This window comes from Pseudomonas sp. WS 5532, from assembly GCF_012985445.1.
In the GTDB taxonomy this organism is placed as follows: Bacteria; Pseudomonadota; Gammaproteobacteria; order Pseudomonadales; family Pseudomonadaceae; genus Aquipseudomonas; species Aquipseudomonas edaphica.
The window spans coordinates 1-54,311 of record NZ_JAAQWK010000029.1 but is presented as its reverse complement, the minus strand read 5'-3'; the positions used below and the strand labels follow the sequence as shown (position 1 = coordinate 54,311).

Here is a 54,311-nt window from a genome sequence, read left to right as displayed (position 1 = left end):
AAGGTATCCTTGCGATTCCGCGGCCGTGAGATGGCCCACCAGGAGCTGGGGATGGAACTCCTCAAGCGGGTTGAAGCTGACTTGCTCGAGTACGGTTCGGTCGAACAGCATCCTAAGATGGAAGGACGCCAGCTTATTATGGTCATCGCCCCGAAAAAGAAGAAGTAATCAACAGGGCACGGCAGGCCTTCTGATTATGTTTATCAACTGAATGCGGAGTACCGAACATGCCAAAGATGAAAACTAAAAGTGGTGCTGCTAAGCGGTTTCTGAAAACTGCTAACGGTATCAAGCACAAGCACGCTTTCAAGAGCCACATTCTGACCAAAATGTCGACCAAGCGTAAGCGTCAACTGCGCGGTAGCAGCTTGCTGCATCCGTCTGACGTGGCAAAAGTCGAGCGCATGCTGCGCCTTCGTTAATTTTAGTCAAGAATAGAGGAATAACTCATGGCTCGTGTAAAGCGTGGCGTCATTGCCCGTAAGCGTCACAAAAAAATTCTGAAACTTGCTAAAGGCTACTACGGCGCGCGTTCACGCGTATTCCGTGTTGCCAAGCAAGCGGTAATCAAGGCAGGCCAATACGCCTACCGCGACCGTCGTCAGAAAAAACGTCAGTTCCGCGCTCTGTGGATCGCTCGTATCAATGCTGGTGCACGTGTTAACGGTCTGTCCTACAGCCGTTTCATCGCTGGCCTGAAAAAAGCGTCCATCGAAATCGACCGTAAGGTTCTGGCTGAACTGGCCGTGAACGAAAAAGCGGTGTTTGCTGCGATTGTCGAGAAAGCTAAAGCCACCTTGGCTTAAGTACCCCCGACAGTCACCTTGGGCTGCTCCTGTAGCCCAAGGTGGTAAACGTCATAAATAGGGGAAGAGCCTTCAAGCTCTTCCCCTATTTTGTATCTGGAGTCTGTACATGGAAAACCTGGATGCGCTCGTTGCCCAAGCTCTTGAGGCTGTGCATAGCGCTGAAGATGTAAATGCCCTGGAGCAAATCCGGGTTCACTACCTTGGCAAAAAAGGTGAATTGACTCAGGTGATGAAGACCCTGGGGAATTTGCCGGCTGAAGAGCGTCCGCAAGTCGGCGCGCTGATCAACGTCGCCAAGGAGCGTGTCACCGAGGTGCTCAATGCGCGCAAGGCGTCGCTCGAGGAGGCCGATCTTGCGGCCAAGCTCGCCGCCGAGTCCATTGACGTCACCTTGCCTGGTCGTGGCCAGGCCTCGGGCGGTCTGCATCCGATCACCCGGACTCTGGAACGTATCGAGCAGTTCTTCACCCATATCGGTTACGGCATTGCCGAAGGCCCCGAGGTCGAAGACGACTATCACAACTTCGAGGCGCTCAACATCCCAGGCCATCACCCGGCCCGGTCGATGCACGACACCTTCTATTTCAACGCGAACATGCTGTTGCGCACCCATACCTCGCCGGTACAGGTCCGCACCATGGAAGCGAACAAGCCGCCGATCCGCATCGTCTGCCCAGGCCGTGTGTACCGCAGCGACTCTGATATCACCCACTCGCCGATGTTCCACCAGGTCGAAGGCCTGCTGGTCGATCGCGACATCAATTTCGCCGACCTCAAAGGCACCATCGAAGAGTTCCTGCGGGTGTTCTTCGAGAAAGAGCTGGCGGTGCGTTTCCGTCCATCGTTCTTCCCGTTCACCGAGCCATCCGCTGAAGTCGACATGGAATGCGTGATGTGCAGCGGCAAAGGCTGCCGCGTCTGCAAGCAGACCGGCTGGCTGGAAGTGATGGGCTGCGGCATGGTTCACCCTAACGTGCTGCGCATGTCCGGGATCGACCCGGAAGAGTTCTCGGGCTTTGCCTTCGGCATGGGCGTTGAGCGCCTGGCCATGCTGCGTTACGGCGTGAACGACTTGCGTCTGTTCTTCGACAACGACTTGCGGTTCCTCGCGCAATTTCGCTAGTCGTAACGAATCTTTAGGAGAGCAGGATGAAATTCAGTGAACAATGGCTGCGTGGCTGGGTAAGCCCGCAGGTAGATCGCGACGAGCTGGTTGCTCGTCTGTCGATGGCCGGCCTTGAGGTCGATAGCGTAACGCCGGCCGCCGGTGTTTTCACCGGCGTGGTGGTGGGCGAGGTGCTGAGCACCGAGCAGCACCCCGATGCCGACAAGCTGCGTGTGTGCCAGGTCAGCAATGGCGTGGAAACCTTCCAGGTCGTGTGCGGAGCGCCAAACGTGCGCCCGGGCCTGAAGATTCCGTTTGCCATGATCGGCGCCGAACTGCCGGGCGACTTCAAGATCAAGAAAGCCAAGCTGCGTGGCGTTGAGTCCAACGGCATGCTGTGTTCCCAGGCCGAGCTGCAAGTCGGCGAGGGCAACGATGGCCTGATGGAACTGCCGGCCGATGCGCCAGTGGGTCAGGACATTCGCGTTTACCTGGAACTGGAAGACGCCAGCATCGAGGTCGACCTGACCCCGAACCGGGGTGACTGCCTATCCCTCGCCGGTCTGGCCCGTGAAGTGGGCGCGCTGTACAACGCCCCGGTCACCCGCCCGGTGGTGGCCGCAGTCGCTGCAGTCCACGACGAAGTGCGCCCTGTCGACGTACTGGCGCCAAACGCCTGCCCACGTTACCTGGGTCGTGTGATCCGCAACGTCGACCTGTCCAAGCCAACCCCACTGTGGATGGTTGAGCGCCTGCGTCGCGCCGACGTGCGCAGCATCGATGCCGCCGTGGACATCACCAACTACGTGATGCTGGAGCTGGGCCAACCGCTGCACGCCTTCGATCTTGCCGAAATCAATGGCGGCATCCGCGTGCGCATGGCCGAAGAAGGCGAGAAGCTGGTATTGCTCGACGGCCAGGAAGTCAGCCTGCGCGCCGACACCCTGGTAATTGCCGACCATTCCCGCGCCCTGGCGATTGCCGGCGTGATGGGTGGCGAGCACAGCGGCGTGTCCGAAACCACCCGCGATATTTTCATTGAGAGTGCGTTCTTCGACCAGATCGCCATCGCTGGCAAGGCTCGTTCCTACGGCCTGCACACCGATGCCTCGCACCGCTACGAGCGTGGTGTGGACTGGAAACTGGCCCGTGAAGCCATGGAGCGCGCCACTGGCCTGCTGCTGGAAATCACCGGCGGCGAAGCCGGCCCGATCACCGAAACCGTCAACGAGCAGTTCCTGCCGTCGATTGCACCGATTACCCTGCGCGCCAAAAGCGTCGAGCAAATGCTTGGCCTGGTGATTGAACCTGCGCAGATCGAGCAACTGCTGTCCGCACTCGGCCTGGGTATTTCCGCCGGTGGCGAAGGGCAGTGGCACGTAGAAGTGCCAAGCCATCGTTTCGACATCAGCCTGGAAGTCGACCTGATCGAAGAGCTGGCCCGCCTGTACGGCTACAACCGCCTGCCGGTTCGTTACCCGCAAGCGCGTCTGGCACCGCAACCCAAGGCCGAGGCGCGTGCGCACCTGCCAGAGTTGCGTCGCCTGCTGGTTGCCCGTGGCTACCAGGAAGCGGTGACTTATAGCTTCATCGATCCAAAGCAGTTTGAGCTGTTCAACCCAGGTGTTGAGCCGTTGCTGTTGGCTAACCCGATCTCCAATGACATGGCCGCCATGCGTTCGTCGCTGTGGCCGGGTCTGGTTAAGGCACTGTCCCATAACCTGAACCGTCAGCAGGACCGCGTGCGCATGTTCGAAAGCGGCCTGCGCTTTGTCGGCCAACTCGATGGCCTCAAGCAAGAGCCGATGCTGGCGGGTGTTGTCTGCGGTAGCCGCCTGCCAGAAGGCTGGGCACAGGGCCGCGATGGCGTGGACTTCTTCGACGTTAAAGCCGATGTGGAGGCGGTGCTGGGCTTTGCCGGTGCACTGGATGACTTCACGTTTGTGTCTGGTAGCCACCCGGCATTGCACCCGGGCCAGACTGCACGTATCGAGCGCGAAGGGCGTTTGGTGGGTTTTGTCGGTGCCATCCACCCTGAGCTGTCGAAAACATTGGGCCTGGACCGTCCGGTCTTTGTTTTTGAGCTGGTTCTGGCTGAAGTGGCGTCGGGCAAGATGCCTAAATTCAGCGAGTTGTCGCGCTTCCCTGAAGTGCGTCGTGACCTCGCGCTGATCGCCGACCGTGAAGTGGCCGCCACTGCCGTTCTGGACGTAATCCGTGAAAATGCAGGGGAATGGCTGACAGACCTCAGGCTATTTGACGTCTATCAGGGTAAAGGCATTGATCCGCATAGAAAAAGCCTTGCAGTTGGCTTGACCTGGCAGCATCCATCGCGCACTCTTAATGACGATGAGGTGAATACCACGACACAAAATATCCTCACCTCGCTCGAACAAAGGTTGAACGCCACGTTAAGGAAGTGACGTATGGGGGCTTTGACGAAAGCTGAGATGGCGGAACGTCTGTACGAAGAGTTGGGTCTGAACAAACGCGAAGCCAAGGAATTGGTCGAGCTGTTCTTTGAAGAAATTCGGCACGCTCTGGAAGACAACGAACAGGTCAAATTGTCCGGTTTCGGCAATTTTGACCTGCGGGACAAACGCCAGCGGCCTGGCCGCAATCCAAAAACGGGAGAAGAAATCCCGATCACGGCTCGCCGTGTGGTCACCTTTCGTCCAGGGCAGAAGTTGAAGGCCCGAGTTGAGGCTTATGCTGGAACCAAGTCATAACGACGAACTACCCGTCATCCCAGGCAAACGCTACTTCACCATTGGTGAAGTCAGCGAGCTCTGTGCGGTCAAGCCGCACGTGCTGCGCTATTGGGAGCAGGAGTTTCCTCAACTCAACCCCGTCAAACGCACCGGGAACCGTCGGTATTATCAGCGCCAGGATGTGCTGATGATCCGACAGATCCGTGCGTTGCTGTACGACCAGGGGTTCACCATCAGCGGCGCGCGCCAGCGTATGTCCGGTGATGAAGCCAAAGACGACACCACCCAATACAAGCAAATGATCCGCCAGATGATCTCCGAACTCGAAGATGTGCTGGTGGTGTTGAAGAAGTGATACAAGCTTTTAAAATACTTCCACATTTCAAAAGCTTGCGGTATATTCCGGATCGCTTCGTTACGAAGCAAACCCAGTAACACGCCTAGTCGGGGCGTAGCGCAGTCCGGTAGCGCACTAGCATGGGGTGCTAGGGGTCGAGTGTTCGAATCACTCCGTCCCGACCATATTTTTCAATGACTTAGCCCAATCTTCACAGGTTGGGCTTTTTCATGTCTGAAAAAATACTCCCACATTTACTCCCACGGATATTCTAGATCTAGGTAGCTTTGGTATCTCAAGGGCTGTGAGCTAGCGACAGCTTTGGCATAAGCAGCAACGTGGGCGTTAGTTGAAATCAGGAACTTCGGGTCCTTTTTCGGTGCGCCCAGCATGGGCGCAATCTTGTGGGAGAAGATCCCGCCGTAATGCAAAGCCAAGCAGCAGGCGAAAGATGTGATTCATCTCTGTCGTGGAGACGCAAAGCAAGCGGCCGAGATCTATAGCCCAAGAGAGGTGGTCGCTGAACCTATGACTGCCTGGAAGCCAGGCTACGTGTACGATCCGGGGGCCTTCGACACCAACTAGTGGTCTTGATCCTAGCTCTAGCATGTGATGGGCATACTGATAGCCATTTACCATCGGCATGGTGGTCGTTATCCTGAAGACACGAGAACAACCGGTTGTTATTTCAGGGAAAGGATATGAAGGACGTCATTGGCTTTTTTGCTTACGCGTCAACGCCTGCCGAGATAGGGCAAACCATTGAGAGTGCTGTTGCTACCAGCTCAAGAACCAATACGAAAACGGTTGTGTCTACCTGGAGGGCCTTGGACATCGTCGGTCACTTCATCTCTGACGAAGTGCTGGCAAGTATTGATGCAGCCGATTTCCTGGTTGCTGACATCAGTGAGCTAAATTTCAACGTCACGTATGAAATTGGCTACGCCCTTGGTAAATCAAAGCGCGTTCTGCTTGTCAAAAACAAAAGCCTCCAGTCGCAGGGGTTGAAAATTTCCGATGTCGGTATTTTTGACACCCTTGGGTTTCAGGAATACCAGAACTCGCCTGAGCTGAGCGGTTTCTTGAACAACGCGTCAGCCTGGAAATCGATTGACGTGTCTGCTGCGCTCAATCTCAAGGCACCGGTTTATTTGTTGGATACACCGCACAAAACCGACTGGTCGACCCGCATCATCTCGAGAATCAAAAAGGGCGGCTTCATCTTCCGTAACTTTGATCCAAACGAAACTCCCAGGCTTTCGGCCTATGACGCGATCAATCAGGTCGCACAATCCTATGGAGTTGTGGTTCCGTTGCTATCTACTGGGGCGACAGGAGCGGCCATCCACAACATGCGAGCCGCCTTCATTGCTGGTTTGGCCGATGGCATGGGCAAGGCGATGTGCATTCTTCAGTCAGGCGATGAGCCGGTCCCAGTGGATTATCGAGACTTTGTCCAGGTTACCTACCATCCGAATGATGTTAACCGCGCCATTGAGGTGTTTGCGTCCGATGTGACCCAAGCGTTTCAGCAGCTTGAGGCTTCTGGCGCGAAACCCGAGCGGTCATTTATCAAAAAACTCAACCTCGGCGCGACATCTGCCGAGAACGAAATGCGGGATCTCGAACGTTATTATCTGGAGACCGATCAGTTTCTGAAATCGTTGCGTGGCGAGGCGCATTTGGTCGTCGGTCGTAAGGGTTCTGGAAAATCAGCCATCTTTCTTCAAATCAGGGATGCCGAGCGCGACAAAAACCGTAACAAGAATATCGTTTTGGATTTGAAGCCAGACGGCTACAAACTCATCAAATTCAAAGAACGCATCCTTCAGTTTCTTTCCGAAGGCACCTACCAGCACACAATCACGGCGTTTTGGGAGTACGTGCTACTGCTGGAAATTTGCTACAAGATTTTGGAAAAAGACAAACAGCGTCACATCCATGATCATAGGCTGTATGAAGGCTATCGCGAGCTCGCCGAGCTGTATCGGGGAGAAGATTACGATTCAGAAGGCGATTTTTCTGAGCGCATGTCGATGCTCATGGAGAAAATCTACTCCGAATACCAATCCAAGTACGGTTCAACCAAAAGCGTCAATCTGAGCTCATTCGAAGTGACCGAACTCCTGTACAAGCATGACGTAAAGCAACTCAAACAAAAGCTGGGACGTTACCTTGAGAACAAGCAGGTGCTATGGCTTCTCTTCGACAATATTGATAATGGCTGGCCAACGTCCGGACTGAAGCATGAAGACCTGCTTATGGTCAGAGCTTTGATCGACGCTACGCGAAAAATTGAACGTCAGTTCAGCAGCGACAACATCAAGGTGCGCTCGGTAGTGTTCCTACGCAACGACGTCTACGAGCTGCTGGTCAAGGAGACGTCTGACCGCGGCAAGGAAGCCAGTGTGGTGCTGGATTGGACGGATTCTGACTTGTTACGCGAGCTCGTTCGTTTGCGAATCGTGTCCAACGGTCTTGAAGAAGACCTGGACTTCAAGTCGGCCTGGCTGCGGCTTTTTGTAAGCCATTACAAGGGCGAGGAAACGTCTCAGTTTCTGATAGAGCGTTCCTTGATGAGACCACGCTTTCTCTTGAATCTGATCAATCATTGCAAGAGCTTTGCCATCAACCTCAACCACGAGATTATCGAAGGCAGCGACATTGAGAAAGGCATCGCGGCCTATTCAGCGGATCTGCTGCGCGATATTGGCTACGAGCTTCAGGACGTGTCCGATGAGACTGAAGGCCTTCTCTACGCTTTCGTCGCATCATCCGCCGACCTTTCTGAGCAGCAGGTGATGGATACTCTCCTTAAGTCTGGGCTTGATCAGCAGAAGGCGAGTCGCGCGGTAGATCTGCTGCTTTGGTATGGATTCCTGGGCATTCGAATCAACTCGGACGATCCTAAGTTTATTTATGATTTTAGCTACAACAAAGCGCTCATGGACGGGGTTAAGAAGAACTCGAACCAAGCGGTCAGTCTTGTAATTAACCAGGCGTTTTGGCCAGCATTGATGATCAACCAATAATCTAAAAATCATCCGCCAGATGGTAGGGATAGCCCCGTTGTCTGCCTTAGCCGCCGTTGGCCTGACAGACCTCAAAACAATGCTCTATGTGCGTCGCACGATTCAGATTTGCCCTTTTGCCGGAGATCGAATTCGTGGTTGCTTCATATCTTTCGAGGGCTCATCAATGAGCCTTGCATGGGCTTAGCTTGTGCTCGAACAGGATCGATAGACAGCCGCGATTTTGATCAAACATTTTTGCGAGTAAGAGATCGCTGTGATGAAGTTATGCTTTGTCGTGATGGGGTATGGCAAGAAAACCGAGTATGAGTCTGGTCGCACGCTCGACCTGAATGCAACGTACGAAACGATTATCGAGCCCGCTGTCACCAGCCGCGGCTTACGCTGCGTTCGGGCTGACGAGATCATGCAGTCGGGACTTATCGACGTAAAAATGTACGACCTGCTGCTCAGGGCTGATCTGGTCATCGCCGATATTTCCACGGGAAACGTAAACGCCGTCTACGAACTGGGAGTACGTCACGCGCTGAGACCGAATTCGACCATCGTCATGAGCGAGGACAAGGGCAAGCTGTACTTTGACCTCAATCACATCAGCACTTTCCAGTATTCGCATTTTGGTGAGGACATTCTTGCACGTGAGGCGCGGCGCGCCACGGAGGCCCTGGGTAACCTGATTGAGGCCGTGATGGCCGCCCAGGCTATCGACAGTCCAGTTTATACGTTCCTGCCCAGGTTGCGCTCGCCGAGTATGTCGGATGAAGAGTTTGAAGAGTTGGTCGATGAAGCAGAAGCCGCTCAACAACGACTTTTTCATCACATGCGCGAAGGTGAAAAGTTGATGCGGCAGAGTCAACATCATGCTGCCAGCGTAGAGTTTGCTGCTGCAAGGGATATGAAGCCTGGTGAGCCTGATATTTTGCAAAAGCTTGCACTGAGCACCTATAAGTCAAAGATTCCTAATGAGCTCGCCGCGCTGCGAGCTGCCATGGAAGTGCTTAGCCCCCTCAATCCTGAAAGCTCGAATGACCCCGAGACTGTTGGCATTGCGGGAGCGATCGTCAAGCGAATCTGGCTGCTTGAGGGTGATAGAGCTTCACTTGACTCCGCCATTGCTTTTTATCGCCGAGGCTTTGAGGTCAAGCGTGACTATTACAACGGCGAAAACCTTGCGCTGTGCTTCGAGTTTCGAGCGCAAATACAAACAGAAGACGCGGAGAGAATGTTCGACTTCATGTGCGCGCAGAAAATCCGTGAAGCGATTTTGAGGATTCTGTTGCCTGTGCTGGAGTCTCCCGATTTCATTGAACGCAGCGACAGACGCTGGGTGTATGCGACTTTGGCCAACTGCTATTTTGCGGTCGGAGACGCCACGCAAGCCGAGACGTTCGAGAATCATTTTATGGGAGCCTTCATTGCTCAATGGGAGGTTGATACTTATCAGGCGGGCAAAAGTCACGTGTTAGCAACCCGAGAGAAACGGCTCGCAGCGGTGGCCCCGTCTCAGCACTGACCGTTTGAGGTTATCGACAATGCTCAACCAACGACTTCAAGAAAGGAACAGCGAAATGGGGTTGCCCAGAACATTCGTCGGCTTCAGCAGCACAGACCGACACATGTATGAACTGATGGGGGCGTGGAAGAAAAACACTCGGATCGATTTTGATTTCGCCGACTGCCAGTTGAACATGGCGTTGAACTCGGAAGACGAGGATTACATCAAGCGCAAATGCCGGGAAAGGATTGATATGGCCGGCACCTTCGCACTGCTGATTGGCAGGGACACGCGTTCGAAACACAAATACGTGCGTTGGGAGATACAGGTAGCGATAGAGAAGGGGTGCAAGCTCATCGGCATCAACCTGGACGGAGCCCGCCAGGTGAATGCTGATCTTTGCCCTCCCATCCTGCAGGACGTTGGGGCAGTGTTCGTCCCGTATTCCCCTGCCATTATTGCTCATGCCCTGGCGAACCCCACGGCAAGTGAGCGTGGCAACTATTTCTATCCGCCAGCCGTGTATCAAAAACTCGGCTATGAGGTTCCTTGATGCAGATTTCTGATTTCCCTGGTCTCTATCAGGCCGCCGATGAGCTGTCGGGTTCCGCTCAGAAGCATTTTCTTGCCGCGCTGCTCACTAACCTGGCGCTGTTGGTGGTGGCCGCAGTCGTCTCGGTTATCAATTATCCTCACTGGGGTGCAGCGGCCCTGCAGGCGGCTCTTTTAGCCGGCGCATTAGCCAGCTCTGTGTATTTGGCGACACAGCGGCCTGAGCGGCTTTGGTATTCGGGGCGTGCCGTCGCCGAATCAATCAAAACCATGGTGTGGCGCTACGTGTCCCGCGCAGAGCCTTTTCATGAAAGCGACGAGGCGGCCAAGAAGCATTTGCTGGCAAAGCTTACGCAAGTGGTTGAGCAAAACCCAGGCGTGTCGAACAAGCTGCTCACGCATCTGCCGGCCCAGCAAATTACGTACAAGATGAAGCTGATGAGGGCCGGTGATTTCGAAACCCGGCGCGATACGTACATCGAATCCCGGATCAACGACCAACTGGGATGGTATTCACGTAAAGCTAACTTCAACGCCCAGGCCGCCAAGTATTTCTTCATTACATTGATCGCCGTTAACGCCATCGCTTTTGGATGTGCGCTGATCAAGATCGCCAACGTGGAATACCAATACTTTCCGACTGACGTGCTGATCGCTGTTGCAGCAAGTATTCTGACGTGGATGCAGGCAAAACGCTTCACTGAGCTATCGGCGTCTTACGCACTGACTGCGCATGAGATTACGCTTATACGTGAACAGGCCGATGAGCTGAAAAAAGATGAGCATTTGTCGACATTTGTAGGTGACGCTGAGAACGCATTTTCTCGTGAGCACACTCAGTGGGAGGCAAGGAAGGACAACTGACAGCGCCTCGCGTGCGAACGACTACTGGCAGGAGTAGGGCGCTAGTTTCAGAAGCTAAACACCTTCCTGCCGGCAGCTTATTTAAGCTCGTCGGAGAGCTTCGACCAGGGTACGGTTTTGATCTTGTGTTCCGATACCCATTTAGGCTCAGCTGCGCCGAACTGCTTACCGGAATGCACAGCTACAACCTTCTTGCCAAGCTCTAGGCTCTTTTCTACCTCCCATTTCACCCACTTGCTCTGGGCAGTGTCCTTGGAAATGAAGACCACAGTGATAGATGAGCGGTTGATGCGCTCGGCGATCTTGCGCTTGATGTACTCCGCCTGCTCACTGTCGTAGGGTTCGCGGACTGAATGATCATTGAACTCGATGTCATTGTTATCGTTTTTTGCCTGTCCCCTGAGCAGATTGACCTCAGCCATGTCCTCAGTGGCAAAACTGATGAACACGTTGCGCTTGCCCTCATTTAGAGCAGCCTTGGCTTTTTGCTCCAGTGACCTGACATCACCGAGTCGGCTCCATCCACCTGTGCTGCTACCGCCCATCATTGGCACCCTCAAATTTGAATTCGTTGCAGGCGATACAGTTGCCGCACGGCTGTTCTTCACCCAGGTGGCACGAGTAGGTCTGAGAGATGCCTTTCTCGGCTGCCAGCGTCACGACGTCAGGTTTGGTGAACGATGAGAGCGGTGCAAGCACCTTGATATTCCGGCCCATGCATAGAGTTATCATGCGCTCAGCCTCCTCGAGGAATCCGGAGGTCTGATCAGGAAAAAGGCTGGTGCTTTCGTGAAGCAATCCGATGGAGATCGCATCGGCGTTTTTCTGATGGGCGTAAGCGGCGGCGGTCAACAGAAAAAGCATGTTCCGGCCGGGAGTGAAGGCGTCGTCAATGATGTGCAAGGTCGGGTCGGTGAGTCCCGAGCGAATCAACCTGCCAAATCCCGACAGACCGGCAATTTCGGGCTCAGGAAGTCCAAGCTTCTGCATGGCCAGCTTGCAGGCTGCGAGCTCTCGGTCGCGGGCGCGTTGACCATAATCTACAAAGAGTGGAAATATCTGCAGGCCTTGCTCCTGTGCCAACTTGGCGACGAGCGTAGAGTCTAGGCCTCCGGAAACCAGTGTCACGATACTCATACTAAAACAGCCTCCTGCTTGCGATTTGCAACGCGCATAACGATCCATATGGCCCAATCCAAAAGACCAACCGGGCAATCCATTTCCCGGGCATGGTCACGAAGCCTGTCTTCATGCCTGCCATACTGATTCAATCCGGATATGGATACCTGAGTGCCTGAATATATCCCCTGAGCAGACATGTAATTGAGCACGTGCCGATCAAGGATTGCCAAGTCATAAGTAACCCCGCAATTGCGCAAAAACATACTGGCTTGCTTGGGCCCCATACCGGATGCATGGGCCACTAGCCACGCGCGTACATCACTGACGTCACCACTGATCAGCGCCTTGAGTGAGCCGCCAATGCTTGCTACGGCCGCCCACGTGGACGCTAAGTGACCGGCTTTTGCCCTGGGAAACCTGTAAGTGCGCATTTTGCCGTCGACAACGAGAGGGGTTCTGAGCACTTCAAACAATTTCTCGGCAAGGTGCTCGCTGTGTTGTTTGTTGTGATAAAGATAGCCACGTTCATCGATGGCATCGGCGGCTGCCATAGCGAGCGGGTAGGGGACCTGGCTACTGAGAATGCAGCAAGAAAGCTCCCACCATAGATGACGCTCGTCAGACACTGCGCCGGCTTCGATGCGTGTGCGAATATCTGGACAGACCGCAGCGACAGCTCTGCAGAGCGCTTCAGCGCTATAAGTGGTCATAGAAAAATTCCTGGGAATAGCGATCGAAGCTCGGCGCTTTTCATGCCGGTAACTCCCATGGCGAACGGTTCTTCGCGGCCTTTCGAATACATGTCACGCATGATTCGGCCAAACTCCGCATAATACTCTAGATTGTGGAACGCAACCTTGCCTGCGTAGCCTATGTTGTTGTTTGCCATCACCCTATCCATAAATTCACTTCGGATCCTTTTCGTTTTGAAAAAGTCGAAGTGTTGGAAGTGGTGAAGCCGCTCAAGCTCAGGATCTACCGCAAACCGACACCACTCAAGACCGTCGAACGTGTCCGCGCCAGCGGCCGCCAGTAGTGCAATGCTCCACGGGTTTCCAGTGCCCAGTAGATGAATGGGTTGATAATAGGGCAGCTTGTCCAGTTCATCCCTGATATGTCTGACAGTCAATGCACGCTGCGCAAGGCCCGCACCCAGTTCCCTTTCCGGAATGGCGATGATAGGCGGTTGCAGGTGCTCGGATATCGCCCTGACGATCCGAGGAAGTCTTTCGAGCCCCTTAGGGGTCTGCTTGACGTGAATGATGGGTAGCACCGGAGCAGAGGTGTGCTTGGCGTCGCGCTCCACTGCTTTTATGACCTGCCTGACCGCCACTTCGAATTTGTCACTGGGGGTCATGTTGTCAAAACAGAACGCCCAATCGTGTGGCGTATCGGTTAGCGCGCGCTTCAGGTTCGATGGCTTCCACTGTTTGTCATTCAGGCGGTAAGCCTCATAATTGCCCGAGTCGATGAGAACAAAACCGCCTAGGTCTCGATAGGTCGTTATTTCAGCAATCATCTTGTGTCGCGATTCAGAATTAACCAGGTCATAGGCAGAAACAAGAATCGAGCGCGTCGGATACACCGTTAATGCTTCCAACGCTTCTACGGGATCGAACTGTGTCTCGTGTGACGAAACAGACATGAAGACATTAGGAAGGGCAAGCGCACCGTCAGCTATCGTGGCTAACCGGACGGGCTTACCCTGAGGAGGTACAACGAGCCCGATTTTCTTCTGCAGCAACTGAAAGCATGAGTGATCTGCTTCGCCCTGCCATGACCGGAAATCAACACTGCTGAAGTGACCATATGGGTACGGCGGATCACTGTCATCCAAAATGAGAGGGACGACCTTCTTTTGATATTTTTCTGCCAAGCTCAACTCGCCAGTGATGGTGTGCTTGTGAGCAAATGAGGAATATAGAGCAACGACGCATTTCGCTTCTTTGAGATTTTCTGTAATCGCGACACTGAAGTCGCCAACTATCAAATCGTCTAGCCACACGCTCCAGGACGCGGAGAGGAGATCGCGAACCTTCAGCGCTGTCTTGCTATTTTCTTTGGCATATATGATATAGACGTCCGCCATGGATCGATCTGGCCTCAGCTGGTTACATTCCGTTGCATGACCCTGCGGGCGATGCCGATTATTGTTTTATCTTTCAGTGAGTGGCAGCGGCTTCGCCAGCAGCCCAGACTGCGAGGTACATTGCTGTCGTGAAGTCATCCGTTGTCTCTGTTGCAACGGTTAATACACTCGCGGCAGTAGTGCGCTCGTGGAGTGTGATGATCGGAATTGATCGGGCTCGGTCTTCTGCAATTCGTGCCAGGGACTCCACCGACAACTCATCATTTATTACCAAGGTCGCATCCGTATTCCAGCCAGCGTTTGCCACTTCAATCTGTGGACATGTCACATCAACACCCAGTTCGCGCAATGCAAACCGGGCTTCTTCCATCGTGTATCGCTGTCCTAGTGAATCAACACCACCTTCAAGACGAACCCTGCCACCTCTCCAAGATGAGATAGGCTGACGTTGCTTGAGGATGGATTCATCAAACTCGAACGCACGGGTATCGCAATAGACAGATACCGACCGTGACGCCAGATCTGCAGCTTGGTGAGGCGGCAGTTCGCCTTGCGCCCAATGAACCGCAAATACGGCAGTAAATATGTCACCTGTTCCGATTTTAAAAACACTGCTGGAACGATAAGCCGGTATGTGTGAAATCTTGCCTACACCCTCGTAAACTGAGGCGCCACGTGCACCTTGTTTGATCACGACAACCTGTGCGCGTTGTTTTTTCAGCAGGTGTTGCGCCGCTAAGTGCAACTCATCGATTCCAGTTATCTGGCGCACTTCCAGTTCATTCATTACTAGGGCCAATTCTCTGGCCGTCGACCCATTGGCTCCAAACGATGGCGGGTTATGCCAGGTTTGCGGGTCGTATACGGCCCGATTCGCCGTGACCACCGCATCTCCCTCAAGAAAGCCGAAGCGCAAAACGGCGTTCCCAGTCACCGATATCGAGTTTTCGCGGTTGATGGACGCGCGGGGTGGCTCAATATGGGGCGAAGAAAGGGGGTGGAAATACGCAAAGACTATTGGCGATGGCCTGGTAGCGGCATGCGTGATGATTCCCTGCGACTCCAGCGAAACCAATGCGGAGCGATCAGCGGGGGAGGCATAAGTGGAAAACTCGACACCCGAAGCCAGTGCGTTGGCGGCCAAGGCAGCGCGACCTCCAGAGCCCAGCGTAGAGTCCCAGAACGGTACATCACATAACTCGCGATATAGACCACCAACGATGTGCATTCCGTGCCCTCGGTCAGTCTTACGTCGGATCGGCAGCCAATGCATCGCTTCAGAGACTGAAGTTCAGATGATTTGCTCTTTAACGCATATCGCATCATGCCCTACAAAAAAAGCCTGAAAACCAGCAGCCACATAGTCGCTGCGCGGCGAACGACAACGATCGTCGATTGACACTTCGGTCGATCAAGCTCACGTCCTCGAGGCCCGATGATGCTGCACGAGTATAGGTGTCATGATGATATTATCGTCAAGCAGGGCGCCCCAAAAAACTTTGAGACTAAGCCAATCAACCATCGAACTCTATGAGCTCCTGGAGAGCGGCAACGGAACGGTTCAGTAATGAGCGCTGCCCCGAGTTGATTGTGCATGTCGAGCACCCAATGGGATGCTACGGAGATTTAAGCTTTTTCGAGCTTAAGAAAGGGATTATCGGTAGGTACGGCCGCAGCTTTGAACAATAGTGCTGGTTCTTCTAGCAAATAGCCTTTGAGTTTTGCCTTCTTACGGGGACCTTCGACCTGACAAGCCCAGATATTTAGACCGTCGTCACGCTTCCTGTGGACCTTCAATTTTTCGAATTGCTTCTGCACCCAACGCCATTCTTCAGTCTCTTGATTGGCACCCTGAGAGATACCAGGGAACTCCTGCGCATAGCGTTGGAAGAGACCAGGCGTGACCAGAAATACGCTGCCACTCACCGTGTGGATTTTGGCCTTGCTGTCATTGATGACCAGTTTGTGGCTCAGGATGCTTTCCTTGACCCAATTCAAGAATGCCTGGCCAGGGTTATTCGAAGGAGGATTTGAGATTTCGAGAGCGTTTGCTGACGGTGCATCACGTGCCTCGGGTTCTGCCATTTCGAACATATCCAGCAACGCTCCTAAGTAGTCGGCATCTTCCGTGGCTACGGGATCTGGCTGTGATGGGCTTTGATCTGATCCTCTACTGACAACCTTGGGTGCTAGTGGCGATGCCGGAGCGTCAGTTGAGTGGTCATCGACTGCGAAGCTTACCGTTCCGCTGAAAGCTTCAGGTCGGTCTTCGTTCGCCCAAATCAACGCCGGTTGAAGGCGCAGAAAGGTAAAGCTCTGCTGCCAGTTTCCCTGCGTGACAAGCGCAGTCCAGATGGCTTTGCCTTCCGGCGTGGACTCAACCAATCCATGCGATTGCAGTTCGTCGAACACAGCAATGTTGGACGACGGAATGCCTTCTATCGCTTGTGAAAGCAAATAAGCTCGGAGTTTGTCCGTGACTGCCTTACTAACCAACCACAGGGAGTCCTGGGTCAGCCATCCCGCGGCCCCTGGCTGGTTGAGTTTCAGCTCGTGCTGAACGAGATGACGCAGTCCGCTGATCAAGTGATGTTGCAGCGTATGAATCGGCGCTTGCAACGCCTTGCTTGGGTTGCCACCGATGTTCTGTGCGGTGGAGACCCGGTCGGCTTGAATCACCAACTCGCCCAGCACGCCGGCGCGTTCATACTGGCCGGCTAGGACATACAGCAGACTCGCCCACAGCGGCGGAAAGCCACTCAGCCAATCGAGGATCGGTCGGTTGAGAATCTGGGTGTAGAGCAAGCCTGCGGCGGCGCCGTGCAGGTGATAATCGCGACCTTTGAGGTAGCGAAAGCGGTAGGGCTGATCCAGGGGACCCTGCCAAGGATGCCAAACACGGCCATCCTGGCGTTCGACTAGCAGGTCCACGGCGATCTTGCCGATGTCATGCAGAAGGGCACCATAAGCAATACCCGCCGACCAGGCATCGGTCTGGGCGGCTTGGTCTTCGGGCGCAGCGCCGGTTGGCAGCAGATACGACTGACGCAGTTTCAAACTGCAAGCGACCAGTTCCAGTCCATGGTCGAGCATGCCGCCAAGGTAAGCATGGTGGTGCGTCTCGCTGGCAGGCAGTTGCTGGACCTGTTCGGCGTAGCGATGGATCGGATTTATATAGAGCTGGGTGAACTGCGCGTGGGAGAGGGCGGTGTACTGCCAGATGCGGTCGAGCAACTGGCGGCGGTGTTCCGCGGCTAACAAACTGTGAGCCGACTCGATGGGCAGGTAACCTTCGGCGACGTTGACGGTCGGTGGCGGAGGGGGCTTCTGCCTTTTGCGGCGAAACAGGCTGAGCATCGTGATCTCCGGGAAGTGGCTGGGTCATTGGCCTTTTAGCCTTTTCGGATAGCGCTCTTACCCTTGAGTGCCCATTCCCTTCCAACCCTTACCCGTCCTTTTGGCTCGTGTCCCTTTGTGAGGCAATCGGAATATGGATACTGCTAGGCATCATTTTTTTGGGGGCTAGTACGGAAAAGAAAAGAGTCGGTACACTGCGGTGCCTATTTTTTGGGTCTTGCCATGAACCTTACTGACGCCACGCTCGTGCTGCTGCTCGCGGCACGTATCCATGGGACCGACGAAGCCGTCAGGGCCTCGGCGAAGAGCGTGGTCAAGAAGTTACCGCGCAGTAAACGCGATCTGATCTACAAGGTGATCGACAGCCGGAGTCCGCTCGAGCTGGTGGATTTTCTGGCGCAGAACCTGGATACATAACGGCATGCTGCGGGTGTGCGCCCCTCTCTTTTTCTTTGCGTGAGGGGCCCGCCGTCTGTTTTCTGGAAACAGAAAAAAGGGCTCAACTCGCGTTGGGCCCTGTGAAGCGTTTGCAGCGGTGAGGTAACGATCAAGCTCCATCGTTCATGCATAGTGAGTCATCCAAGACCGCTTGCTTCAGTTGCTGCTCCAGGTTGAGTACATACTCCGAGGCGCTTCGGGCCTGGCCACTGGCGCGGAAGATCGCGCGTTTGTCAGCCTTGAGCAGGCCGAGCCAGGAGTCAATGTAGCCCTCGTGCCTAAGTTCTCCCTGTATACCGGTGTAGGCACATAAAAACGCAGCGCCCATCTCGGCGATCAACTCCTCAAACGCGTAGCCTGGCGAGCCGAACGGACAGGCTGACGTCATGCCTTCGCGCTGCAACCGAGAGTGATGCCCGGTCCAGTGCGTCAGCTCATGAAGTGCCGTGGCGTAGTACCCGCCTTCATCGTGAAATTGTGCTTTTGTCGGCAGTTGGATGAGATCCCTGATCGGGTGGTAAAAGGCTTCGTCGGCAGGCCGATGAACGATGCGTGCACCTGAACTTAATAGCAGATTTTCCGCGGCGCTGTTGGGCTGGAAGGGATCACTCTGTTCCGTCTCGAGCAGGGTTTCATTGAGCATTTCGAGCCCCTCCGTTTGCTCGATGTTGAACAGAAAATGTGTCCTGAGAATGCCGAAGTGAGCGACCTTGGGTTGACCGTTTTCATCGAGTACGGGTTGGCCTGACTCGGTCTGTTCCTCGCGCTCCATCGGCTTGTAGAGCACCGCCAGAGTGCTGTGCTCACCCTTACGAATGTGCCCACCGGTCTTTTTGGCTTGGTTGAAGGTCAGCCAACGATCTTGAGTGAACCCCTGCAACCTGGCCTCGGCCCAGAGCAGCGGTAAATTGATGCCCGAATACGGACGTCGTGTGATGGCGTTGACGGGGTAGGGTTGATGACCGATGTAAGCGGAGCCACTTGAGGACCAGGGTTTGATCCAGGGAGCAACGCCTTGGTCTAACGCGGTAACGATCTTGTCAGTTACGTCTTGGTAGATATCGCGCATGGCAATTTCCTCGAGAGAAAACGGAGGAACGCCTTGCCCGTCGGGGGAGGGTTCCCCGGTTGGGTGATGGGTTGGATTGATGCAGGTCTTGCATGCCGCCCGAATGTGGAGGTGGGCGCCGCCCATTGCGCTTAGCGCTGGTGTTCTCCTGCAAGCGCTATCAGCAAGGCGGCAGGCTGACCCGGTTCTTGGAGTAGGCTCAGACTCAATTGCAGCAACGGGTCGTGGTGTAAGTGATCGGTTGGTTCAATGTGGATTACCTCGAACAGCACGTAGGGCTTGTGTGGATAGGCCAGGTGGGCTTCGAAGGCTGCGCGCAATACGTGGCTCAACCGATCGACCTGCAGCTTCTCAGCGTGATCGGATTGCTCGAGCAGTACTGCGCGTTGCCACGCGCCAGGGGTGAACACGATGGGCAACCGAAGGGTGTTCAGTGTTTGCGGTGTAAGTGAGTCGGGCATGGTATGTCTCCGTTGAATACGCGAAGAAACCTGCCCTGTGCGGGGAAAGATTTCCCCGCAGTGGGTTGAAGAAAATCAAGAGGGCTTATCTCACGAGCAGCGCTCGAAAGGCGCTCAGGAGAGCAGTAGGCGTTCATCATCGTAGCAACGGTCACCGTGCGAGCCACCGAACGCTAATCGCACTTGGGGAGAACCATCATCGAAGTGACGGAGCCTTGAAGGTTCTGGCTACCTGGGAAAGTGCTGTCGATAACAGCGATCCGTACCTTGTATTTAGCTGGACGATTTATCTGGGTCAATCACTGTAGATAGGCTTTTTCACGGGGCTTGTCTTCTGTCTTCCAGTGAAGATTTTTTCGGCTGGGCAAACTGATAAACGGTCAGGCACGGACAGTTTTCAGTAGTAGGCTGTTACTCCTGTCTCAACCATGAAAACGCTCAGAAGAGTGCGAGAGCATGCCGACTCAGCAACCTGTTCAGAATTCACGTGGCCACAGCTGGGCGTACGCATGTGGCACGTCGGTAAAGCGTGGTTATCGCAAATTGCAAGCGTTTGAGTCCCGCCTGGCTGAGCGTGCGGTGACGGCAGGTATGCCCGCAGGTAAATTACTTGTTCGCGGGAGCTTTCTGATTGCCAAACTGGCATTGATCGGAGGATTGCTCTTTGTCAGTGTTTGGCTGGTTACTTTTTTTGTGATGATGCTGGCTGTCATCACTTTGCTATGGTTCAGGGCTTTTGTTGGTTCCGATCATCAAGAGGAAAGTCCAGGGCCAGACTACCTAGGTGCTGATCTCTACATCGGTGACTTCGATGACAATGGGCATTATATAGGCGACAGCAAGTCATCTAATTGAACGTTTTGCAGCACCCAATATTTGATCCGTACCTTTGCTCGCTGAATCACTTGCGGCTTTGCTACCGTTCGCCAACATGCCTTGAATCCCGTTGCCGACTGAATATCCTGCCCAGCTCATGGCCCCTAGAAACAGCATTGGTAGCACGATGAACATCGCCCCCATCACATACTCGATCACCTGTGCCGTGACGGTTCCATCCATGAAGCCGGATGTGGGCAGCGATAACAGCACTTGATTGGAAGCCGAAACCTGGTTGTACAGCGTATCGAGCATGCTGGAGTCGATCCAGCGAGCGAGTTCCCACCAGAAGCTCAGCATGTGTAAGGTGAACAGCGCGAACGTCACGGTCATGACAGTTTTCAACTGGTAGGTACTGACCAGCAGGATCAGCGGCAAGCTGATGATGACGCCCATGATCAGGAACGCCTGCACCATCGGCAAGGCGGCGCGTAGTGCATTCATTGCCGGGAAGTTGCTGAAGGAACCGAGGGCCAGCCCGGTATTGGTGGCTAGGTTATTGAGCCCCTGATTGATCGAGCCGCCACGAGCGCTGGAACCATAGTCCTGGTACACCTGTCCGGGCGACATGGACATCGATTGCTGGCGCGGACTGACCAGTTCGCGCAGGGTGGCATCCTCGATGTCGTTGCTCGAGCGGCCAGTCAGCCAATTTTTCAGCTGAGTCAGCAGAGAGGGATCAACCTGCTGGATCAACTGCTCGCGCAAGCCAACACCGCTGTCGCTCCACCACTGCTTGCAAGTGGGGTAGCCCGCGGCACTCTCCAGCCGCGGCAAGGAAACATCGCGGCTTTCGTCATACGGCCAACTGATTCGCGGTGTGCGTGAACGATCCGTGTCGTAGTAGCCGGGCGTGTCGAGAAGATAGCTTGAGCCGATCCAGGACGCGTCGTGACTTTGTGCCTTGTCCAGTTGCGGGCGATTGGTAAACAACCGAGAACGGGAATAGCCATAACAGTCGCGGGTGAAGTCGGCGACTTCCTGCAGCAGTACCTGGCTGTTGATACGCGAGCTGTCGATCTCCATGCGCATCTGCCGAATATCCGGTGCGCAGGGAATGGAGGCGGTGGCTGCGGCGGTTACTCCTTTGCTCAAGGCATGCACTAGAAACCACCAGATCGGTACGTTGGCGGAGCGTTCGCCGATGGTATTGAAGGTTGTCCCCCAGGCGGTTTCCGCTGGCTTGGCCACATTTACGCCGCAGCGCTGACTTGCCGCATCATCGAACGTCATTGACGAGAGGCTCAACGGAAAGACCGGCGCGCAGCCGAACAATACGACGATGTAGGCCAGCCACAACCGGTTCTCGATCCGTGGCACCGAGAGCAATCCCTTGTTTCCCTCATCCGCGCCTTGCTGACGGGCTGACAGCCATTCCTGGAGGATGATCGCGCCAAAGGGCGCGGCGAACAGTCCGGTGTCGGACAGGACGCTCCAGAGTCCGTTGTTGATGATCCAGGCCAGCAGGGAGAGGTAAAACTCCAAGTAGCTGTTGGTGCTCATGAGCATGGTGGTGACCTCACAGTCGGGTGAGTTCGACGAAGGTAAAGAGCACGAGCCCTAATGCCCCGATGCGTTTCACGCGCAGTCGATCCTGTGGTCGATGTCGGTAGCGCCGAAGCAGATCCACCCACAGCGCGAAGAGGGCGCCGTAGAGCAGGGCACGCCACCACTGCAGATAGGGCCTTACGGATTCGAATGCCTGCTGCCAGACCTCGAAGCTGCCCAGCGCAGCGTGGCCGATCCATGCGACCAGTGCGGCGGTCAGGATCATCACTGCGGCAATCCCCAGACTCGAAAGCAAAGTGAATAGCGGTGAGCGTTTCATGGCTCACTTGCGCCTGGCGTCAGCGTCATTGAGTCGGCCCGGCTCAGGGTCGCCTTGCTCGACGGTGCGCGAAGCATCAGCACCGCCGGCATGCCGATCGAGCACTAGGCTGGCGGTATTGGTGGCCAGCATCTGCCGGACCTGCAGTTCGGTCTGCAGCAGGCGGATTTCGCGCTCCAGAGCGTCGATGTTTTTCGTCAAGGCGGTTTGGGCCGGCTCGGCGGAGGCGATGTTCGGTTCGTGACTGCCCGCCAACAGGGTGCGCAGTAGCAGCAACGCTTTGTCGAGCACACTGGACAAGGCCGTCTCACTGGCCAGGCGCCGTGCCAACAGATCCTGGTCGGGATCGTCGCGCAGGGCTTCGACCACGCCACGGGTTACCGGCAGCATTGGGCTGGAGGCTTTAGCCAGATTGTCAGGGGTAGGCGGCAGTGAGCCAGACAGCAGCCCTTGCAGGGCCTTGAGGCGTTCGCTGTAGGCCTCCTGGATCAGCGGCGTCAGTCCGCTGCCAGCGGTCGCACGCAGGGTTTCGCAGGTATCGCAGGTCGTGACTTCAGTTTCGCCCAGCACGCGAACGGCCCATTCGGATTCCTCCTGGGGCGAAGCCCAGGTCTGGCAAATGGCCCCACCCAGGCAATCGCTATTACTAATCGAGGCATTGTCATCCATCGACCGGTTATGCAGCAGGTTGTAGCCCGCGCGCACTACGTCGGCGGTCACCCGAATGGGCGTCTGCCCATCACCGCCAGCCTTCGAGCCGCCGACCCAGGACACCCCCTTGTTGCCGTTATGGGCCTCGGTGTTTTTCACCGCGGCCACCGCATCACCGCCGGTTTGCTCCAGATTGCCCTGCATCTCCTGGTTCTTGGCCAGCGCGCCCCAGCCGGCTTGACCGACCTTGTCCGCCATCTTCTCGGCCATGGCCTGGCAGGTCAGCTTCGAGCGGTCGAAGTCGATACGCCCCTGCATCACCCCGTTGCTCAACAACTCATAGAGGCCGGGGTTGGCGCGTTGGATGATCAACGCCGGCAGCGACATCACGGCTTGGGTCGCGTTCTGCACGATGCTGCCCATGATCTGCTGGAAACCTTCGGTGACGCCGTTCAGCTGGTTTTGCAGGGTGTTGGTGAGGCTCATGTTTCCGCACATCATGTTCGCCCGCCATGACCCGCCGACACCGAGACCACTGGGTCGGTAGAGCGAGCTCGGTGAGCCGACTGCCGAGCCGCCACCAATGGTGTACATCACTCGGTCGTCGAGTACTTCACCTTGAGTACCCAGACGGTAATCGCCCTCGGCGGCGTAGGCATGTGTGGCAATGGCGAGCAGTCCACAGAGCAACAGACTCATCGTGCCCAACCAGGGCCGCGCGAGAAGCCGACTCATGAAGCACCTCCTTCGAAGTCGATGCTGAACAGGAAGGTCTGTCCCTCACGTTTGCAGCAGCTATAGGGACGCCACAGCGACCAGGCGTAGCCGCCATCCGCGCTCTGTACCGGATCGCTGGGGAAGATGGCGCACGTGGGCTGCACCTGGGGGTAGAGCAATTGCCATTTGTGGGTCGAAGCGTCGTTTTCAACGATCGGGCCAGGCGGCCAGTAGCCGTCGCGTTTGGCGGGCGTGAGTGGTAAGTACACATGCGGCTGCCAGTTGTGGGTAATCACATCGCCGGCGCGTTGCGCCATGACTGCGGCCGCCTTGAAATCGTCGGGCTGTACCAGAAAGCCCTGCCGGGGATAAACGTTGCCCCACATGTTTCCCGAGACCTGACGACCAATTTCACGGATCCCCGGCATGAGCGATTCGGGGTAGAAACTTTCTGGGATGCCATGGCGCCAGGCCAGTGAGTCCAGGGTACTCAGGTAGTAAGGCATTAATGCAGTTGCACCGCTGGCGCAGGCATAGCCGGATTGCGAAGCCAATTGCGTTGCGACCCAGCCACCGGGGTGGCCGATGCCATCAACGTTCTTGAATCGAGGCAGGTTGTCGCGGCGGGCGTTCGGCGTGATCAGGTTGCCGCCACCTTCTGCACCGCTGATGGGAGCGGAGAGGGTGGTCATCTCGGTCCAGGGGTTATTGCCGGTGGTGGCGTAGCTCGAGACGACCAGTTCAGGAATGAAATGACGAACCTTGGTCGAGGTTTTGACTGTGCAGCCGAAGGGCGTGCAGAGTAGCCAGAAACAAATGCCGACGACCCTGTATTCGAGACAGTTTGGCGAAAGCACGGAGGAGGTGATGCTGACGGTGTCCAGCGCCATGCTTGGGCCGCACGCCAGCAGAATGCTTAGCGCCAAGGGCCTTAGTTTTGTGGGCGGAAGTGACGAGCAGGCAACAGGCATTATCCAGGCTCTCGGTGTATGGCCTGGGCAGGTTCGGTTAGGGACTGAAGACTGTCAGTGGGAATTATGAAGGCGGATCTATCGGATTTGTGAGGCGTGGGTCTATTATTTGACGTGAAGGGAGCTGCGCAGGGTATCGGCGTCTACAAGTAGTTGATCTGTGGTGATTTCGAAAATATTGGCGAGTTTGCACAGGACCAACAGCGAGGGGTTGCCCGCGCATCGTTCGATTTGGCTGACGTAGGTGCGATCCACCTCGGCCATGAGCGCCAGCTGCTCCTGGGTAAGGTTCTTTACGCGCCGCATCCAGCGGATGTTCTCCGCCAGTTGCAGACGAAGTTGTTCGTAGTCTTGAGTCATGCGCGCAAATTGCGCCTTGAGGGACTCTCAATCCACGGGATATAGTCTACATTGGCATTCAACTAGGCCATTTGGTGTTCATGCCTGGTATCGAGCGTTCATTTGGTGTCGTTACGCTTTTCGAAGCTGCGCCCAGCATCTAACAATAAATCAGAAATTTAGGGTGTGTATGGACCAAAACTACATTTCAATTCCTGCGGCGGATGGTTGCCCAAGTCTTCTGACACCTTGGGGCAGCGAATTTTCGCCGATGATCGAGCGTGGTGTGCAATGTGCCCAGGCTTGGCTTGAGGCAACGACCGATATTCCTTTGTGGTGGGAACTGGCGCAAACGCGCAAGACCTTTCCTGTCGGTGACTGCCAAGATGCCTTCGAAGCCGGTTTTCTGTTGAGAATTCAGCAACGGCTTCGGAGCGTGTCACAGTAACCCTGTTGCTTATGGGCGATTGCATCGTCTTGATCGCCCGTTTGCACTCAACCTGGCTGCATCGACACAGACCATGCAGTTTAAGAACGATTGCCGCTTCGCTGGCGCGTTTTTTCCACCGGCTGAACAACTCGGTGGGGGATTGTGCTTCCCTTATTTGGGCGCTGCACCAAGGGCGGCACTTGCTTCAAATGCCACCGGTCATGCATCGAACGTGAAAATCTCTTGAAAGGTATGGTTCCAGACGCCATTCCTCTAGAATGAAGGCTGACAGAAGTAGCTTTCGCCCTGTTACAAACAGGTTTACGTAGCTAAGATTCTGATTAAGTGCAGATTCTGCACGCTCTGAGAACGTGGAGCGCGATATGAAAGCCAAACGAGTGTTGAGTGACGATCTGGTGAGCCGACTGGAGGATAAGATCCCGGTCATGGCTGAAGGCGCCATCAATACCGCCTATATCAACGCCCTGGCTGCCGGCCGCAGTGTGATGGAAGTCATGAACGGCATGCTTGTTGAAACGACTGCTGACGGTAAGCACAAAGTCATTCGGGTGGCCAAGCCCAAGCACAAAGTGACTCTGGGTGGCGTCATTAAGGTGCGCCGTTGCTCATGACTGTCCCTCGGTTGAGGGTCTTTGCTGGACCCAACGGCTCCGGCAAGAGCACGATGAAGAGTGCCATCCCTTCCCACCTGATCGGTATCTACATTAACCCGGATGAAATCGAGAAGGCTGCCAAAGACAGCGGTCGTCTGGAGTTCAGTGATTTTCAACTGGAAGTTGAGGGTGATGAGGTCCTCGGTTTCATTAGGGAGCATCGGCTGGTCAGGTCTGCCCGGCTCGATGAGGAGGCGACCAACATAGGCTTTAGCAGCAACGGCCTGAATTTCCAGACGGTCGCGATGAACTCCTATTTTGCCTCCGTGCTCTCTGACTTCATCCGGAACAAGCTCCTCGAAGACCAGCTGTCTTTCACCTTCGAAACGGTGATGTCTAGCGACGACAAAATCGCTTTTATGCTCAAGGCAAGAGAGTCTGGATACCGAACCTACCTGTACTTTGTGGCAACTGAAGACCCTGACATCAATATCAACAGGGTCAGGAACCGTGTCGCGGCAGGTGGGCACCCAGTTCCCACAGAAAAAATTGTACAGCGCTACGGCCGTTGCCTGAGCCTGCTGCCTGTGGCTATTGCTGCTTCGGACCGGGCCTACATCTTCGATAACTCCGGTGCCGATCTGGTGCTGCTGGCCGAAGTTACGGATGGGACGGACCTTGAGTTCAAGGTTGATGAGGTCCCTGACTGGTTCATGGATGCCTACGTTGAAAAGGTGTCCAACGGCTAGCTGCCGGATTGGCCAAGCTGGGAGCGCCACACCTCCCTTATATGGGCTCTATTCCTCGTGCGCTATCGATCCGTTCAGCTACCCGGTAAGCCGCTTCCAACTCCGAACAGCCATTCTCCTGCATCAGTGTCCAGCGTTCGGCTTTTTCCTCGGGCTCTGTCATGGCCAAAGCGAGGTAAAGACTGGGTGGCACGGCTCGAAACAGCGTCTCGAGCTTTTTCGACAGCACCACTCCCTCGGTGTATTTCCCCGGCTCTTTGCTGGCGGAGAGCAACAGGGCTTTCTGCGCAGGTGAAAGCTTCTTGAACCGTGCGATTTCTTCGATTTCCGCGGGCGGCATATTCAAACAAATCCACCATTCGATCATGTTGAGCATGGTCTGCGCAGCCGTGGGAAAATCAGCAAGGTTCTGCGTCGCCAGCCAGAACCAAGCGCCGAGCTTGCGCCACATCTTCGTCCCCTTGACCACGAACGGCGCCAGCAACGGGTTCTTGGTGATGATATGACCCTCGTCGGTGACCATGATGATCGGTCGGCCCAGGTACTGGTCGCGCTCGGCGAGGTTGTTCACGGTGTTCATCAAGCTGATGTAGCTGATGGACATCTGTGCCTCGTAGCCTTCGCGCGCGTAAGTGGCAAGGTCGACAATGGTCACATCGCTCTCGGGCCAAGGCGTGCCTTCGCGATCGAACAGTTCACCCTCGAAACCCTGGCAAAATAGGTCGATGGACTCGCCCATTTCCTGGGCACGCTCGCGACGTTTCTCCGGCAAGTGCGGGTCGGCGGCGATGCCCAGCAAGGCGTCGCGTACGTCGCGGGTCAGTACCTGGCGACCCGCCGCGACGCAGGTCTGCGCCGCATCGAGAATGCACTCGCGGATCAAGCTGCGATCGGCTCGACTCATGCGCGCCTCTTCTTTGGCCTCGCCGCCGGTGATCATCAGGCGGGCAGTGATTTCCAGTTCGCCGAGAACATCGCGCTGGTCTTCGTGACTGGTTACCACCTCATCGTCCAGCTCATCGATCGACAGACTCGCCACCTGATCCGGCTGCTCGACCAGGCGCCAAGCATCGGCGAACGGGGCGAGACAGACCGAGGCGCCAGGTTTCAATTGGACCTTGTTGACCGACAGGCCCTGTGTCGCGAAGTAGTCTCCCTGCAAGCCGAATGAGTTGCCGGCCTCTACGATAAACAGGCGAGGGCGGTACACGGCCATGACCTGCATCAGTAGGGTGACCAAGGTCGCCGACTTCCCGGCACCGGTGGGGCCGAACAACAGCAGATGACCGTTCATGGCCCGATCCAGGCGTGACAATGGGTCGAAGCTCAATGGCGAGCCGCCGCGGTTGAACAGGGTGATGCCCGGGTGGCCGGTGCCGGTGCTGCGGCCCCAGACCGGAACCAGGTTCGCTAGGTGCTGGGCGAACATCAGGCGGGTGTACCAGTTACGCGTGTCGCGGGCCGGGTTGTAAGCCATCGGTAACCAACGCAGGTAGCTGTTGCAGGCGGCGACCTCATCGCCTTCACTTACCGGTTGCAGCCCCGCGCCCAACAGCGCGTTGGCCAGGCTGACCGAGCGCTGGTGCAATTGCTGTTCATCGTGACCGCGTACGTAGAACGCCAGGGTTCCTCGGTACAGCTTGTGCTGGCGGCCGATGATCGCGCGAGCCTCTTCGACATCCTGACGAGTCTGGGTCGAGGCCAGGTTTTCACCGATGGCTTTGCGAGCTAGGCGGTTCAACTGATCCTCGAGTACATCCTGTGGTTTGACCATTAAGGTCAGACTCGTCACCGTACCTTCGGGTAACTGGTCGAACAGCGCATTCACCGCGTCACCCTTGCGGGTTTCGCCGGTGAGTTGACCAATCGATGGTGCCCGCCGCAGTTTGTCCACCACTATCACCCGGTGGGGTTGATCGTCGAAAAACCAGAGTCCGTGCTGCACATCCGAACGCGGTTCGTTGAAGAACAGCCGCTCGGCAAAGTCATGATCGAAGGGCAGATCCAGCGACTCACCGTCACCCGACTCCGGATAGGCCACGCGGCGGTAGAAATTTTCGGGCGCTTCATCAGTGAGCCTGGGGGCCGGATTGAACCAGGGCAATAACCAGGCATACAGACCTCGGCCATCGACTCGCGTTGAGTGCACCCCGCACGCCTGCAACGAAGCACGGATACGTTCGCAAGCCTGTTGCAGGGATTGCACCGGGGTGAGTCCCGTCTCCTCAGCGTCAGATTCAAGCCAGCGATAGACCACCAGACGCACCCGTCGGTTATTGCCGCGCCAGGGCAGGCGCGTCACCACCTGATCCTCAAACAGACCACCGGGCTTGGCGATGGCCTTCAGATGACGGCGGCTGAGCTGCAAATACGCCTCGGTGAAGACCGTACCTCGCGCGCTGTTCTGAATATAATCGGTGAGCTGGGTCAGGTAGGGTGTGAAGTCGTTGTCGTCTTGACAGAAAAACTGCGCCACCCAAGGCGCTTGATCCAGCTCGTCAAAGCTATCTTGCAGGGCGTCTTCGAGGGCGTCGCGGACCGCCATCAGCCAATCGGGTTCGCGCCCTTCGGTGCCGATGGGCAGCAACTCGAACACCGCACCCACCGAGCGATTGTCATCCAGTAGAAAACACTGCTGAGTGTCGAGGTATTCGACCCAAGGCAGGTAATCGGTGAAGCTGGGGTTGTGCGCATAGAGTGCGGCCTCATCGGCCAAGGTCGCGCGAGGGCGCAATGGATTGCGCCAGCCTTTCCACGTGGGAGTGCGATTGCCCGAATCGCCGCTACGCACTACAGGTCTTCCTGACGTTCACCAGGTAATGCGTACTGCACACGTTGGTAGAACGGAAAGACGGTCGAGTAACCTGGGATCGGTGCCTGCTCGGTACCACTCAGATGCGGATACACGTATAGCACCAGATCGGGATTGGGCAAGCGAGGGAACAGGTTGCGGATCTCGTTCGCCGCTGTGCGAGTGTACGGTTCCTGGAGAGAAAAGGAGAAATCTGCTTGAGCCAACGGGCGGCGTAACTGCTGCCGAGCATCCAGCAGTTGCTGCTGAGTGCCTTGCGAACCGGCGCCGTTCCAGATGTCCAGCATGGTTTGCTCTCCATGGGGCAGAAGCGTCTCCTTGTCGGTGGAGCACCCCGCCAGGACCCAGCAGAACACGCTAATCCAGGTCAGGCAGGGAGGCATGGTCTTTTTCATGGCGAACGCTCCGGCCCTTGGGCTCGTAGTCGATGGTGATCTCATGGTCGAGGTGCAGCGCGACTTGTGCTGCCGGTGGCACGTACACGGCAGCAAAGGCTTCGCCATACAGCTTGTTGACCCACTCGCGGATGTCGCTGACCCCGCCGCTGAGAATTGAATTCAGCGCGCTGTTGCCACTGCTACTGGTGACCCCGAGGGTACTGCCGCCTGAACTGATTACGCTGCTGTTGTTCCGCTCATCCCCGAGCAGGGCGGCGACACCGGCGCCGGCGGCAGTGATCAGGCTCTGGCTGCCGAGGTATTGCTGAGCGTTCGAGCGGCGCTCGCCAGCGATGCAAGGAATGCCATACGGATCGGACAGGTAACCGAGTCCGCCGCGGATCTTGTCGGTGTTTGAGCTCTGGGTGGTGGAGGCAGTGCGGCTGGCTACTGCTTTCGGCTGAGGTACCGTGCGGATGGTGCCATCGGTAAACACAAAGGTGATTGACTCGACCTGTCCACGTACGCAAGACAGGGTCCAGTCACCGGACGCGGTGCCGCTCATTACGGCACCCGCGACGTCTGGCAGGTCGATGCCGTTGGCGGTCAGGTTCTCAGGGCCGACCAGCACTTTGAAGGGATAGGGATCATTCACAGTGCCGTCCACCGGGACGCGGCCGATCAGCGCGGTCATGGCGACTGAGCCCATCAATGTCGCGTTTTCGGGGATGGTGTAGACCGGCTTCGCCCCTTCGGTTCGGTCAACGGATCGCGTCAGGTCACGCTCACCCTTGGTGACTGCACGTAGCTGTTTCTGGCTGCGATCAATAGGATTGTCTTTCAAGCCTTCCAGTGAGTTGAAGGCGGTAGGCAGACTCAATGCGAGGGAGGAGGTCTTGGTTTTGCCTCGGGTGTCGGTGCCCGAAGCATCCGAGGGTTCAATCCACTGCAGCGCATCATTGGCAGGATGCTGTCCGTCAAACTGAGCACCGTCGCCAGGCTCGAGCCCCAATCCGATTGGCATATCCTTGCCTTTGCCGGTCAGCCCCGACAACTGATCCTGCAATTGCGTGAGCAGGCCGCGAGCCTGACGACTGTCTTGTTCCGCTTTGAGTCGGGCCTCGTTGGCTTGGCGGCGGCCTTCGTCGACCTGCTGGGTCACACTGCCAAGCGCGGTCTGGATACGCGAATCGACACTGTTTTCCCGCTCGCGTAGGCGGTTGTTTTCCGTCTGCAGTGAGTCATTGTGTTTCTTCAAACCGAGCATGTCGCTGCGCATGGCCTTCACCTGGCCGACCAGGGTGGCGACCGTGTCGCGTGGGGTATCGCCCGCAATGCCGAGCGACTTGGCTTGCTCGGCGGATAATTGAATATTGCCCTGATCAACTGGGTGCTCTGGAGAAGGTGTGCTGCCACCCGGGACCCAGGTTTTCAGGATGATCAGTACCACGCCCAGCAGCGCAGCCGGTACCAGCCATTTGAGCAAGGCGTTAGCTTTCATCGTCAGCACCTCGCGCAACGGGCGGTAGCAGCACGGCTTGCTCGAGGCCGGCACCGCGGGTGACAAGGTAGGCGATCGTGGTGTCTTCAGCGCTGCCGACAGGCCCGAGGAAAGCATGCTGGAAGGCCGCGGCGAACAGCTTGGCCTGAAGTCGACGTGGATCGAGTTGCACCGTCTCTGAACCACGATTGCGCAATTTCACCGCCGTCACCCAGTAATCACCGAGTCGCCAGACGGCGATGGGTGTGCTGGACACGTTTTCGGTCGGCAGCAGGGTCGGCAGTTCGGTACGCAGCTTGAGCGGGACGCGGCGTACACCGGGCAGGGACTCCACGGTGCGCAGCGGCGCGTACAGGCTTTGCGCGGCGTAGCGCGTCAAAGCGACCGGGATCGGTGTGCGTTCTGGAACAGGGACGGTGCTAGATTCAGCCTCGGTAGCTTGCCCCTGAGCATTCTTGAGAATACGTACGGGCTCCAGCGGTTGATCGCCGGGAGTGGCCGCGATATCCAGGAGGATGATCTCGCCCGTCGTGACCGATTGCAGCTGCAGTCGGGTCGGTGCAATGGCTTCCGACGCTCGCAGGTACAGCGTGCCGCCGGTTGATTGCACACGCAGCTTGCCGGTCAGGGTTGAGGGCACACCGACGCGAACAGCCTCATCGATAAAGACCACTCGTTCCTGATTGATCACCAGCGGGACCGCGAGGGGGAGGCGTTCCCAGTGCATCAGCTCGACGGCCTGCGCTACAGCTCCCCATAGCATCAGTGCAACGGTGAGTCCCAGGGTAGAAATCCGCTTCATGGCTCACCTCCAGGCAGGGAGATTTTTTGCGGAGTGCCCTGATAACAATCCAGTGCCAGCCCCCACTTATTGCGTTCGGGGTCCAGATCAAAACGCACCACGCGCAATGGATACCGCACCACCACCCGTTTCACCGGTTCGGCGGCGTAATATTCATCGGCATTGAGATCGAGCTTGACCAGCCAGCTGTCGCGGTCGAGTTGCTTGACCCTGAGTTCCGGATCTTCGCTGTAGCCTCGGCCCAGAATTTCGTAGACGCCACGCACCCGCTGGCGCAGCTCGCCGGCGGCCTTGCGGTACTCATAATCACCGTCGAGGAAGGCCTTGCAGGCGGGTGTCAGGTAGGACTGCAAGCCATAGATGGCGCGGCGATAATCCTGCTCGCCATCCGAAGGCCAGCGGTTGAGTTGGCCAAAGATGTACAGGGCAAAGGCATAGACATTCTCTGGGGGGACATCCCACCACTTGCGAGTGCTGCCCGAGCGCAGATCCGGGGGGACATGCACCGTCAGATCGGTCGGTGCCGAGCGCCAGCCATACCAAAGTCCGGCACAGACCAGGGCCAGAATCACTACCGCCAGACGCAGGCTGAAGATGTGGGCGTGTTGGGCATCCACCTTGTTCCGAAAACGATTCATGGTTGCCACCGGAACAGGGCAGGGCGCAGTCGACGCGAACGGCGAATCGTCCAGGCGCCGGAGTGGAGAATCAAACTTCCGCGCCCCAGGCGCCAACGGCTGGCGAGTATCCATTCGAGCTTGCGGTACAACCAGGTCTCGGGGCGAGCCCGTTTGGCCCGACGCAAAAGCGTACCACCGGCAAATAACACCAGCGCCATGCTTGCGATCATGCTGGTCGGCGCAACGGCAATAGACGAGGTGACGATCCCTAGAGGAACGCCCAGCAGCAGGCCAATGGCGGCGCCAGTGCCGAGAGCTACCCACATCTCATCATTGGTCAAACCGCGCAGTACGGCAGGATCGCGGTTGAGTCGCTCCGGCAGAAAGACCAAGGTGCCGTCGGCAAGGCGTTCGATAGTGTCGTTCATGTCGACCTCACAGAATCGCGGCGGCCTTGGTCAGGAACCAGATGATGATCACCACCAACAGGGCGCCGATGCCGACCACCGCGCCGAGGTCCTTCCAGGTCTTGCGCTGGTTCTGCACGTCGGCATAGACAGTTAGGGAATGCCAAGCCACCCCGAGAAAAGCGAGCAGGGCGATCAACAAACCGAGCAGGATGCCGCCGTCATAGGCGTAGTTTTTGATCGTCTCGATCAACCCGGAACCTTCACCACGCGAAGGAGCCTCCATGGTGGGAAGCTCGGCAAAAGCCAGGCTTGGGCCGAGCACCAACAGCAGGCCGATCAAGCGCTGGCTGGCACGATCACGCAGGTTGTTTTTTAGAGGGGTAAAGCACTTGAGCATGGCAGTGATCTCCTGGATTAGGACAGCGTGAAGAACATCAGGACTAGTAGGGCGAGCAAAACACGTGCGGCGCTGCCGCCAAACGCGCCGAAGCGCACACTGCCGGTGGCCCAGCCCCGGTAAGCCGTCCACATCACCCAGGTGCACCAGAGCAAAGCCAGGACGAGAACCAGGGACAACCAGAGTGTCGAACTGCTCTGTGCCGAGAAACCGGAGGCGTTTTGGAACGCTGCGGTCTGAGCGTCGGTCATGCTCATGGCGACGGTTCCACGGACGGGATGTCGAGGCGGTAATCGCCGACCAGCTCACCAGCGTCGTGAGGTTGAGCACGGGAGGGCGACAGATAGTTCTGCATTCCTTGGCGAATGCGTTGGATGTCCTGAGACAGGCGGGGATAGTCGAAGCGATAGCGTTCGTTTGGTTCGGAGGTCCTGGCTACCTTAGCTTGCGCCGCAAGGCGCTCAATAGTGTCGACCTGCTGCTGAACTAGGCTGAGCTGCTCGCGCTCATGAGCAGATGCGGCATAGCCGCCGCTATGGAACGTCATCAATATGAGCAGTAGGCAGATTCGGAAAAATGTAGTCGGCATGTGGATAGCCCATTTGGAGATGGGGCCAGCATTCAACTAACGTCCAGGACTCAGCAGTAAGAAACACGAAACACGCTGCGTCATTTTATTTCGATACAGTCTCTGATCGTGGAGCGAGTTCGAACACCGTATCGAGAGCTACGAAACGCGGAAAAATGACACGATTGGACCGCAAGTACAGCATTGGTTACTCATGAAAAACGATTAGTAGCCGTTAACTTTTGATTCCGCTAACAGCATTGTTAGCGGGGCGCAGATAAGCGCGGACGAAATCAGTTAACGAAGAGTGATAGCAGAGAGTGAACATCCAACAAGCAATTCGGCGGTACCGTATTCGACAGGCCGTGGGCTTCTCCTTGATGGTCTTCGGGGGGCTATTTTATTTGGTTTCATCGTTGATTTTTCTGCACCATCAAGCAGAGACTCTCGCGAGCACAAAATTTTTTGGGCATTTGGGAGGGGTTGTGCAAAATTTAGTAGCCGATGTTTACCAGGTCACATCACCCTACATCGGTTTTGTATGGGAGCACGCGCCTACCCTCAGCCAGGAAAACCCGCTCAGCTATGGAAATTTGCTGTTTTTCGGTTTGCTGGGTGTGATGATTATTGGAAAGCAAATTCTCCTTTCCGCTAGCCAACTCAAGAGGCGTGTTCAGGTTCAATTCGAACGTCTTGAGGAAGCTCAGTGGCGCAACTCGATGCAAAATGGAGCAGCCACCCAAGTCAACGCAAATCAGATCGGGCAGATCAATTTTTATCAGCAGTCTATGCCGCCGTCCCCTAGCGGTGATTGGTGGCAGCGGCCGTTGGGTATTGTTGGTTTGTCTATTATTGGCGGTTATGTCGTCGCGATTTTGGCTAAATTCACCGGAATGGTTTAACACGTCAGCGTTACATTTTATTAAATGTATTTTTTAAACGTCGCCGCGGTGATGGCTGTCGTTATTCCGAGCATCATCGCGCAAGGCAAAAAGACGGCCATAGGATTGAGCGAAAAGGGCAGGGACAGATACATGATCCAGGGTACGAGCAGCAGGGGTATCACTGCTCGTTTAGCTCGGTGATAGACAAAACTGCTTTCTCGCCCGGCTCCAAACTTGCGCAGGTCGCGGCGCATCAAACCATCGACAAAACCGGTGAACGAGGCCAACAAAAATAGCGGTGTGGCCAGAGCCAAGATGGTTAGGCGCACTACGAAGGTAAAGGTCACATACACCGCCGCCAGTACGAAATCCTCAATGCTCACGTAGAGCTGATTCGCCCAGCTCCAGAAGCCATTGCCCTGGCCCGAAACCCGCGCCTGCCGGGCAAAATCCTCAAAGCCAGTCTTGACCAGCAGCCACTGATTGAGGAGCTCCAGCCACTGGACAATTGTTTTCCCAGGCTGTTGGATGAGAAGTGAAGCTTTGAAGTGCTCGCTGAGCCAGCCCAACTCACTGGTTAGCATAGCCTGACTATGCCGCCAGCCCTGATCACCCCAGAACAGTAGCAGCCCGGCGAACTCGATGAGGATCGAGAACAGCAACGAGGCAATCAGCAAACCGATGATGCGCAGGACTAGGCTGATCGTCGAGATGATCAATCCCGGACGCTGGATCGGTTGTGGCGGCGTGTTCTGGGTGGAAGTCGCCATAGTTCACCCCATTGCGCGCTGCAGAGTTGATGTGGGCAATACGTCTCCTGGATCGTTTTCTGCTGAATCGAAACCTGTTGTGGGGTAGGGCTACCCCACCTGATCCAGATCGAAGTTGGTAGTTGGGCCGCCACCGCTTGCGCTCCACCATTGCCCCGCCTGCGCGTTATAGGCCGCCCGCATCCGTTGAGTGAGTTCCTGTAGGTCCTTGGGCATGGCGTCGACGTTGGAGGGTTTTGGCAACGGCATGCGGACTTTCCAGAGCTGCCCACCGGCCTGGAAGGAGAACATTTGCCCCTTGGGCAAACTGACGATATGAGCAGGCTCGATCAGCGGCACACTGGTGCTGCTGACACGGTCCTGGGAGGACGAGGTGAAGTCCGTGTTGGCGTCCGGATCGGATGTGTCCGTCGCACCCGACATCAGGGTCTTGGTCAGCACGTTAACCTTGGGTAACTGCTGGGTGAGCAGTTCAGCGGTGGCGGTTTCGCGCACGCGGAGCATCTGCAGGGTGTTGAAGTTGCCAATCACCTGGCCAGCTTTGGCGCGGTTGCCGATACGTGCTTCGATATCGCTGAGGGTCTGGGTGTAGGCGGTTACCTGGATACCGGCGCCGCCACCCTTGTTGATCAGGGGGATGAACTCATCGCCCATCAATTCGTTGAACTCATCAGCGTGCAGGTTTATCGGCAGCTTGTCACTGCTGCTGCCTGATGGGGGCAGGCCGTGGTCAATGCCATGTTTGTAGATGTGGCCCGCGACCGAGACCAAATCAGCGAACATGGAGTTGCCCACAGCGGCTGCGACTTCGGCGTCGGTCAGCGCATCCAGGCCGACGTAAACGATGCCGCGTTTGCGAATGATCTGCATCCAGTCGAAGATTGGTCGCGGGTCATCTAGGTCGGTGTAGTTGGGGGCCAGCAGTTGGGCGGTCTTGCCGGTGGTGAGTTTCTCCAGCAGCGGCAGCAGCGAAGCAACGATTTTGTCGAAGTAGGTGCGGTCGTAACGTACTGCCGAGCGCAGTCCATCCAGCACCGGATCGAATACCCGTTTCACCGCCAGGTACTGTTCGATGGCCACCACACGCTTTTCGCGTCCCACCATATGCCGGGGAATGTTCTTCTCAGTGAGTTTGCCTTCCAGTTGGACGATCACTTCCCAGGCTTTCGGATCGGTCTTGGCGAAAAACTGCTGAGCGTATTCGATGAACAGCGCGTCTATATTGACCACATGTCGCTGGATCTGCAGGTAGTCTGGGCGCCGGCCCAACTCGATCAAAGCCCGGGCAATGATGTTGACAAAGCGCCAGGCGAACTCGCGAAAGGCTGCGGAGTTGCCTTCGCCACTGAGTTGCCCAGCGATGCGCGATGCTACCTCCGAGATGCGCCCGAAACGTCCCACCGCGTTGTAACGCGCGGAGATCTCTGGCCAGCCTAGATGGAAAACATAGAATTCCTTTTCCCGACCGGCCCGTTTGGCTTCGACGTACATGCGTTTGAGCAGGTCGGCATCGCCCTTCGGATCGAAGACGATGACCACCTCATGTTCGACGCGGTGAATGTCCTGGGTGATGTACACCTCGGCGAGTCGCGTCTTGCCGACACGGGTAGTGCCCAGCACCAGGGTGTGTCCGACCCGTTCGCCCAGCGGCAGACTGACTTCCGTTTCGTTGGGCTCGACCCCATGCAACAGAGGCGAGCCACCGACTGGGGGTAAAGGGCGCAACGGATTGAAGGCACTGTCCCAGGCGGTGACACGGGCCAGTATCGAGAGCGGAAACGGTGCATGCTCCAGGCGCCGTTCGAGTTCACGGGCCAGCCGGTAGTGGGTCGGTTGGTCGACATAATGGGCGACCGCCGGATCCTGGGCCTCGACCAAGCGCTGGGTGTGCAGGCGGGTCCAGCGAAAGCCGCGACCCATGAACAAACGCTTACGACTGACCGGAATCTGCCGGCTGGTCAGCTCGTAGCGGGGCAGCCGGCGGATATTGCGCCGATAGCGCAACACCTCCCAGGCTTGTCGCAGGCGGATCAGGCCGAACAGGGTATAGGCCAGCGCCGCAACCTGCCCGATCTCGGGTGACAGGGCCACGGCCCAGGGCGAGTACACGCACAACACCGCGGCGGCGATGCAGATTGTTACGGTGTACAACTCGACCGCTGGCCGGAGCTTGGACTCCATCGCATGCTCGGCCATGACCTGACTCACTGTCCCAATGAGGTGGCGGTGATCAAGACGGGGTAGTGCAAAATCTGCAGGCGGGTGGCGATGTCGTTGCCGTTGACCGGCAGGATGGTGATGTCTGGAGCGGCTGCGCGAATTCGGGCCAGGGCTTCAGTGTCGGCTACTTCGACGGCGAGGCCAGCCGCGCCCATTTCCTGCAGTTCAGCAGCGCGCTGACGCAGCCAAGTCAGCGACAGGGGATCGTCACCGACCAGAAAAAATGGCCGCAAGCCCGGCATGTTCAGGGCGCGATACGTGATCTGGCCGGGGCTCAAGTGGGGGCTACGGATGGGCAGTATCCAGGCTTCATCGGCAAACGTGGACAGGTCCGCATGCATGGCCCGATCAGGCTGGATCTTGTTGTTTATTAGCGGCCTGGCAACTTGAAAATGGTGTCGGGTGAAGTCGCTAGGCTGATCCCCGGCTACGGTCAGTTCCGGCTGGGCGAAAGATACCAAAAGCAGGATGAAATAACAGGCGATGGGGATTCGCTTCATGGTGGTGTGCCCTGTTTGAAAGAAACCAGCAACCGTTCGAGTTGCCGGGAAAAGCCGGCGCGGTAACGCGCGGCCGGCGTTCCTCCTGCCGGGCGGTGATATCGGCCGGCAGCTGATACCCAATCACCGGTGGTGGCGTGATGCTCCTGCAACAGCGCGGCGGTCACGGCGAGATTTCGGTAAGGGTCAAGGGCTTCGCAGGGGCTGGAATAACGTTGCCCGTGGTAACCCAGGTTGGTTTGTCCAAGACCGACATCGACCCGCTTGGCGTCATGTCGCGCGAGCGCCTGAAGTAAGGCGTGACAGGCGGCCTGGCGAGTGGCGAAGCGGTAGGGTATTCCGGCGATGTTCAGGGTCCAGGGCCAGGGCAGCAATCGACCACGGACGTGGATACCACTCTCCTGCAGGGCAATTGCGAATAGCACCATAGAAGGGATGTCGGCGTCATGCGCCGCCAATTGATAGGCCGGAGGCGGAAGTTGGTCGGCCTGGACGGCGAGCACCGTCAGCACCAGCGCAAGACCACTCAGTCGAGGCGTTGCCATTGTCCATTCACCTGTTGAAATGTGGCAGGCATTGGCCCCGGGGCACCCAGGCTGAACCAGCGACCACGGTCATGGTTCAGGGTGATCTGCCGGCGTTGAACCTTGACGGGATCGATGCCCGCTTGCCGAGCCCAGCTACGGACGCGTTCATCCTCGCCTTGGCTGCCCACCAGGTAGATATCGAACGCCGTGTCGCTGCTTTGCAGACGCTGGGCTTCGGCGGTACACGCTGAGCAGTGGTCCTCCACAAATAGAGCCTGGCGCGGCGCGGCCGCTGAGCTGATAGGGGGCGGGGATGCCATGCCCTGGATCGGTAGCAGCCCGGGAAACAGCTTGGTCCAGGCCGCGGCGTAAGCGTTTTGGTAGGCCAACTCGCGCTCGGCGCGTTTGGCTTCCAGCGCTACCTGTAATTCGGCATAGCGCTGGCGCTCTTGGTCGGTCTGGGCCTCAACCCCGAGCGCGGTCAACGGATCGAGGTTCGGGCTCCAGAAACCGCGTGGGCCGGATTGGATCTGTTCGAAGCGCGTCCACTCCTGCCCCGTCAGGCCCCAGCTCGCTGCCTGTTCAGAGTCAGAGCGCCCCAGCGGAGCAGACTGCGTGTCCTGGGTCTGTGACTGTGTCGTGACGGGGTTGCCCATCGCAGCGTCCATGGCCAGTAGCGAAGCGAGACAGACGACGGTGGGCAGTAGCGCTCTGTTCATGATCGCTTCTCAAGGGAGGTGCACGGTCTGGTCTGGCTGAGCGGCCACCGCGAAGATGGCTGAGTTCGGCTCCAGCACTTTCAGGTACCAGGCTCCGAGCTGCTCGCCGCTATGCAGCAGCCGAACATCTATGAGAGAGCGACTGTCATGAGGTGCGACTGCCAAGAAGCGCTCACCACCACGGGATTCGACCCCCAACACCGAGAACGGTGGCGAGAGCGGGACGGGCTTGGGGCGAGCGGTCTTTTTCGGTTTAGTCGCGGAAGGCGACGGCGGTGGGGGTGATGGCTGGGTCTTGTGCTCCTGGAACTGCTGCTCGACCTGTTCAAGGTGTGCGCGCAGCGCTGTCAGTTCTGCCACGGTGGCGCGGGCTGCCAGACCATCGCGCAGCTCCTGTATTTCTTGCGCCCACTGATCCAGCATCGGATCGAGGGTATTGGCCTGTTGCTCACTAGTATCGACCATCTGCTTCAGGTCTTTCAGCGCGTACTGCAGCTTCTCTTGTGCATCCTTGAGGGCGCTTGAATCATGTTGCAGGGTGTCCAAAGTTTGTCGGTATTGCGTGTCCGTGCTCTGCAGTTTTGCCATGCGTTGATACTGGTTATACAAACCACCGCTCAGCCCGGCGACCGCCAGGCAAAGGAGCCCGATGATGAGGGTTTGAAACGTTGAGGCTTTCATGACCGCGCCTCCGATTGATGGGGCAAGACGGGTGTAATCAGCGCGACACCGGCATCCGTTTTCTGCTGTTCGAAGCAGACCGAACGGCTGACTTCATCGGTCGTGAGTTGCCAGGCGGGGCCAGCCAGCACTTGTAGCGCGCGGCGCAAAGGGATTGGACCAAGCCGGTAATGGGCTGCAGGCAGAGGCCGGGTAAACAGCAACTTCACCGACGCAGTAACGGGGCAGAGCGAATAGCCCGAGCGCTGCAATACGTACTGCAACGCATCCTGCACTGAGGGGTTTAGGCTGGACGGGATGTTCACTTCAATGATTTGAGCGAGAAGATAGCGTTGTTCCGTGGTGGGCTCGGTGCTGACCAGCGTATAGCGGCCATAGCGGAGTTCTGTCGGATGGTTTCCTTCCGCTGTGTCCCTCGAAAGCTGGGCCCGATTGGAGCCACTGTCGATCTCTGGATGGGTTGGCAATGTATTGGGGATTTGCGCGGTGCAGGCGCTCAACAAACCCAGCAGGCAGACAGGCGTGAAAAAACGCTCCATGGAAAAAACCTCATGACAGATTCAGTGCAAAACCTGACATGAGGTGAAGGAGCAACTCAGTGAGAAAGTTGATTCAAGGCGGGTCGTGTTAACGCTGAACGCGTTGCTATTCATCAAAAATAGCGAGCCCATTCAAGACGGCAGCGTCGGGGTCGAAGATCAACAATCTCGCATCCGCCAATGCCGCCAGGTACAGTACGTTGACTAGGACTTCCGGTGTGCCTGCGTCGAGTTGCTCTTGTCTCAAGCTTGAATAACGTTTGCCCTCAATGTTCAGCAAGTTTTCGTCCGTCCATGGCGTGCCAATCAGCTTGCAACTGATGCCGCAGCAATCCGGCAACTCGAAAAGCTCGAACAAAAGGCCGGTTTGCCTCGGAGCGGAGTTACTTGCCCATCCTTCCAGATAGAACATCGCTTCTTCAGGAAGGTGTGCGGTACTGATCTCCCAGGCTCGACTGTAGTGCCCCGTTTCGAAGCTCAAGCGATGGACCATGGCTTGGGCTTCTTCCAGGGAGTACAGATCGCCGAGGTGATGCCGCTCGTTGAGCATGTCGCCCATCACGGCGTAGATCACTTGGCGCACCAACCCGGTGGACTGGCAGCGTTCATCTAATTCATCCAATTCATCCGGAATGGATTGGCCTTCGCTGATCAAGGCGAAATCGTCATTGAACAGGCAGGTGAACAGTTGCAGCTCATTGTCGGGCAGATGTGCTTGTGAGTCGTGCACTGGTCGAACGCAGGGAGGGCAGTCGTTTTCGTAGGTGATCAGTAGCAGCCGTTCGATATGAAGGTTGTCGTAGCCGCGAGCAAATGGGGTTGAGGCCATCAGCAGAGCTGGGGCTTGGTGTGCGGGGTTCATGAGGGTTCTCCAGAATGAAAATGAACAAGGCGCCCGAAGGCGCCTGTGAGGGTTAAAGCCAGCCGTATTCGGCAAGGGAGAGAGGACGACCTTCACCCACGATGAAGTGATCCAATACACGCACTTCGATCAAGGCCAAGGCCTCCTTCAGCCGTGCGGTCAAGACGCGATCCGCCTGGCTGGGTTCTGTACAACCCGAGGGATGGTTGTGAACCAAAATGGCGGCCGCAGCGTTATGCGCTAGGGAACGCTTAACGACTTGGCGGGGGTAAACGCTGGCGCCATCAATGCTGCCGTGAAAGAGGACTTCGAATGCCAGCACCCGGTGCCTGGCATCGAGAAAGATCACACCGAAGACTTCATGCTCTTGTTGCGCAAGCTGCAGTTTTAGGTAGGAGGCAACAGTGTCAGGCGACGTCAGGATAGGGCCGCGGGCGAACAGCCGACGATCCAGAATATGCTGCGCTTCGTCGATCAGCTGGTTTTCTTGGACAATGCGATCAGCCTCGAAATCCGAGGTCTCAATCAGTGTAAGTTGGGTGCTCATGGCGGTACCTCCGAAGGGAACAATCAGGGGTACACGCCCGAGGGGAGTGGTATCCCCCAAGGTGGGTGTGGAGTCTTGGGCGTTAGCAGATGGCGCGCTGTTTACAGCCGAGTGAATCGGTGGCGTTGACCGTGTAGATGTGAACCACAGCCGTCGCAAGGCGATGGAGAAAAGGTTCTTATTCCCCAGCCGGCTTCGGGATCGAAGTCGGCACTGATGGGCATCAACCGAACTAGCTCACGATGTATCGCGGCGATGCGTTGTTCGACCTCATCCTGCGAGTAATACAGCGATAAGGTGCTGTAGTCCTCGTAAGCTGTAGCGAACAGGCAGTCGTCGCAAAGCCAGAAGGATTCCATAATGGTCCCCTGTGCTGATTGAAGAAAAGGCGCTCGACGGAGCGCCTTGATGAGGAACATCGTGGACTGTTCAGGCGGACTGAACGGTACGGGTGGCATCACGGCGGGCCGTGCGCGGAGCGGGTGGAGATTCAGGTTCCACCCGAGCCTCTATTGGGTTTTCGGTATCCTCAACTTCGGCATCAGCCGACGGTGGGGATGGTTCACTGTTTGGCGCTTGCTCAGCAGGTGCTGTTGCTTCCTGCCTGGCGGGTGCTTTGTATTCGAACGTGCCGTTGATCTTGATCCAGTCGATGAACAGCAAACGACCTTTCAGGCTGGCGCCCGGTTGGCCTTGTTTCTCGCCTTTCTCATAGAGAAACGGATCGATCCACAGGTCGCCGATACGGAACGACAGCAAGACCTTTTTCTCGGCGTTGACGGCGTCCATATAGAGACGAATCAAGCGTTCAGCTTCACCCCCAGCGACTTTGCAGTCGAAGCGGGTGTACTCCACCGCATCGGTGGCACCGTGCAGGGCTGCGATATCGCAGGCAATGAATGGTTGGCCGCGGCGGACTTGGACTTCACGAACACGGTTGAGGTAGCCGATACCGACGGTGTGCAGGTTGAAGTAAGTGGTCGCTTCTTTGGATTGGTTGGCGTGGGCCATGGTGGTTCTCCTGTTTCAAGGGGAAACGGCGACGCACAGTCCCTGATGGGGAAGTGAGCCCCCGTCAGGGTGGGTAAGGTGAAGAAGAGCGATGAACGACTCACCACCGGCAAGCCGATGACGATCAGAACGATGCGTCTGGCGGAATAACGGTGCAGCTGAGGAACGTCTGCGGTAGTGGTTAGCAGACATGGGGTAGTGGGCATTCATCACCGCTGAGGCGGTAACCGTGCGAGCTTCCGAACGCTGATCGCACTTGGGTAAACCACCACGAACGTGGCGTAGCCTTGAAGGTTCAAGCTACCTGGGCTGGGCTGTCAACGACAGCAAACCACGCCCTTTGTATAAGCCTGTCACAGGGGAGCGTCAAGACGCTGCAACCCGATTTTTTATAGCCGGAATACAGTGGCAGTCACTGGACTGAAGAAAGTGAAGAGTGGGCCTGACGGGATGCCAGGCGAGGAAGAAAAAAACCACCTTTGACGGTCTTACGCAGTCGACCAGCGCCTCGCAACACTTGGTTGAACTGCGCCATGATTCGCCAACCGACCCTTGTCGTGGCCTGGGTCGGAACATGCTGGCACGCATCCGCGCACAAAAGGTGCCCAGTGTTTCCCCGGCGGGCTCCGGGACTGAATACGATCGCCGAAGCGGATGACCGCTGTTGCCGGGTAGAGGCAACAGTGGTCATCCGCCACCACGATCAGGTCAAGCACAAAACGGGAATGAAATCCCGCAGAAGAGAAGGCTCCGAACTCGACGAGTTCGACCGAGCTACCCGGAGCAAATCGGTCTTGGGTCGCCATTGGCGATGATCCTGAGGCACTACAGCAGAGAGGGTGGGACGACGTCAAGGCAGAGAACGCACCGTTCTCATAATGATCGTCCCATGGAACATCATGAGCGACGCGTATCTTTACTGATCGACACAGTGCCCTTGCAATCTGGGTAGTGGGAGCATGACCAGAACTGCCCTGATTTTCCTTTACGTCTACGCATCGAGGCATTGCAAATGGGGCAGGCCGGGCCGGCTTCGACAGGTACCGCCAAGGTGAGTGCGCCACAGTGTTCGACCAATTGTGCAATCCAGTTCGCCTGCTTGGCGACGAACGCATCAAGGGTCAGGCGTCCCGTTTCGATTTCGTCCAGGGCCTGTTCCCATATCGCGGTCATGCCCGGATCTGCGATTGCGGCGGGTACCGCCTCAATCAGGGTATGGGCCGCTGCGGAGGCCATTAAGGCGCGTTTTTTCTTCAGCAAGTAACCGCGATCAATCAACCCCTTGATGATGCCGGCTCGCGTGGCTTCGGTACCGATACCGGTAGTGTCCCGAAGTTTCTGTTTCAGGCGTGGGTCGTTGACCAGCTTGGCGACGTTTTTCATCGCCTTGATCAGATCGCCCTCGGTGAGTGGTTTGGGGGCGGCGGTGCGCATGGACTTGAGTTCGACGTCGTCCACTGCGCACTGCGTGCCCTGTTGCAAGACGGGTAAGACTTGGGACTTGTGACTGGGTTCGTCCTCCTCGGTGTTTTCGGAGAGCAAGCCTTTCCAGCCCTGGACCAGGATCTGTTTGCCAACAGCGGTCAATCGTTTTTCGCCACATTCCAGTTCGACCTGGGTTCGATCAAACTCATGAGACGGAAGAAATTGCGCGAGGTAGTGGCTACGAATCAGTTCGTAGACTTGGCGTTCTTGTTCGGACATCCGCGCAAGGTTCGCCGGCTCGGTGGTGGGAATGATGCCGTGGTGCGCGGTGACCTTGGCATCGTTCCACACGCGGGAGTGCAGTGATCGATCGAGTCTTCCGAATGCGGGCCGCAGGGTGGGATCGGTTTTGAGCAGGGCATCGAATACCCCAGATACCTCGTCGAACATACTCTCTGGCAAATAGCGGCAATCACTGCGCGGGTAGGTGGTGGCTTTGTAGGTTTCATACAGAGCCTGGGCGATATTCAGGACTTCCTGAACGCCGAGTCCCAACTTGCGCGAGCAGACTTCTTGCAGCGTGCTCAAGTCGAAGGGCAGGGGCGCCGCTTCGCGGAAATGCTCAGTCTGCAGCGAGAGTACTGTGGCGGTCTTGCTGCAAGAGATCGCTTGGACCGTTTGACTGGCAAGCGCCTGTTGCAGGCAACGACCCGCTTCGTCCTGTCCTGAGCTTGGCGGTAACCACGATGCGATGAATCGCTGACCCCTCGACGATAAGTGCACTTCAACGTTCCAGTAGGGCACCGGAACGAAACTGGCAATCGCACGATCCCGATCGACCACTAGGCGTAAAGTGGGTGTCTGTACGCGTCCAACCGACAGCACGCCGTCGTAGCCTGCCCGCCGACCGAGGAGGGTAAACAAACGACTGAGGTTCATGCCGATCAGCCAGTCAGCACGGCTGCGGGCGAGGGCTGAGTGATAGAGCGGGAAGGTCTCCTGACCAGACTTCAGCGAGGACAATGCTTTGCGAATCGACGCCTCGTTGAGTGCCGACAACCAGAGGCGCTGAACGGGGCCTCGATACTTGCAGAGTTCCAGTAACTCGCGGGCAATCATTTCACCTTCGCGGTCGGCGTCGGTCGCGATGACGACGGTGGTGGCTTTACTGAGCAGGCGCTTGATGACTTTGAACTGTGCCGCAGTCTTGGGTTTGACCTCGACCTGCCACTGCGCGGGAATGATCGGTAGATGATCTAACGACCAACTCTTGAAGTGTTCACCATAAGCTTCAGGCGGTGCTGTCTCCAGCAGGTGACCGATACACCAGGTGACGGTTGTCTCGGGTGCGATTAGGCAGCCATCGCTGCGCCGGCTGGCTCCGAGAACTTTGGCGATGTCACGACCTTGGGAAGGTTTCTCGCAGAGGAAGAGGCGCATAAGACTGCTCCGGATGGGGTCCGGAGCAGAGTTGTTGGAAACAGCAGCTACGAGATATGAGAAACCTGACTCGCAGGTACCTCATATTAGTCGGTGAGGACTGCCTTGACGATCCGATGCTGTTACCCCGTTTTAGCGTGGACGACAGTGTGGGTCTTCACGAGCAGCGAGTAGTAATACGCCAGCAACTTCGCGCAAAGGCGCAATTTTTATGCCTAATGCTCGTCATTCCGGAGGTGGCGGCCCTGTGCGCTTTTTTGGCTTCGACGCAGGTGAGCTGGCTTGCTCTGTATTTTGCCCGACGTGTTTCGCAGATGCTGCCGGTTCATTGGATCGCTCCCGCATGACCACGCTGTGCACTCGATGAGGCAGGATGCCGACTCGACGGGCCTCGATCTTGAAGGTCACCCGCGCGTTGTCTTCGCTGTCCTCCCACTCATCTCGTATCGTGCGGCCCTCGACCAGCACACGCATACCTTTCTGGTACAGCGTGCTCCAGTGTTCAGCCTCGCGGTGCCAGAGCTCAACCGGCGCCCAATAGCCGCCTCGATCTTCGTAGCCGCCCTCGCGTGGCACGGGGTTGTCGAAGTACACATTCAGCCGTAGCAAACGCCGTGGCTCGTCATTGCCTGAGGCGAATTCCTGGAACTCTGGCGCACTGCCGATGTTGCCTTCGCCGACGAAAAAAGTACTCATCGTGATATCTCCGCTGCGGTTGTGAACTGGCGCAGCAGCCGTTCGGCACTGGCCATTTTGATCGCGCAGGTCGAGGCCTGGCGGTAAAGCGAATGCACCACGCTCATCTGCAGGTTCAGTGCAATACGGTTGCATTCGAAACGGTGCAACCCCTCGCGTACGGCCTGCGGTTGGGTCTTGTTGCGGACCTGGCGTTCCCAGACCGCAACCCCCATGCGGGCGAAGTCACGGGTTCGCCAACGCAAAAAGGTGCTGCCCGCGCTGGTGTTCTGCAGCACCAATCGAATATCCAGCAGTGAGTACGGGGGCTGTCCGGCTTGCTGCACAACAGCTTCCATCAGGTGACATAACTGCGCCTCGATTTCCCTCGCCACCTGCGCCAGGTGGTCCAACTCCCCCTTACCCTTAAAAGGTTTTAAAAGGCCTTTTAGGGAGGCAGCGTGTTCGAGCTGTCGATAGGCATCCGGTGTTAACGCTTCGAAGGGCATTGGTTGAGCCGGGATCATGAGATTCATGCTTCGTCCTCCGGCTCATCCACCGTCGCAGATGGCTCTCTCGCTTCCTCTGCCAATGCGTCCGCGTCATCCACTGCCACAGCACCACGACGAATGATCGGTGGCGCGAACTGGGAGCGGCGATGACCCTCAAGAATGTCCATGGGGGGCAAACCCATCTTCTCGATGGCCGCCAGAGCACGGGCATTGTTCGCTGCCATGTCATCACGGGTGACGCCAGAATGCCGATAGCGCTGCGCCTGGCCGAACAGGCTGCGCAGCAGATGGGCGCCGTCATCGATCCAGGCTTCCATGTCGACGCGGCCGATCAAGGCTGTGTGATGGGCCAATAGGGTACGACGCACCAGGGTGTCGTAGTCGGTCAGCAGGTAGACCGCCAGAAAACCCAGCTGGCTGCCGATGTACAACGGCAAGGTGACGGGGTGGATGTTGAGGTTGTCGCCCATGTCGATCTGTGTCGGCAGGTCCTGTCTGATCCGATCCAGCTGTTGGGTCAGTTCCAGCATCCCAGCCTTGGCCTGCATCAGTTTTTCTTCGAGTTGTACGATGGCCCAGTCGGCATAGGGATCGTCCTGAGCCGCGGTTTGTTTGATCAGGTTGGTGACACTGATGTAGCCGGCCATGCCCATGATCGAGTGAACGCCTTCGCGTGCGGTCCGCCCTTGCCAGATACGGGCGGCGTGGTGAGTGTGCAGGGTCAGGGTGATGCTGCTGCGCAATGAACCCAGGTTGAGTTGGTAATGATCGGCCACGGCGTTGTCCTCGCATTCGCTTGGACGGAAACGTTGCGGCAGATGAGGGTCAAGGACAGCCAAAAAACTGAATGCGGTCTGTTCGGTTTGGTTTAAGAGGGCTAATTATGGAGACGTCAGTAGATTTGATGCCACCGGCATCAAATCTACTGACGTCTACGTTCATCGAAAGAGATGTCCCGGCTTTTCCCTAAGAGTTTCATAGTTTGATCCGATGTGTTCGTAGAGTGGAACACCATGGATTTGATGCCACTGGCATCAAATCTACTGAGGTCCACCGCGTTTGCCACGCAGTTGGCGCAGCTCATTCAGGCACGCTTGTGCGAGGGCAGACGCGGGTTCGCCCTGTTGTCGAGATGGCCGCGAGGGAGCGGGTGGAGGTGATTCTGCAATGGGTGAAGGTTCGGCCTGACCTGCCCAAGGACGAAAGTCACCTTTCAGTGCGCGCTGGATCAGGCCCATCAGATACGCCGCTGGCTTGCGGATTCCACCGGCCGCACAACGTGCTCCCGCTTCGTTGAGCACCGCCTGCCGATCCGCTGGTTTGAGTTTGTTCAGCGCCACGGCGACGGCCTGACGCTCGCTTGGGCTCAGGTGCAGCGCAGCGGGCCAGTGCAGGTTATCCACCGCTGCGGTCGCGCGCGGTACTGTACAAATACTTTCTTTTAATACAGTACAGGCGGCGTTCGGATTCCGAACGGTGTCTGAAACATTGACGTTCAGGCCCGGTTCGGAATCCGAACGAGGGCCTGCACGATTCCGAACGCGGTGATCTTCCTCCCGTTCGGAATCGTGGAAGGCATCAACGGCTGGCTGATCCAATCCTTGCTGCGTCCAGTGTTCGCCCCAGCTGTCGAGCCGCGTCGGTAACCGATCACGATCGATATTCGTGTCCTGGCGGACTTCCTCCACAACGTGCTGAGCGACAATACGCACCGCCTTCGTCGCATGACCGAGGGCATGCCCGACCAGCGCCAGGTAATCCTGATCCAGTTCCATGGCTTCGGCGGGGGTTAACGGCTCATCGTGCAGAACATACAGAAAACCTTGAAGACGTCCGCTGAGCTGATCGCGTCCGCGACTCACCAAACTGAGCCAGCGCGTCAACCTGAGCATCGTCAACACCCGAGCAATGGTTTCACGGGAGGCTGACGCACCGTAGGGCACGCTCGACAGGTAAGGCTGCAAATCCTCATAGCGCGGCGTGACCACGCCCTGGCCTTGCAGCATGAGTCGAAACACCTGCCAGGCATTGCGTTCCAACGGCGTCAACCGACTATCCAACAGCAGCCGACGTGGCACGACTTCGTGAGATTGGCCACTGAATAGAAAGCCAGCTTGCAGGGCCTGGTTGGAGGGTTGTTCAGTGGTAGGGCGTACGGGCCAGCGTTCACTCAGATGCTGGGTGCATTGCTGCAGGACACGCTGCCAACGACTGGAAGGGGCTGTGTTCATGTGCCGTTGCTGTACTGGTCGATTTGTTGCCAGACGATGGTCAAGCTGACTTGTTGCTCCTCCGCCAGCATCATCATGGCGTCGAGCTGGTCCTCGGTACTGTCCTGAGCGCGTAGTTGGCACCAACGCTGCCAGAGCGCATGCTCCTGCGCCTCGCTCAAATTCTGAGGGCGACCTTTTCGGGTTTCTATCTTGAGCAGACGTCGACGCAGGGCGGTTTCCGAATGCGCCAAGCCAAAGCATTGGTACATGATGGTGCTGCTGGCGCCGAGCTTGAGCGCGCGGTTGATCAAGCGCTCGTTCTGCTCGTCACGTTCGGCTTGCTCGATCAACCGATGCAGCACCGGCGAGTCAATCTTGATCTCAACCCAGGGGATGGTTGCATGGGCCAGGCGCGACAACGTAGTGGGCGGTAAGGATTGCAACAGGTAGATGTCGTCCTCACCCAGTCCGAGTGCCTTGCAGCGCTGCAGGTTACCCTGGCGCAGCTCATGCAGTATCTGGGTCAGCATGGCCTGGTTGAGCACATTGAAGGACAGGTTCATGGCAGCTCCTTCGGTGAGCTATCTTCAGGGGGAATCGTTAAGTCGATCAGACGCCGGGCCAGGCGGATCAGGCGATACAGTTTGATTAACAGCCTGTCGGGCAGCCGCTCCAGTCCCACGTCCACGGCGGGACGATTTGTGAGCGGGAGTTGATAGATCCCCAGCAACAATTGGCCGAACAGCGCTGACGGCAGTTGCTTACGATCTTCCCAGTTGACGTCGTCTTGAGCGCGCAGCAGGGCCATGAGCAGTAGGTGAACGCCGGTTGCGTGAGGCGCTGCAAGATCAACTCGCTCGATGTTCAGGGCGAAGCCCAAGCCAAGCGGCTGACCGATGATGCTCTCGGGGTATCCGGCATAGGCCGCCATTTCTCGCGCCAGTCCGGCAATGGCTAAACGCAGTTGTTCGGGTGTATCCAGCGTTGGTGTGATCGTCCAGAGGTCGTCGATTGGGCAGGTTTCGACTGGAGACGTCGCTTTGGTGGCTATCTCGCGATCGATTTGCTCACGAATCTGTTGAACGCGTGATCGAGGATTGACCGCTGGTGAAACATTTGTTTCGGGTTCTGCGAGCAGTTCTTCTGAAACTGACTCTATCCTGCTCTCGACCTGGGTTGATTGTGATTCAGTGTCGGAGGAGGGCGGTTCTGCCGCGGCTTCATGTTCGCTTGGCGAATAGATGTTCTCTGAGGGCCTGGTAGTGACAGCCCCAGGCGTGGATACGACCCGTTGGGTATCGCTCAGCTCCAGGGCCAGCATACGGTAGGACTGTCCGAGCAAGCGGCTCATGCGTTCGAGTAATTCATCCTGGATCTTCTCAAGATCAAAGGATTCAGGATCGCAATCGAAGTAACCCATGGATTCCAGCCAGAACTCTGCAAATGCAACTGTGGCAGTTGGATAACGGTTCCAGATTCGCTCAGCCTGACTACGTAGACCGATCAGACGCTCTATCTGAGGCTTACCCAACCCGGCATACAGAGTTTGTGGAATGGCGGGTAATAAGTGTTCGAGGGTGTCCAGCATCCGGCTGATGTGCGACTGTGAAATCGGATAGCCCCCAGCGGCAAGACGTCGAGCCAGCTCCCGTTGTGAGAGCTGTGGGCCATCCGATTCAAGCATGGTTTTGAGTTTGGCTACCGCCAGAGCCCGTTCGATGAACGTGAGTTGGCCGTGCAGATCGCTTTCCGCCAAATGGCCGAGTAGGGCGTTGGTTTCATTGCTCCAAGGTCGGAACAGGCAGTGAATCCGAAAGAAACGCTCGTCGCGAGTTTCCTGCCACAGCTCGCCGAGAATCGCCAAGCGCGTATTACCGCCGTTGCGGATGATGAAATAGGTTTCTCCCGGGCGACGGGTAATCGGCGGTGGTTGATCCAGCCCGCGTTCACGGATCGAAGCCTTGATATCGTCATACAGCGGATTACGAATGAATCGAGGGTTGTGTTCGTAGGGCCGCAACTGCTCCAGAGTGACCAGCATAGGCGTGTCAGTAAGTGGATCGGATAGCCGCTCCAGTTCTGGACCTCGAGGGAAGTGGTCCTGGTGCAGCTTGTCGGTGATCTGCGCCTGACTGAGCTTCTTCATCGGAACAACCTCAGTTAACGCCGGTTACGCAAATGGTCACCGACCTCGAACTTGACGATCTTGGCAGTCCCCGAACCTTCGAAATGTCTGGAAAGCTCTGCGAGGAGCCAACCCATGGCCGAGCGTCCACCCTGCAGGCGAAAGACGACAGTGCAGTATTCATCGCCAGATGGGTGGTGTGGTCGAGTGAATGGTGGAGCGATGATGGGAAGTTGATCCAACATCAGAAGACTCCTTGCCAAACGCTGTTGGCTATAAGGTCGAGCAAACACAATGATTGGGCGAGAAGTGCCGGCATGGTGAATGGTGTCATTTAACCTCCGTGCACCTGCCCACCCTAGAAATCGCTTCGCGCCATTCCGGAAACAACTCGATGGCCAGCGCTTGCATGGTTTCCATCGCGGATGGCGAGCGTCGTTCCCGTGACTGGCGTGTCTCGACTCGGTGGACCGGTAGGCCAAGGGAGGCGGCGTTGAGGTACGCCACTCGCTCCGGAATTGCGGTGTCTAGAACCGAGATGTTGTTAGCCCCTGCGAAGGTCTCGCGCAGGCCACGGATGATCATCCGGGTGTCCACTCGAATGGCATTCACCTGGTTCAGGAGCAGTCGTAAGGGTGGGGGTGGAATGCCCAGGTGGCGGAAAGGTTCGAGTTCGCTGAGTAGCTTCAAGGTGCCACGCTGCAGTTCGCGGGCGGCGAGCATTTCCGGGGTGATGGGAGAGAGGGCAAGGTCGGAGGCCAGGATGGCCATCTCCAGCAGCACGCTACGCGCACCTTGGGTGTCGATCAAAAGCAGGTCGTAACGGGCGCGGAAGTTGTCGAGCAGATTGCGTAGGCGTAATCGCCCGTCAGGGGCGTGCAGCAGCAAGGTACTCAGTCGACCTTGATCGTCGTTGGAGACGATCAGATCGAGCCCTGCAATCACTGTCCTGGAAATAATCTGGGCAGGCATAGCTAGGTTGAGTGCGATGAACTCGTACGCACCGACATCAGCCTTCTGGCTCAAGGCGTAATAGCTGGAGAGGGTGGGTTGGCTATCCAGATCCAGTAGCAGGACGCGTAGGCCTGCGTCAGCCAGTAGGCCGCCGAGATTGGCGGCTACTGTGGTTTTGCCCACCCCGCCTTTGGTGGAAACCACCGATACCACACGCATGGCATCAGGCCTGTTTGCCTAAGCGTTCAACGACCCACTGCTCGATTTCTAGCGAGTCCCAACCGACTGCCCGCAATCCAATGCGTTTAGCCTGAGGGAATTTACCTTCCTTCATCAGGTTGTAGATGTGCGCGCGTTTGAAGCCGGTTTTTCGCTCCACCTCGTCACGTCGCATGATGTGGCGTTCTACCTGCAGTTGAGGTGCTTCAACGATGGGTAAGGATTGGCTGGACATGCTGGTCACTCCTGGCGCCGATTGGCGCGTGGTGGGAAGTGACCTGAATTGAATAGCAGAAGTGGGGGAGAGTCATTGCACTGCAATCAGAGGTATTGCAGTGCAATTGCTCCACTCAGATACCTTTTTTGAGTATGCGATTGGCTGCGGCGAACTTTGCATCCAGCGTGCGTTTGCTCAGGCCAGGATCGTCTTTGCGATGAGCTGAGATGGAATTGACGATGGAGGATTGACTATCAAATACTGAGTGCGGTTTACCTGATGGCGAGTGTCCTAAGATTAGTTCAAGCAACGCCCCTATGACTTTCAGGTAGCCGATTTCACTGCGGTCACTGAGTTTACTGTTGGACTTTAGTAACTGATGGATATTTTCTCTTTCCAACCCCATTGCCTCAAGCTCATCGAGTAGTTGTTGATAAGACGCTTCTATATTTTTTATCCGCAATTGCATTGCATCTCGGTCGGCTTGTAAGGCCAGATAGGTGCCAGGGCTGATAGCTCCTTGTTGGTTGAAGGACTGTTCGAAAAGAAAGCTTGGTCTTTGGTCAGGGTAGTAGCGCGCCATCCAAACTCTGAGGTCAGTATGGCGGATAGTTATCTGACTGCAATCGATGGGCGTGCCAATCGTGACCGACACGCCGAAGCAGCCATAGGCCAGGTCGCCATGGCGAATGGCATCTATAATTTTTTCGGTATTTGCCTGTAGGCACGGCCATTGGGGGAAGTATTTTGACAGGAGCGCAGGACAGTCCCAAGCCGATTCTAGTATTTGGGTTTCATGAGCCATGAGATTGCACCAGCGTATAGCTGCGTCAATGGGCCGATAAAAAATTTTTGCAAAAACGTTGTAGCTGTCGGGTTCATACATAGGAGCAGCCTCATATTCGAGGGAGCAGATCCGCTAACTACGTTTTTATGGCCTTTACTAGCTGGGCTTCCGTGCGGCAACTGTCCCTTGATTCGGTTTTATTTGTTGGTAAATCGATATCCTTTTTTTCGTGAGAGATCCGAGCATTAAGCACCTAGGGATGGTCTGAAGTAGCCATGTATTTCCCCGGCATACCACCTAGCGCAACTTTTAAACTCGCCAAATGATCAAAAAACAATCAATTCGACGAGTATTTCTTACGTTTTCGCCACCCGGACCCCA

At 56.7% G+C, this 54,311-nt stretch carries 61 protein-coding genes and 1 tRNA gene (1 of these 62 running past the window's edge); 19 read left to right on the top strand and 43 right to left on the bottom strand.

Features of this window, described 5'->3' with window-relative positions; translation table 11 throughout:
• The 12 genes from infC to HBO23_RS30680 form a co-directional block, all read left to right on the top strand.
• Nucleotides 1–168: the 3' portion of a translation initiation factor IF-3 gene (gene infC, locus HBO23_RS30735; protein ID WP_015884933.1), read on the top strand. The gene continues 384 nt to the left of window position 1, outside the view; the window shows 168 of its 552 coding nt (coding positions 385–552); the start codon falls outside the window, past its left edge; the stop codon is at nt 166–168.
• A gap of 59 nt (nt 169–227) precedes the next feature.
• The gene (gene rpmI, locus HBO23_RS30730) at nt 228–422 is read left to right on the top strand and encodes a 50S ribosomal protein L35 (protein ID WP_002553160.1); all 195 of its coding nucleotides are present in this window, start codon (nt 228–230) and stop codon (nt 420–422) included.
• Nucleotides 423–449: 27 nt separating this feature from the next.
• The gene (rplT, locus tag HBO23_RS30725; RefSeq protein WP_003174975.1) at nt 450–806 is read left to right on the top strand and encodes a 50S ribosomal protein L20; all 357 of its coding nucleotides are present in this window, start codon (nt 450–452) and stop codon (nt 804–806) included.
• Between the two features lie 109 nt (nt 807–915).
• On the top strand, nt 916–1,932 hold the full coding sequence (gene pheS, locus HBO23_RS30720; protein ID WP_034117607.1) for a phenylalanine--tRNA ligase subunit alpha: 1,017 nt from the start codon (nt 916–918) through the stop codon (nt 1,930–1,932).
• Nucleotides 1,933–1,958: 26 nt separating this feature from the next.
• Nucleotides 1,959–4,337: a phenylalanine--tRNA ligase subunit beta gene (gene pheT, locus HBO23_RS30715; RefSeq protein ID WP_170040739.1), complete on the top strand. Its 2,379-nt coding sequence runs from the start codon at nt 1,959–1,961 to the stop codon at nt 4,335–4,337.
• Between the two features lie 3 nt (nt 4,338–4,340).
• Nucleotides 4,341–4,643 carry an integration host factor subunit alpha gene (gene ihfA, locus HBO23_RS30710; RefSeq protein WP_002553164.1) on the top strand — a complete coding sequence of 101 codons (303 nt, stop codon included), beginning with the start codon at nt 4,341–4,343 and terminating at the stop codon, nt 4,641–4,643.
• Complete coding sequence (locus tag HBO23_RS30705) at nt 4,624–4,980, top strand: MerR family transcriptional regulator (RefSeq protein WP_003219935.1); 357 nt, start codon at nt 4,624–4,626, stop codon at nt 4,978–4,980. Before ihfA ends, HBO23_RS30705 begins: the two co-directional genes overlap by 20 nt.
• 90 nt (nt 4,981–5,070) lie before the next feature.
• Nucleotides 5,071–5,147, top strand: a tRNA-Pro gene (locus tag HBO23_RS30700).
• 516 nt (nt 5,148–5,663) lie between these two features.
• A complete protein-coding gene (locus HBO23_RS30695) occupies nt 5,664–7,994 on the top strand; it encodes a hypothetical protein (RefSeq protein WP_020300934.1) in 2,331 nt (776 codons plus the stop codon).
• A 259-nt stretch (nt 7,995–8,253) separates the two neighbouring features.
• Nucleotides 8,254–9,507 (top strand): tetratricopeptide repeat-containing protein, encoded by a 1,254-nt coding sequence (locus HBO23_RS30690; RefSeq protein ID WP_020300933.1) that lies wholly within the window; start codon nt 8,254–8,256, stop codon nt 9,505–9,507.
• 19 nt (nt 9,508–9,526) lie between these two features.
• Entirely contained in the window at nt 9,527–10,042 is a 516-nt protein-coding gene (locus HBO23_RS30685; RefSeq protein WP_324188010.1) for a TIR domain-containing protein, read from the top strand.
• Nucleotides 10,042–10,905: a DUF4231 domain-containing protein gene (locus HBO23_RS30680; RefSeq protein WP_020300931.1), complete on the top strand. Its 864-nt coding sequence runs from the start codon at nt 10,042–10,044 to the stop codon at nt 10,903–10,905. Before HBO23_RS30685 ends, HBO23_RS30680 begins: the two co-directional genes overlap by 1 nt.
• Before the next feature lie 77 nt (nt 10,906–10,982).
• On the opposite strand, the gene HBO23_RS30675 is transcribed toward HBO23_RS30680, so the two are convergent.
• The 6 genes from HBO23_RS30675 to mobH form a co-directional block, all read right to left on the bottom strand.
• Nucleotides 10,983–11,450, bottom strand: a complete 468-nt coding sequence (locus HBO23_RS30675; protein WP_032903651.1) for a TIR domain-containing protein — start codon at nt 11,448–11,450, stop codon at nt 10,983–10,985.
• Nucleotides 11,440–12,042, bottom strand: coding sequence for a 7-cyano-7-deazaguanine synthase (locus HBO23_RS30670; protein ID WP_020300929.1), 603 nt, complete (start codon nt 12,040–12,042; stop codon nt 11,440–11,442). The genes HBO23_RS30675 and HBO23_RS30670 overlap by 11 nt, the downstream gene beginning before the upstream one ends.
• Nucleotides 12,039–12,737, bottom strand: coding sequence for a DNA lyase (locus HBO23_RS30665; RefSeq protein WP_032903619.1), 699 nt, complete (start codon nt 12,735–12,737; stop codon nt 12,039–12,041). Before HBO23_RS30665 ends, HBO23_RS30670 begins: the two co-directional genes overlap by 4 nt.
• Complete coding sequence (locus HBO23_RS30660) at nt 12,734–14,116, bottom strand: toll/interleukin-1 receptor domain-containing protein (protein ID WP_020300927.1); 1,383 nt, start codon at nt 14,114–14,116, stop codon at nt 12,734–12,736. Before HBO23_RS30660 ends, HBO23_RS30665 begins: the two co-directional genes overlap by 4 nt.
• 73 nt (nt 14,117–14,189) lie before the next feature.
• Complete coding sequence (locus tag HBO23_RS30655) at nt 14,190–15,344, bottom strand: carbohydrate kinase family protein (protein WP_020300926.1); 1,155 nt, start codon at nt 15,342–15,344, stop codon at nt 14,190–14,192.
• 398 nt (nt 15,345–15,742) lie between these two features.
• Nucleotides 15,743–17,473, bottom strand: coding sequence for a MobH family relaxase (mobH, locus tag HBO23_RS30650; RefSeq protein WP_020300925.1), 1,731 nt, complete (start codon nt 17,471–17,473; stop codon nt 15,743–15,745).
• Nucleotides 17,474–17,695: 222 nt separating this feature from the next.
• Here mobH and HBO23_RS30645 point away from each other — a divergent pair, with 222 nt between their 5' ends.
• Nucleotides 17,696–17,890 (top strand): hypothetical protein, encoded by a 195-nt coding sequence (locus HBO23_RS30645; RefSeq protein ID WP_020300924.1) that lies wholly within the window; start codon nt 17,696–17,698, stop codon nt 17,888–17,890.
• Between the two features lie 130 nt (nt 17,891–18,020).
• On the opposite strand, the gene HBO23_RS30640 is transcribed toward HBO23_RS30645, so the two are convergent.
• Complete coding sequence (locus HBO23_RS30640) at nt 18,021–18,980, bottom strand: zincin-like metallopeptidase domain-containing protein (RefSeq protein WP_032903620.1); 960 nt, start codon at nt 18,978–18,980, stop codon at nt 18,021–18,023.
• A 131-nt stretch (nt 18,981–19,111) separates the two neighbouring features.
• Nucleotides 19,112–19,441 carry a hypothetical protein gene (locus HBO23_RS30635; RefSeq protein ID WP_016978896.1) on the bottom strand — a complete coding sequence of 110 codons (330 nt, stop codon included), beginning with the start codon at nt 19,439–19,441 and terminating at the stop codon, nt 19,112–19,114.
• 456 nt (nt 19,442–19,897) lie between these two features.
• On the opposite strand from HBO23_RS30635, the gene HBO23_RS30630 reads away from it, so the two are divergent.
• Nucleotides 19,898–20,296, top strand: coding sequence for a DUF3742 family protein (locus HBO23_RS30630; RefSeq protein WP_020300919.1), 399 nt, complete (start codon nt 19,898–19,900; stop codon nt 20,294–20,296).
• On the opposite strand, the gene HBO23_RS30625 is transcribed toward HBO23_RS30630, so the two are convergent.
• The 5 genes from HBO23_RS30625 to HBO23_RS30605 all read right to left on the bottom strand — a co-directional run bounded on the left by HBO23_RS30625 (nt 20,285) and on the right by HBO23_RS30605 (nt 24,844).
• Nucleotides 20,285–21,826 (bottom strand): conjugal transfer protein TraG N-terminal domain-containing protein, encoded by a 1,542-nt coding sequence (locus HBO23_RS30625; RefSeq protein ID WP_020300918.1) that lies wholly within the window; start codon nt 21,824–21,826, stop codon nt 20,285–20,287. The two genes, HBO23_RS30630 and HBO23_RS30625, sit on opposite strands and share 12 nt — an antisense overlap.
• A 10-nt stretch (nt 21,827–21,836) precedes the next feature.
• Nucleotides 21,837–22,145, bottom strand: coding sequence for a hypothetical protein (locus HBO23_RS30620; RefSeq protein ID WP_020300917.1), 309 nt, complete (start codon nt 22,143–22,145; stop codon nt 21,837–21,839).
• Nucleotides 22,146–22,148: 3 nt separating this feature from the next.
• Complete coding sequence (locus HBO23_RS30615; RefSeq protein WP_032903621.1) at nt 22,149–23,531, bottom strand: integrating conjugative element protein; 1,383 nt, start codon at nt 23,529–23,531, stop codon at nt 22,149–22,151.
• Nucleotides 23,528–24,484 (bottom strand): TIGR03756 family integrating conjugative element protein, encoded by a 957-nt coding sequence (locus tag HBO23_RS30610; protein WP_032903622.1) that lies wholly within the window; start codon nt 24,482–24,484, stop codon nt 23,528–23,530. Before HBO23_RS30610 ends, HBO23_RS30615 begins: the two co-directional genes overlap by 4 nt.
• A 105-nt stretch (nt 24,485–24,589) precedes the next feature.
• Nucleotides 24,590–24,844 carry a helix-turn-helix transcriptional regulator gene (locus HBO23_RS30605; protein ID WP_020300913.1) on the bottom strand — a complete coding sequence of 85 codons (255 nt, stop codon included), beginning with the start codon at nt 24,842–24,844 and terminating at the stop codon, nt 24,590–24,592.
• A gap of 169 nt (nt 24,845–25,013) precedes the next feature.
• On the opposite strand from HBO23_RS30605, the gene HBO23_RS30600 reads away from it, so the two are divergent.
• The 3 genes from HBO23_RS30600 (at nt 25,014) to HBO23_RS30590 (ending at nt 26,616) form a co-directional block, all read left to right on the top strand.
• Nucleotides 25,014–25,271: a LasR-specific antiactivator QslA gene (locus HBO23_RS30600; RefSeq protein ID WP_076964374.1), complete on the top strand. Its 258-nt coding sequence runs from the start codon at nt 25,014–25,016 to the stop codon at nt 25,269–25,271.
• Between the two features lie 365 nt (nt 25,272–25,636).
• Nucleotides 25,637–25,885: a hypothetical protein gene (locus HBO23_RS30595; RefSeq protein WP_020300912.1), complete on the top strand. Its 249-nt coding sequence runs from the start codon at nt 25,637–25,639 to the stop codon at nt 25,883–25,885.
• Complete coding sequence (locus HBO23_RS30590; protein WP_020300911.1) at nt 25,882–26,616, top strand: zeta toxin family protein; 735 nt, start codon at nt 25,882–25,884, stop codon at nt 26,614–26,616. Before HBO23_RS30595 ends, HBO23_RS30590 begins: the two co-directional genes overlap by 4 nt.
• Before the next feature lie 37 nt (nt 26,617–26,653).
• Here the strand turns inward: HBO23_RS30590 and HBO23_RS30585 are convergent, their stop codons facing one another.
• From HBO23_RS30585 to HBO23_RS30545, 9 genes are read right to left on the bottom strand one after another with little or no spacing between them, the layout of a single operon-like run.
• Nucleotides 26,654–29,407 (bottom strand): conjugative transfer ATPase, encoded by a 2,754-nt coding sequence (locus tag HBO23_RS30585; protein ID WP_032903624.1) that lies wholly within the window; start codon nt 29,405–29,407, stop codon nt 26,654–26,656.
• Nucleotides 29,407–29,823, bottom strand: coding sequence for a TIGR03751 family conjugal transfer lipoprotein (locus tag HBO23_RS30580; protein WP_032903625.1), 417 nt, complete (start codon nt 29,821–29,823; stop codon nt 29,407–29,409). The genes HBO23_RS30585 and HBO23_RS30580 overlap by 1 nt, the downstream gene beginning before the upstream one ends.
• Complete coding sequence (locus HBO23_RS30575; RefSeq protein ID WP_020300908.1) at nt 29,786–31,306, bottom strand: TIGR03752 family integrating conjugative element protein; 1,521 nt, start codon at nt 31,304–31,306, stop codon at nt 29,786–29,788. The genes HBO23_RS30580 and HBO23_RS30575 overlap by 38 nt, the downstream gene beginning before the upstream one ends.
• A complete protein-coding gene (locus tag HBO23_RS30570) occupies nt 31,296–32,108 on the bottom strand; it encodes a TIGR03749 family integrating conjugative element protein (protein ID WP_020300907.1) in 813 nt (270 codons plus the stop codon). The genes HBO23_RS30575 and HBO23_RS30570 overlap by 11 nt, the downstream gene beginning before the upstream one ends.
• Nucleotides 32,105–32,746 (bottom strand): PFL_4703 family integrating conjugative element protein, encoded by a 642-nt coding sequence (locus HBO23_RS30565; protein ID WP_020300906.1) that lies wholly within the window; start codon nt 32,744–32,746, stop codon nt 32,105–32,107. The genes HBO23_RS30570 and HBO23_RS30565 overlap by 4 nt, the downstream gene beginning before the upstream one ends.
• Nucleotides 32,743–33,156 carry a TIGR03750 family conjugal transfer protein gene (locus tag HBO23_RS30560; protein WP_020300905.1) on the bottom strand — a complete coding sequence of 138 codons (414 nt, stop codon included), beginning with the start codon at nt 33,154–33,156 and terminating at the stop codon, nt 32,743–32,745. Before HBO23_RS30560 ends, HBO23_RS30565 begins: the two co-directional genes overlap by 4 nt.
• 7 nt (nt 33,157–33,163) lie before the next feature.
• Entirely contained in the window at nt 33,164–33,535 is a 372-nt protein-coding gene (locus tag HBO23_RS30555; protein WP_020300904.1) for a TIGR03745 family integrating conjugative element membrane protein, read from the bottom strand.
• A gap of 17 nt (nt 33,536–33,552) precedes the next feature.
• Complete coding sequence (locus HBO23_RS30550; RefSeq protein WP_020300903.1) at nt 33,553–33,792, bottom strand: TIGR03758 family integrating conjugative element protein; 240 nt, start codon at nt 33,790–33,792, stop codon at nt 33,553–33,555.
• Nucleotides 33,789–34,124, bottom strand: coding sequence for an RAQPRD family integrative conjugative element protein (locus HBO23_RS30545; RefSeq protein ID WP_020300902.1), 336 nt, complete (start codon nt 34,122–34,124; stop codon nt 33,789–33,791). Before HBO23_RS30545 ends, HBO23_RS30550 begins: the two co-directional genes overlap by 4 nt.
• Nucleotides 34,125–34,423: 299 nt before the next feature.
• Here HBO23_RS30545 and HBO23_RS30540 point away from each other — a divergent pair, with 299 nt between their 5' ends.
• Nucleotides 34,424–35,005, top strand: coding sequence for a hypothetical protein (locus tag HBO23_RS30540; RefSeq protein WP_020300901.1), 582 nt, complete (start codon nt 34,424–34,426; stop codon nt 35,003–35,005).
• 20 nt (nt 35,006–35,025) lie between these two features.
• Here HBO23_RS30540 and HBO23_RS30535 read toward each other — a convergent pair whose 3' ends face one another.
• The 18 genes from HBO23_RS30535 to HBO23_RS30455 all read right to left on the bottom strand — a co-directional run bounded on the left by HBO23_RS30535 (nt 35,026) and on the right by HBO23_RS30455 (nt 51,774).
• On the bottom strand, nt 35,026–35,757 hold the full coding sequence (locus HBO23_RS30535) for a TIGR03747 family integrating conjugative element membrane protein (protein WP_032903626.1): 732 nt from the start codon (nt 35,755–35,757) through the stop codon (nt 35,026–35,028).
• Nucleotides 35,758–35,847: 90 nt separating this feature from the next.
• Nucleotides 35,848–37,953, bottom strand: a complete 2,106-nt coding sequence (traD, locus tag HBO23_RS30530; protein ID WP_020300899.1) for a type IV conjugative transfer system coupling protein TraD — start codon at nt 37,951–37,953, stop codon at nt 35,848–35,850.
• Between the two features lie 8 nt (nt 37,954–37,961).
• The gene (locus HBO23_RS30525) at nt 37,962–38,477 is read right to left on the bottom strand and encodes an integrating conjugative element protein (protein WP_020300898.1); all 516 of its coding nucleotides are present in this window, start codon (nt 38,475–38,477) and stop codon (nt 37,962–37,964) included.
• On the bottom strand, nt 38,474–39,022 hold the full coding sequence (locus HBO23_RS30520; RefSeq protein WP_020300897.1) for a hypothetical protein: 549 nt from the start codon (nt 39,020–39,022) through the stop codon (nt 38,474–38,476). The genes HBO23_RS30525 and HBO23_RS30520 overlap by 4 nt, the downstream gene beginning before the upstream one ends.
• A complete protein-coding gene (locus HBO23_RS30515) occupies nt 39,004–39,723 on the bottom strand; it encodes a TIGR03759 family integrating conjugative element protein (protein ID WP_032903628.1) in 720 nt (239 codons plus the stop codon). The genes HBO23_RS30520 and HBO23_RS30515 overlap by 19 nt, the downstream gene beginning before the upstream one ends.
• A gap of 9 nt (nt 39,724–39,732) precedes the next feature.
• On the bottom strand, nt 39,733–40,404 hold the full coding sequence (locus HBO23_RS30510; RefSeq protein ID WP_020300895.1) for a hypothetical protein: 672 nt from the start codon (nt 40,402–40,404) through the stop codon (nt 39,733–39,735).
• The gene (locus HBO23_RS30505; protein ID WP_020300894.1) at nt 40,401–40,943 is read right to left on the bottom strand and encodes a PilL N-terminal domain-containing protein; all 543 of its coding nucleotides are present in this window, start codon (nt 40,941–40,943) and stop codon (nt 40,401–40,403) included. The genes HBO23_RS30510 and HBO23_RS30505 overlap by 4 nt, the downstream gene beginning before the upstream one ends.
• Nucleotides 40,944–41,049: 106 nt before the next feature.
• Nucleotides 41,050–41,805 (bottom strand): hypothetical protein, encoded by a 756-nt coding sequence (locus HBO23_RS30500; protein WP_020300893.1) that lies wholly within the window; start codon nt 41,803–41,805, stop codon nt 41,050–41,052.
• Nucleotides 41,806–41,857: 52 nt separating this feature from the next.
• A complete protein-coding gene (gene radC / locus HBO23_RS30495; protein WP_020300892.1) occupies nt 41,858–42,352 on the bottom strand; it encodes a DNA repair protein RadC in 495 nt (164 codons plus the stop codon).
• Nucleotides 42,353–42,453: 101 nt separating this feature from the next.
• Nucleotides 42,454–42,711, bottom strand: a complete 258-nt coding sequence (locus HBO23_RS34010; RefSeq protein ID WP_032903653.1) for a hypothetical protein — start codon at nt 42,709–42,711, stop codon at nt 42,454–42,456.
• A gap of 70 nt (nt 42,712–42,781) precedes the next feature.
• Entirely contained in the window at nt 42,782–43,363 is a 582-nt protein-coding gene (locus tag HBO23_RS30490) for an STY4534 family ICE replication protein (RefSeq protein WP_020300891.1), read from the bottom strand.
• Nucleotides 43,364–44,260: 897 nt separating this feature from the next.
• A complete protein-coding gene (locus tag HBO23_RS30485; protein ID WP_020300890.1) occupies nt 44,261–46,228 on the bottom strand; it encodes a DNA topoisomerase III in 1,968 nt (655 codons plus the stop codon).
• 225 nt (nt 46,229–46,453) lie between these two features.
• Entirely contained in the window at nt 46,454–46,924 is a 471-nt protein-coding gene (locus tag HBO23_RS30480; RefSeq protein ID WP_020300889.1) for a single-stranded DNA-binding protein, read from the bottom strand.
• Nucleotides 46,921–47,439, bottom strand: a complete 519-nt coding sequence (locus HBO23_RS30475; RefSeq protein WP_032903630.1) for a DUF3158 family protein — start codon at nt 47,437–47,439, stop codon at nt 46,921–46,923. The genes HBO23_RS30480 and HBO23_RS30475 overlap by 4 nt, the downstream gene beginning before the upstream one ends.
• Nucleotides 47,436–48,191 (bottom strand): PFL_4669 family integrating conjugative element protein, encoded by a 756-nt coding sequence (locus HBO23_RS30470; protein ID WP_020300887.1) that lies wholly within the window; start codon nt 48,189–48,191, stop codon nt 47,436–47,438. Before HBO23_RS30470 ends, HBO23_RS30475 begins: the two co-directional genes overlap by 4 nt.
• A 264-nt stretch (nt 48,192–48,455) precedes the next feature.
• A complete protein-coding gene (locus tag HBO23_RS30465; RefSeq protein WP_020300886.1) occupies nt 48,456–49,646 on the bottom strand; it encodes an STY4528 family pathogenicity island replication protein in 1,191 nt (396 codons plus the stop codon).
• Nucleotides 49,643–50,191: a DUF2857 domain-containing protein gene (locus tag HBO23_RS30460; protein WP_032903632.1), complete on the bottom strand. Its 549-nt coding sequence runs from the start codon at nt 50,189–50,191 to the stop codon at nt 49,643–49,645. Before HBO23_RS30460 ends, HBO23_RS30465 begins: the two co-directional genes overlap by 4 nt.
• Nucleotides 50,188–51,774 (bottom strand): ParB family protein, encoded by a 1,587-nt coding sequence (locus tag HBO23_RS30455; RefSeq protein WP_020300884.1) that lies wholly within the window; start codon nt 51,772–51,774, stop codon nt 50,188–50,190. The genes HBO23_RS30460 and HBO23_RS30455 overlap by 4 nt, the downstream gene beginning before the upstream one ends.
• 32 nt (nt 51,775–51,806) lie before the next feature.
• Between HBO23_RS30455 and HBO23_RS30450 the strand changes: the two genes are divergently transcribed.
• A complete protein-coding gene (locus HBO23_RS30450; RefSeq protein WP_032903633.1) occupies nt 51,807–52,091 on the top strand; it encodes a hypothetical protein in 285 nt (94 codons plus the stop codon).
• Here the strand turns inward: HBO23_RS30450 and HBO23_RS30445 are convergent.
• The 3 genes from HBO23_RS30445 to HBO23_RS30435 all read right to left on the bottom strand — a co-directional run bounded on the left by HBO23_RS30445 (nt 52,084) and on the right by HBO23_RS30435 (nt 54,029).
• Nucleotides 52,084–52,926, bottom strand: coding sequence for a ParA family protein (locus HBO23_RS30445; RefSeq protein ID WP_020300883.1), 843 nt, complete (start codon nt 52,924–52,926; stop codon nt 52,084–52,086). The genes HBO23_RS30450 and HBO23_RS30445 overlap by 8 nt on opposite strands.
• A gap of 4 nt (nt 52,927–52,930) precedes the next feature.
• Complete coding sequence (locus tag HBO23_RS30440) at nt 52,931–53,161, bottom strand: AlpA family transcriptional regulator (protein ID WP_020300882.1); 231 nt, start codon at nt 53,159–53,161, stop codon at nt 52,931–52,933.
• Nucleotides 53,162–53,276: 115 nt separating this feature from the next.
• Nucleotides 53,277–54,029: a hypothetical protein gene (locus HBO23_RS30435; protein WP_032903637.1), complete on the bottom strand. Its 753-nt coding sequence runs from the start codon at nt 54,027–54,029 to the stop codon at nt 53,277–53,279.
• Nucleotides 54,030–54,311 lie beyond the last annotated feature (282 nt).

What these genes read in the sequence shown, in the direction of transcription:
- HBO23_RS30615 (WP_032903621.1), bottom strand. Translation starts at nt 23,531, where the DNA reads ATGAGTCGGCTTCTCGCGCGGCCCTGGTTGGGCACGATGAGTCTGTTG.
- HBO23_RS30490 (WP_020300891.1), bottom strand. Translation starts at nt 43,363, where the DNA reads ATGGCCCACGCCAACCAATCCAAAGAAGCGACCACTTACTTCAACCTG.
- HBO23_RS30445 (WP_020300883.1), bottom strand. Translation starts at nt 52,926, where the DNA reads ATGCGTGTGGTATCGGTGGTTTCCACCAAAGGCGGGGTGGGCAAAACC.
- HBO23_RS30440 (WP_020300882.1), bottom strand. Translation starts at nt 53,161, where the DNA reads ATGTCCAGCCAATCCTTACCCATCGTTGAAGCACCTCAACTGCAGGTA.
- traD (WP_020300899.1), bottom strand. Translation starts at nt 37,953, where the DNA reads ATGGCCGAGCATGCGATGGAGTCCAAGCTCCGGCCAGCGGTCGAGTTG.
- HBO23_RS34010 (WP_032903653.1), bottom strand. Translation starts at nt 42,711, where the DNA reads ATGGAATCCTTCTGGCTTTGCGACGACTGCCTGTTCGCTACAGCTTAC.
- rplT (WP_003174975.1), top strand. Translation starts at nt 450, where the DNA reads ATGGCTCGTGTAAAGCGTGGCGTCATTGCCCGTAAGCGTCACAAAAAA.
- ihfA (WP_002553164.1), top strand. Translation starts at nt 4,341, where the DNA reads ATGGGGGCTTTGACGAAAGCTGAGATGGCGGAACGTCTGTACGAAGAG.
- HBO23_RS30600 (WP_076964374.1), top strand. Translation starts at nt 25,014, where the DNA reads ATGGACCAAAACTACATTTCAATTCCTGCGGCGGATGGTTGCCCAAGT.
- HBO23_RS30520 (WP_020300897.1), bottom strand. Translation starts at nt 39,022, where the DNA reads ATGGCAACGCCTCGACTGAGTGGTCTTGCGCTGGTGCTGACGGTGCTC.
- HBO23_RS30525 (WP_020300898.1), bottom strand. Translation starts at nt 38,477, where the DNA reads ATGAAGCGAATCCCCATCGCCTGTTATTTCATCCTGCTTTTGGTATCT.
- HBO23_RS30670 (WP_020300929.1), bottom strand. Translation starts at nt 12,042, where the DNA reads ATGAGTATCGTGACACTGGTTTCCGGAGGCCTAGACTCTACGCTCGTC.
- radC (WP_020300892.1), bottom strand. Translation starts at nt 42,352, where the DNA reads ATGAGCACCCAACTTACACTGATTGAGACCTCGGATTTCGAGGCTGAT.
- HBO23_RS30510 (WP_020300895.1), bottom strand. Translation starts at nt 40,404, where the DNA reads ATGAAAGCCTCAACGTTTCAAACCCTCATCATCGGGCTCCTTTGCCTG.
- HBO23_RS30550 (WP_020300903.1), bottom strand. Translation starts at nt 33,792, where the DNA reads ATGAGCATGACCGACGCTCAGACCGCAGCGTTCCAAAACGCCTCCGGT.
- HBO23_RS30500 (WP_020300893.1), bottom strand. Translation starts at nt 41,805, where the DNA reads ATGAACCCCGCACACCAAGCCCCAGCTCTGCTGATGGCCTCAACCCCA.
- HBO23_RS30450 (WP_032903633.1), top strand. Translation starts at nt 51,807, where the DNA reads ATGGTCACCGACCTCGAACTTGACGATCTTGGCAGTCCCCGAACCTTC.
- HBO23_RS30575 (WP_020300908.1), bottom strand. Translation starts at nt 31,306, where the DNA reads ATGAAAGCTAACGCCTTGCTCAAATGGCTGGTACCGGCTGCGCTGCTG.
- rpmI (WP_002553160.1), top strand. Translation starts at nt 228, where the DNA reads ATGCCAAAGATGAAAACTAAAAGTGGTGCTGCTAAGCGGTTTCTGAAA.
- HBO23_RS30640 (WP_032903620.1), bottom strand. Translation starts at nt 18,980, where the DNA reads ATGCGCGATATCTACCAAGACGTAACTGACAAGATCGTTACCGCGTTA.
- HBO23_RS30690 (WP_020300933.1), top strand. Translation starts at nt 8,254, where the DNA reads ATGAAGTTATGCTTTGTCGTGATGGGGTATGGCAAGAAAACCGAGTAT.
- pheT (WP_170040739.1), top strand. Translation starts at nt 1,959, where the DNA reads ATGAAATTCAGTGAACAATGGCTGCGTGGCTGGGTAAGCCCGCAGGTA.
- HBO23_RS30580 (WP_032903625.1), bottom strand. Translation starts at nt 29,823, where the DNA reads ATGAAAAAGACCATGCCTCCCTGCCTGACCTGGATTAGCGTGTTCTGC.
- HBO23_RS30505 (WP_020300894.1), bottom strand. Translation starts at nt 40,943, where the DNA reads ATGGAGCGTTTTTTCACGCCTGTCTGCCTGCTGGGTTTGTTGAGCGCC.
- HBO23_RS30460 (WP_032903632.1), bottom strand. Translation starts at nt 50,191, where the DNA reads ATGAACCTGTCCTTCAATGTGCTCAACCAGGCCATGCTGACCCAGATA.
- HBO23_RS30435 (WP_032903637.1), bottom strand. Translation starts at nt 54,029, where the DNA reads ATGTATGAACCCGACAGCTACAACGTTTTTGCAAAAATTTTTTATCGG.
- HBO23_RS30560 (WP_020300905.1), bottom strand. Translation starts at nt 33,156, where the DNA reads ATGAACGACACTATCGAACGCCTTGCCGACGGCACCTTGGTCTTTCTG.
- HBO23_RS30455 (WP_020300884.1), bottom strand. Translation starts at nt 51,774, where the DNA reads ATGAAGAAGCTCAGTCAGGCGCAGATCACCGACAAGCTGCACCAGGAC.
- HBO23_RS30465 (WP_020300886.1), bottom strand. Translation starts at nt 49,646, where the DNA reads ATGAACACAGCCCCTTCCAGTCGTTGGCAGCGTGTCCTGCAGCAATGC.
- HBO23_RS30480 (WP_020300889.1), bottom strand. Translation starts at nt 46,924, where the DNA reads ATGAGTACTTTTTTCGTCGGCGAAGGCAACATCGGCAGTGCGCCAGAG.
- HBO23_RS30555 (WP_020300904.1), bottom strand. Translation starts at nt 33,535, where the DNA reads ATGCTCAAGTGCTTTACCCCTCTAAAAAACAACCTGCGTGATCGTGCC.
- HBO23_RS30675 (WP_032903651.1), bottom strand. Translation starts at nt 11,450, where the DNA reads ATGGGCGGTAGCAGCACAGGTGGATGGAGCCGACTCGGTGATGTCAGG.
- HBO23_RS30570 (WP_020300907.1), bottom strand. Translation starts at nt 32,108, where the DNA reads ATGAAGCGGATTTCTACCCTGGGACTCACCGTTGCACTGATGCTATGG.
- HBO23_RS30705 (WP_003219935.1), top strand. Translation starts at nt 4,624, where the DNA reads ATGCTGGAACCAAGTCATAACGACGAACTACCCGTCATCCCAGGCAAA.
- HBO23_RS30610 (WP_032903622.1), bottom strand. Translation starts at nt 24,484, where the DNA reads ATGCCTGTTGCCTGCTCGTCACTTCCGCCCACAAAACTAAGGCCCTTG.
- HBO23_RS30645 (WP_020300924.1), top strand. Translation starts at nt 17,696, where the DNA reads ATGAACCTTACTGACGCCACGCTCGTGCTGCTGCTCGCGGCACGTATC.
- HBO23_RS30660 (WP_020300927.1), bottom strand. Translation starts at nt 14,116, where the DNA reads ATGGCGGACGTCTATATCATATATGCCAAAGAAAATAGCAAGACAGCG.
- HBO23_RS30630 (WP_020300919.1), top strand. Translation starts at nt 19,898, where the DNA reads ATGCCGACTCAGCAACCTGTTCAGAATTCACGTGGCCACAGCTGGGCG.
- HBO23_RS30695 (WP_020300934.1), top strand. Translation starts at nt 5,664, where the DNA reads ATGAAGGACGTCATTGGCTTTTTTGCTTACGCGTCAACGCCTGCCGAG.
- HBO23_RS30665 (WP_032903619.1), bottom strand. Translation starts at nt 12,737, where the DNA reads ATGACCACTTATAGCGCTGAAGCGCTCTGCAGAGCTGTCGCTGCGGTC.
- HBO23_RS30515 (WP_032903628.1), bottom strand. Translation starts at nt 39,723, where the DNA reads ATGAACAGAGCGCTACTGCCCACCGTCGTCTGTCTCGCTTCGCTACTG.
- HBO23_RS30595 (WP_020300912.1), top strand. Translation starts at nt 25,637, where the DNA reads ATGAAAGCCAAACGAGTGTTGAGTGACGATCTGGTGAGCCGACTGGAG.
- HBO23_RS30635 (WP_016978896.1), bottom strand. Translation starts at nt 19,441, where the DNA reads ATGCCCGACTCACTTACACCGCAAACACTGAACACCCTTCGGTTGCCC.
- HBO23_RS30625 (WP_020300918.1), bottom strand. Translation starts at nt 21,826, where the DNA reads ATGCTCATGAGCACCAACAGCTACTTGGAGTTTTACCTCTCCCTGCTG.
- HBO23_RS30475 (WP_032903630.1), bottom strand. Translation starts at nt 47,439, where the DNA reads ATGAATCTCATGATCCCGGCTCAACCAATGCCCTTCGAAGCGTTAACA.
- HBO23_RS30655 (WP_020300926.1), bottom strand. Translation starts at nt 15,344, where the DNA reads ATGCACATCGTTGGTGGTCTATATCGCGAGTTATGTGATGTACCGTTC.
- HBO23_RS30535 (WP_032903626.1), bottom strand. Translation starts at nt 35,757, where the DNA reads ATGGCGACTTCCACCCAGAACACGCCGCCACAACCGATCCAGCGTCCG.
- HBO23_RS30680 (WP_020300931.1), top strand. Translation starts at nt 10,042, where the DNA reads ATGCAGATTTCTGATTTCCCTGGTCTCTATCAGGCCGCCGATGAGCTG.
- HBO23_RS30685 (WP_324188010.1), top strand. Translation starts at nt 9,527, where the DNA reads ATGCTCAACCAACGACTTCAAGAAAGGAACAGCGAAATGGGGTTGCCC.
- HBO23_RS30565 (WP_020300906.1), bottom strand. Translation starts at nt 32,746, where the DNA reads ATGAATCGTTTTCGGAACAAGGTGGATGCCCAACACGCCCACATCTTC.
- mobH (WP_020300925.1), bottom strand. Translation starts at nt 17,473, where the DNA reads ATGCTCAGCCTGTTTCGCCGCAAAAGGCAGAAGCCCCCTCCGCCACCG.
- HBO23_RS30485 (WP_020300890.1), bottom strand. Translation starts at nt 46,228, where the DNA reads ATGCGCCTCTTCCTCTGCGAGAAACCTTCCCAAGGTCGTGACATCGCC.
- HBO23_RS30545 (WP_020300902.1), bottom strand. Translation starts at nt 34,124, where the DNA reads ATGCCGACTACATTTTTCCGAATCTGCCTACTGCTCATATTGATGACG.
- HBO23_RS30620 (WP_020300917.1), bottom strand. Translation starts at nt 22,145, where the DNA reads ATGAAACGCTCACCGCTATTCACTTTGCTTTCGAGTCTGGGGATTGCC.
- HBO23_RS30590 (WP_020300911.1), top strand. Translation starts at nt 25,882, where the DNA reads ATGACTGTCCCTCGGTTGAGGGTCTTTGCTGGACCCAACGGCTCCGGC.
- HBO23_RS30605 (WP_020300913.1), bottom strand. Translation starts at nt 24,844, where the DNA reads ATGACTCAAGACTACGAACAACTTCGTCTGCAACTGGCGGAGAACATC.
- pheS (WP_034117607.1), top strand. Translation starts at nt 916, where the DNA reads ATGGAAAACCTGGATGCGCTCGTTGCCCAAGCTCTTGAGGCTGTGCAT.